The sequence below is a fragment of the Bradyrhizobium sp. Kon58 genome (assembly GCF_055807455.1).
Map to the genome: position 1 here is coordinate 1 of NZ_JBVVOT010000030.1, position 56354 is coordinate 56354.

Consider the following 56354-nt stretch of genomic DNA (forward strand, 5'->3'; position numbering starts at 1 on the left):
GGTCGGGCCGCCCACATCACCACAAGACTTGACGCACAGACCCCGGGCGTCAGGACGACACGGTTTTGCCGTACGCTGATCACACCGGTCGTGTGCGCGACGCTTTCGCTCACGGTTGCCCGCCCTGCGAAGCCATTCGCGCCGGTGTGGCCCAGCGTCCGCCGCTGTCCGGCCCGCGTTCGTGACGATCGCGATACGCCCCTCTGACCGGGATGAGGTGGCGACAAGATGCGATAAATCAGAATTTCTGTAAAGGCGAATATTTTCGCGCCAGCGGATCGACCTGTCGTTTAGGTGTTTTGCCCGTCGGGCGACGCAAGGTCTTGTAGACCGGATGGAGCCCAGCGTAATCCGGGGCCCGTACCCGCGGAACGAATCCCGGATTGCGCTTCGCTCCATCCGGGCCACGGGACTCGCGGCGGCGTGATGAGGGCTTGGTGATCCTGCGCGGGATATCGTAGAAGCGATCCGAACAGGAGAGTCCTAAACAGGAGACTTGGGCGTGATGGTGGGCGACACGAACGTTCGGGCTGGCCAGTGCCATTGCGGCACAGTGCGTTTCGAGGCGATGCTCAGCGACGGCTTCAATTCGATCCGCCGCTGCACCTGCTCCTACTGCCGCATGCGCGGCGCCGTCGTCGTCATGGCGGCAATGGGCGGCATCAAGTTCCTCCAGGGCGAGGATGCGCTCACAAGCTACCGCTTCCATACCGGATCAGCGCAGCACTTCTTCTGTTCCCGTTGCGGAATCTACACGCACCATCAGCGACGATCCGACCAATCTCTCTATGCCGTCAACGTCGCCTGCCTGGATGGGGTAAGCCCGTTCGATTTCACTGAGGTGCCGGTCATGGACGGCATCAACCACACCAACGACACCGGCCAGCCGACGCGGCGGGCCGGCACGCTCCGCTTCATTCCGGCTGACTGAGGGCGGGTTGCCTGGCTCAGCCGCGCGGCGACCGCGGCGGCCTGCGCTTCGCCACATGTCGGCGCGGCGAGCGTGTCACGCGGGGGCGCAGGCGGGTTACCGCGGCTTCACGGCGCGGCTTGGTCTGGACTGGGCCGCGGGCGAGATCCATCAGCATGCGCAACGCCTCGACCACAGAGCGCTGACGCACGGCGGTGCGGCCGATGGCGCCAAAGCGATGCTCGCGGTGAACGATACGTCCGTCGCGCGCGGCGGCAGCGAAGTGGACGAGGCCCACCGGCTTGCCCGGCGTGGCGCCGCCGGGGCCGGCAATGCCGGTGATGGCGACCGCAAGATCAACGCCGGCACGCTCCAGCGCGCCGACCGCCATGGCTGTTGCGGTCTCCCTGCTGACGGCGCCGAAATTGGTGAGCGTGCTTGCCTCGACCCCGAGCATCGCGCGCTTGGCGTCGTTGGAATAGGTGACGAAGCCCCGATCGATCACGTCGGAGGAGCCGGGAATGTCGGTCAGCGCACCCGCAACGAGGCCGCCGGTGCAGGACTCCGCGGTCGCGATCGTCAGCTTGCGCATCCGGCACAGATCGAGCAGCGAGCGGGAGAGGGCGCGTGCGTCGCTGCCGGCCATGGCCTAGACACTCCAAATCTTCTCGTTAAACGGCAGACGGATGGTGGCGCTTGCGGTGGCCGCGATGCCTTCCTCGCGGCCGGTGAAGCCGAGCCGCTCGCTGGTGGTCGCCTTGACCGCGACGCGGGAGATGTCGACACCGGAGATCTCGGCGATGCGCGCGCGCATGGTGTCGCGCAAGGGACCGATCTTCGGCCGTTCGCAGATCATCGTGACCTCGAGATTGGCGATGCGGCCGCCGCGCTGGGTGACGCGCTCGATGGCGTATTGCAAAAACTGGTCGGAGGAGGCGCCCTTCCACTTCGCGTCGCTGGGCGGGAAGTGCGAGCCGATATCGCCGTCGGCGAGCGCGCCGAGGATGGCGTCGACCAGCGCGTGCAGGCCGACATCGCCGTCGGAATGGGCCAGGAAGCCTTTGGTGTGCGGCACGCGCACGCCGCAGATCATGAGATGGTCGCCCTCGCCGAAGGCGTGCACGTCATAGCCCGTGCCGGTCCTGATGTCGCCGAGCAGGCTGGCCAGCCGCGCTTCCTCGCGCACGAAATCCTCGGGGGTGGTGAGCTTCATATTGGCAACATCGCCTTCAAAGGTTGCAACCGTCAATCCCGCCCATTCGGCAATCGCGGCATCGTCGGTGAAATCGCTGCGCCCGTCCTTGGCCGCGCGACGATGCGCTTCGAGGATGACGTCGAAACGAAAGGATTGCGGCGTCTGTGCGATCCGCAACCGCGCCCGATCCGGCGTGTCCTCGACATTACCGTTCTCGCCGGTGACCTTGATGGTGTCGGTGACGGGAACAACGGGGATCGCGGCGCCGGTGCGGCTGGCCGCATCGATCGCGCGGGTGATCACGCCTTCCGAAACGAAGGGGCGCGCGGCGTCGTGGATCAGCACGATGTCCGGCTTGTGCCTGGCGAGCGCTTCGAGACCGGCGAGCACCGAGGCCTGCCGGGTTGCGCCGCCATTGACCGGCGCCTCGTGGCTGAGCCCTGCGACGGCTGCCGTGAACATGGCGCCGTCGTCGGGGTTCACGACCGGCTGAACCGCGAACACGTCCGCATGACGGCTGAAGGCCTCCATGGCGCGATAGATCACGGGCACGCCGCCGATCTCGCGATATTGCTTGGGGCCACCGGCGCCTGCGCGCAGGCCGCGTCCGGCCGCGACGAGAACGACTGCGGTGCGCTGTGATTTCGCCATAGGACTCAAATACTCATTTGATGATGAAGAGAGCCGGGGGTGGGGTAATTGCCGCATGCCTCTAGCACGGCAGGCCCGCAAAAAAAGGGGGTTTCCCCGGATTGTGGGAAACAGCATTTTGCTGCACTGCACTTGAAAGATTTGCAGAACTGTCTAAACTGTAGGCATGACGCTTGACTGCACAAGAATTGTGCGCAAGATAGGTCATGGCAGGCGCGATGAGGCGCTGCCAACGCAACGAGAACCCTGTGACCGGCTCGGCAGTATCAGGCTCTAAGCCATTGAAGATAGGCGATATTGACGTCGCCACCCCGGTCTTCCTGGCGCCGATGTCGGGGGTGACTGACTCGCCCGTCCGCCGGCTGGCCGCGGAGTTGGGGGCCGGTCTGGTGGTGTCCGAAATGACGGCCAGCGACGAACTCGCCAATGGCCATCATATGTCCCGGTTGCGCTGCGAAGCCACGGGGATCGGTCCGCACGTGGTCCAGCTCGCCGGTTGCGAGACGTATTGGATGGCGGAGGGTGCCCGGATCGCCGAAGCCGAAGGCGCCGACATTATCGACATCAACATGGGCTGTCCGGCCCGTCACGTCACCGGCGGCCAGTCCGGTTCCGCCTTGATGCGCGACCTCGATCACGCCGTCAGCCTGATCGAAGCGACGATCGCGGCGGTGAAGGTGCCGGTAACGCTGAAGATGCGGCTCGGCTGGGACGACCGCACCCGTAACGCGCCGGAACTGGCGCGGCGGGCGCAGGCGTCGGGCATCAAGCTCGTCACCGTGCACGGCCGCACCCGCTGCCAGTTCTACAAGGGCGAGGCCGATTGGGACGCGATCCGCGCCGTGCGCGAGGCCATCTCCGTTCCGCTCGTCGTCAATGGCGACATCACGACTTACGAGAAGGCGCTCGCGGCGTTAGAGGCCTCCGGCGCCGACGCCGTGATGATCGGCCGCGGCGCGCAGGGCCAGCCCTGGCTGCCCGGCCAGATCGGCCGGCGCCTCAAGGGCGGGGCGGCGGAAGCCACGCCATCTCTCGAGACGCAGCTGCATTATGTCCGCACGCTTTACGAGGGCGTCTGCGCGCTCTACGGCCTGCGCATCGGTCTGCGGCACGCGCGAAAACATCTGGGCTGGGCCCTCGATGTCGCGGCCGATGTGAGCCGTGCGCCGGCCGAGAAGCTGAAATCCTGGCGCCAGAAAATCCTCACCTCGGAGGATCCGCGCCTCGTCCACCGATCACTGCAAGATGCCTTCGACGACTTCGCATGGAGCGCCGCTGCATGAGCTCAGCCGCTGAACATCGTCGGCCCGTTGCGTCCGACAGCGATGCCATCCTGGACGCACTGCCGAATCCCATGCTCATGATCGGGCCGGACGGCAAGATCGTCGCCGCCAACATCGCAACCGAAGCCTTCTTCGATATCTCGACGCAGTTCTTGAAGCGGCAATCGCTGAAAGAGCTGGTGCCGTTCGGCAGCCCCTTGCTGGCGCTGATCGACCAGGTGCGTTCGTCGAACGCGCCGGTCAACGAATACAAGGTCGATCTGGGTACGCCGCGCATGGGCGGGGACCGCCAGGTCGATCTGCACGTCGCCCCGGTCACGGAACGGCCCGGCCATATCGTGGTGATGCTGCAGGAGCGCTCCATCGCCGACAAGATGGACCGCCAGCTCACCCATCGCAGCGCCGCGCGCTCGGTGATCGCGCTCGCCGCGATGCTGGCCCACGAGATCAAGAATCCGCTCTCCGGCATCCGCGGCGCGGCGCAGCTCCTGGAGCAGCAGGCCTCCTCGGAAGACCGCATGCTGACGCGGCTGATCTGCGACGAGGCCGACCGCATCGTGACGCTGGTCGACCGCATGGAGGTGTTCGGCGACGAGCGCCCCGTGGTGCGCGGCCCCGTCAACATTCATTCGGTGCTTGATCACGTCAAACGGCTGGCGCAGTCCGGCTTTGCCCGCAACATCCGCTTCGTCGAGGATTACGATCCCTCGCTGCCGCCGGTGCTGGCGAACCAGGACCAGCTCATCCAGGTGTTCCTCAACCTGGTGAAGAACGCCGCCGAAGCGCTGATCGATGTTCCCGATGGCGAAATCCAGCTCACCACCGCATTTCGTCCCGGCGTGCGCCTGTCAGTCCCCGGTCAAAAATCCCGTGTATCCCTGCCGCTCGAATTCTGCGTGAAGGACAACGGACCAGGCGTGCCGGACGATCTCCTGCCAAATCTGTTCGATCCCTTCGTCACCACCAAGCAGACCGGCTCGGGTCTGGGCCTCGCGCTGGTCGCAAAGATCATCGGGGATCACGGGGGCATCATCGAATGCGAATCTCAGCCGCGGAAGACCACCTTCCGCGTGCTGATGCCGATGTATTCCACATCGGTGAAACATGCCGATCAAAGCAGTCGCGACGGCTCTGCCGGGAAGTCGTCGTCTGCGTCACAGGGGGCAAAATGAGGATTAACGATGCCCGCAGGTAGCATTCTCGTTGCTGATGACGACACCGCCATCCGCACCGTTCTCAATCAGGCACTATCGCGCGCCGGCTACGAAGTGCGGCTGACCGGCAATGCCGCGACGCTGTGGCGATGGGTCAGCCAGGGGGAGGGCGATCTCGTTATCACCGACGTGGTGATGCCCGACGAGAACGCGTTCGACCTGTTGCCGCGGATCAAGAAGATGCGGCCGAATTTGCCGGTCATCGTCATGAGCGCGCAAAATACCTTCATGACGGCGATCCGCGCCTCCGAGCGCGGCGCGTACGAATATCTGCCGAAGCCCTTCGACCTGAAGGAGCTGATTGCCATCGTCGGTCGCGCGCTGGCCGAGCCGAAGGAGCGGGTCTCGACGCCGAACGAGGACGCCGAGATGGAGGCGATCCCGCTGGTCGGCCGCTCGCCGGCGATGCAGGAAATCTATCGCGTGCTGGCGCGCCTGATGCAGACCGACCTCACCGTGATGATCACGGGCGAGTCCGGTACCGGCAAGGAGCTGGTGGCGCGCGCGTTGCACGATTACGGCAAGCGCCGCAACGGCCCGTTCGTCGCGGTCAACATGGCGGCGATCCCGCGCGACCTGATCGAGTCCGAGCTGTTCGGCCATGAGCGCGGCGCCTTCACCGGCGCCAACACCCGCGCCTCCGGCCGCTTCGAGCAGGCCGAGGGCGGCACGCTGTTCCTGGACGAGATCGGGGACATGCCGATGGAGGCGCAGACCCGCCTGCTGCGTGTGCTTCAGCAGGGCGAATATACCACGGTCGGCGGCCGCACCCCGATCAAGACCGACGTGCGCATCGTCGCGGCCTCCAACAAGGATCTGCGCGTCCTGATCCAGCAGGGCCTGTTCCGCGAAGATCTGTTCTTCCGCCTCAACGTCGTGCCGCTGCGGCTGCCGCCCCTGCGCGAGCGCATCGAGGATCTGCCGGATCTCATCCGTCATTTCTTCGCGCTGGCCGAGAAGGACGGACTGCCGCCGAAGAAGCTCGACACGCTGGCGCTGGAGCGGATGAAGCAGCATCGCTGGCCGGGCAACGTGCGCGAGCTCGAGAACCTCGCCCGTCGCCTCGCGGCGCTCTATCCGCAGGACGTGATCACGGGCTCGGTCATCGACGGCGAGTTGGCGCCACCCACCGTCAGCCCGGGTGCCGCAGTCCAGCATGGCGTCGACAATCTCGGCGGCGCCGTGGAAGCGTATCTCTCCTCGCACTTCCAGGGCTTCCCGAACGGCGTGCCGCCGCCGGGCCTCTATCACCGCATCCTGAAGGAGATCGAGGTGCCGCTGCTTACGGCCGCGCTCGCCGCCACCCGCGGCAACCAGATCCGCGCGGCCGATCTGCTCGGCCTCAACCGCAACACGCTGCGGAAGAAGATCCGGGATCTCGATATCCAGGTCTATCGGAGCGGCGGCTAGCCTTTCCGTAACGGCCGGTGGCTCAGCTCCCCCTACCAAGCGGAGCTGAGCCTGTCCGGATCGCGCTGGCCGTTGTGGCTGACGCGGTGAGCAGAAGTCCCAATGGGACCGAAACGTTCCTCCGGAACATTCATATGGTGATTTCAGCCGCGGGACGCGGCCTCACACTTATCTGACAAACCGGCCTGAGACCTGTATTGCGCTGGCGACGTTCGCATTGGGCTCCTGCACCCCGAGACCATTGACCAGCAGATCCGCCGCCACGATCAGCAGCAGCACGGCCGACACCATCATTGCGAGAAAGAATTTGTGCATGCTGGTCAAGCTGCCGGGGCCGGAATCCGTTCCCGCCCTCCGGCATGTCGCTGTGGATGCGCGGGTCGGTCGCGGCCGGGGCGCCGCGGAATTGTCGCAATTCGGCAACAATGTGGTACGAATACATCAGTATCCGCCCGCCGCGGACCCCGTTTTCAGCACCCATTGCCGGAATGACCAGCGCAGACACCTCGGCCGCATCCTTTGACACGGCCCCAGCTGAAGAGCCCCGGCGTTGGTCGGCGCGCCGCTGGCTGGCGCCGTTCGCCGTGGCGCTGGCCCTGCTGTCGGCCTGCCTGACATTCCTTGTCCTGACCGGCCTCACGTCGATCGAGCCGACCCCGGCGGTTGTCCGCTCGTTCTATCTGATCAATGCTGGCACGATCCTGCTGCTGGTCGGCATCATCATCCGCGAGCTCTGGCAGCTGATCCTGGCGCGACGGCGGGGCAGGGCGGCGGCGCGCCTCCATGTCCAGATCGTCAGCCTGTTCTCGATCGTGGCGGTGCTGCCGGCGGTGCTGGTCGCCGTCGTCGCCAACGTCACCATCGAGCGCGGGCTCGATCGCCTGTTCTCCGGCCCGACCAAGGAGGTGATCCAGAATTCGCTGACGATCGCGCGGGCCTACATGCAGGACCACGCGCAGCTGATCCGGGGCGACATTCTCGGGATGGCCAACGACATCGCCCACGCGCGGCCGCTCTACGACCAGGATCGCCGTTCTTTTCGCGAATTGCTGACGTCCAGCGCCGCCTCGCGCAATTTGCCGGGCGCGATGATCATCGACAAGAACACCAACATTCTCGAATCCGCCGACACCGGCATGCGGCTGGCCTATTCGCCTCCGGCGCCGGACTTCCTCAGCAACGTCAACGAATCCGAGCCCGAGATCGCGGTGCTGCCCGATGCGAGCTTCGTCGCCGCGGTGGTCCGCTTGCGCGCCTTCAGCGACACCTTCCTGTATGTCGCACGGCCGCTCGATCCCAACGTGGTCCAGCAGCTCAAGCAGACCGAGGTCAGCGTCGCCGAATACGCCCAGATCGAGTCGCGCCGGCTCGGCATCCAGGTCGCGTTCGCGCTGATGTTCGCGGTGATCGCGCTGACCATCCTGATGGCCTCGGTGCTGATCGGCCTCAACTTCGCCAACTCACTGGTCTCGCCGATCCGGCGGCTGATGAACGCGGCCCAGACGGTCTCGACCGGCGACCTCCATGTGAAAGTGCCGGTGCACCAGTCGGAAGGCGACCTCGCCCAGCTCGGTGAGACCTTCAACAAGATGACGGAGGAGTTGCGCAGCCAGCGCGACGAGCTGGTCAACGCCAGCGACCTCATCGACAGCCGCCGCCGCTTCATCGAGGCGGTGCTGTCGTCGGCGAGCGCCGGCATCATCGGCGTGGATAATTCAGGCAGCGTCGGCATTCTCAACCGTTCCGCCGAAAAGCTGATCGGGCACTCCGAAGCCGAGACGCTCGGCCATCCGCTCTCCGACGTGCTGCCCGAGCTCGAAGAGATGATGAAGACGGCGCGGGAAGGGACCCAGCGCCTGGTGCAGGGGCAGATCACGATCACGCGGGACGGGCAGGAACGCAATCTGTCGGTTCGCGTCAGCGCCGAGAAGACCAGCCAACCCCACGACAGCTACATCATCACGCTCGACGACATCACCGAGCTGGTCTCGGCGCAGCGCACCTCGGCCTGGGGCGACGTCGCGCGCCGCATCGCGCATGAGATCAAGAACCCGCTGACCCCGATCCAGCTCTCCGCCGAGCGCATTCGCCGCAAATTCGGCAAGGACATCACCGAGGGCAAGGACAAGCAGATCTTCGAACAATGCACCGACACCATCGTGCGTCAGGTCGACGATATCCGCCGCATGGTCGACGAGTTCTCGCGCTTTGCACGGATGCCGAAGCCGGTGATGGAGGGTGAGGACGTCGCCGACGCAGTGCGGCAGGCGGTGTTCCTGATGAAGGTCGCCCACCCCGAGATCGATATCGAGGCCGAGTTCAGGGAAGACCCGCTGCGCGCGCAGTTCGACCGGCGGCTGATCTCGCAGGCGGTCACCAACATCGTCAAGAACGCCACCGAGGCGATCGAGCAGGTCCCCCTGGAGGAGCTCGGCAAAGGCAGAATCGACGTCGTGGTCTCGCGCGAGGGCGAGGACGTGCTGATCGACGTCGTCGACAACGGCATCGGCCTGCCCAAGGTAGCGCGCTCGCGCCTGCTCGAGCCCTATGTGACGACACGCGCCAAGGGCACCGGCCTTGGGCTCGCGATCGTCGGTCGCGTGCTGGAAGACCATGGCGGGCGCATCGAACTGAAGGATGCCTCGGACTTCCGCGAGGGCCAACGCGGCGCCTGGATGCGGATGCGTTTTGCGATCTCCGGCGCTCCCGCGAAGAGCGAGGGGGCCGAACCGGCGGGCGGGGCAACGACCAAGCCAGAAAGCGGTGAAACGGCCACGCAATCCGTCAAGGATCCGGAAACAAAGCAGGCGGACGTCGAAACCAAAGAGCCGGCTGAAAAGACCAATGATTCAACGAAGATCGAAGCCTCAACAGGCAGCTGAGAAAACAGGCGACCCATGGCAAGTGAAATTCTGATTGTCGATGATGAGGCCGATATTCGGGATCTCGTTGCGGGCATCCTCGAAGACGAGGGCTTCGTGACCCGGACCGCGCGCGACAGCGATACGGCGCTCGCCGAGATCGCCAACCGCAGGCCGCATCTGGTGTTCCTCGACATCTGGTTGCAGGGCTCCAAGCTCGACGGCTTGCAGCTCCTGGAGCAGGTCAAGAAGGACAACCCCGATCTGCCGGTGGTGATGATCTCCGGCCACGGCAACATCGAGACCGCGGTCGCCGCGATCAAGCGTGGCGCCTACGATTTCATCGAGAAGCCGTTCAAGACCGACCGGCTGATCCTGGTCGCGAACCGTGCACTGGAGAACTCGCGGCTCAAGCGCGAGGTCAAGGAGCTGAAGCAGCTCGCGCCGAGCGCAAGCTCGCTGGTCGGCCGCTCGCCCAGCATGAATCAGCTGCGCCAGACCATCGAGCGTGCGGCCAAGGCCAACAGCCGCATCCTGATCGTCGGTCCCGCGGGCGCCGGCAAGGAACTGACCGCCCGCACGTTGCACACGGCCTCGGGCCGCGCCGACGGCCCCTTCGTCGTCATCAACGCCGCTGCGATCACGCCCGAGCGGATGGAGCACGAGCTGTTCGGCATCGAGCAGTCCAACGGCGAGCACGCGCGCAAGCCCGGCGCGCTCGAAGAGGCCCACGGCGGCACGCTGTTCATCGACGAAATCGCGGACATGCCGCGCGAGACCCAGAACAAGATCTTGCGCGTGCTGGTCGAGCAGTCGTTCCAGCGCGTCGGCGGCAACGGCAAGGTGCAGGTCGACGTCCGCATCATCTCGTCCACCGCGCGCAACCTCGAAGAGGAGATCGCGGCCGGCCATTTCCGCGAGGACCTCTATCATCGGCTGTCGGTGGTGCCGATCCGCGTGCCCGCGCTATCGGAGCGGCGTGAGGACATCCCGGAATTGATCGACTACTTCATGGAGCAGATCTCCGCGGGCAGCGGCCTGCCCAAGCGGCAGATCGGCCAGGACGCGATGGCGGTGCTGCAGTCGCATGTTTGGCCGGGCAATGTGCGCCAGCTCCGCAACAACGTTGAGAGAGTCATGATTCTGGCAGCGGGCGGGCCGGAGGTCATCATCACGGCCGACATGCTGCCGCAGGATGTCGGCTCCATGGTGCCGGCGATGCCGACCAGCAACAATGGCGAGCACATCATGGGCCTGCCGCTGCGCGAAGCGCGCGAAGTGTTCGAGCGCGACTATTTGATTGCACAGATCAGCCGTTTTTCAGGAAATATTTCTCGCACGGCCGAGTTTGTTGGCATGGAACGCTCGGCACTGCACCGGAAGTTGAAGGCGCTCGGCGTCGGCTGACGCTGCAACGTCGTTGGAATAGGCGAGGAAAATCATCGATTTCCGTAGTTTTTCGGGGCAATACGGCATGGGCTGCCGCGTGAAGCGGCTTGCCTAATAAGCCTACCTGTCCTCTAATTGAACCGCTGTCCCTCCGAGGGGGATCTCATGAGGGACGGCAACCGGACGAGGACCCCGAATTTTCAAAAGAGGGCCGCAACCGGCGCAATAAAAAGAAACTCAAAGCGAGAAAAAAACAATGGCGGCAGACCGCGCACAAAACCTGCAGGACACCTTCCTTAATCACGTTCGCAAAACCAAAACGCCACTGACGATCTTTCTGGTCAACGGAGTGAAGCTCCAGGGCATTGTGACCTGGTTCGACAATTTCTGTTTGCTGCTTCGGCGCGACGGTCACTCGCAGCTCGTCTACAAGCATGCGATCTCGACCATCATGCCGGGCGCTCCGATCCAGTTGTTCGAAGGCGGCGAGGACCAGCCGGCTTGAGAGTGATCTGATTGGAACCCCGGAATTTCGACGGGGATGCCGACCGTCCGCGGTCGGCAGGGGATAAGCAGACGGGGCGGGTGCTTGTCATCGGTCCCTATTTGCGAGTGCGCGCAGGCAATGCCGACGCGCAATCGGAAGCTCATGTCCTGCGTGACGCGGAAGCCCGGCTAGACGAAGCTGCTGGCCTCGCGCGCGCGATCGATCTCGTCGTTGCCGATGCCATCATCGCGCCGATCAACCAGATCCGCCCTGCGACCTATATCGGCAAGGGCAAGGTCGAGGAGATCGCTGCGCTCGCCAAAAGCCTCGACGTCGAGCTCGTGGTGATGGATTGCGCGCTTGCGCCGATCCAGCAGCGCAATCTCGAGAAGGAGCTGCAGGCAAAGGTGCTCGATCGCACCGGGCTCATTTTGGAAATCTTCGGCCGCCGCGCCAAGACCAAGGAAGGCTCGCTCCAGGTCGAGCTCGCGCATCTCAACTATCAGCGCTCGCGCCTGGTGCGCTCATGGACCCATCTCGAACGCCAGCGCGGCGGCTTTGGATTCATGGGCGGTCCCGGCGAGACACAGATCGAGGCCGATCGCCGCCTGATCCAGGAGCGCATCTCCAAGCTCGAGGGCGAGCTGAAGAAGGTGCAGGCCACACGCCGCCTGCATCGCGCAGGCCGCCAGCGCGTGCCATACCGCGTCGTGGCGCTGGTCGGCTACACCAATGCCGGCAAATCGACGCTGTTCAACCGCCTGACCCGTGCCGACGTGCAGGCCGCCGACATGCTGTTCGCCACGCTGGATCCGACCCTGCGCGCGCTCACCCTGCCGCATGGCGGCAAGGCGATGCTGTCGGACACCGTCGGTTTCATCTCCAATTTGCCGACGCAGCTCGTCGCCGCCTTCCGCGCCACGCTGGAGGAGGTGCTGGAAGCCGACGTCATCCTGCATGTGCGCGACATCTCGCACGACGACGCCGAGGCACAGCAGAGCGACGTCGACGCCGTGCTGCGCCAGCTCGGCATCAATCCCGATGATTCAGGCCGCATCATCGAGGTCTGGAACAAGATCGACCGTTATGGTCCCGAACAGCGCGAAGAGCTTTTGAACATCGCCGCGCGCAGGCCGGAGGATCATCCGGCGATGCTGGTGTCCGCTGTGTCGGGCGAGGGGGTCGACGCGCTGCTCGCCGCGATCGAGGAGCGCTTGGCCGCCAAACGCATCACGCTCGACCTCTCGATCGACGCTGCCGACGGCGCCGGCATCAGCTGGCTGCATCGGAATTCCGAGGTGCTGGCCAAGGAGCTGCACGACGGCCGCTTCGACATGACGGTGCGGGTGGACGAGACCAAGCGGGACATCGTGGTCAACCGCTTCGACGCGGTGCCGCATCCGATCTAGCCCGTCTGGCGGGTCAGTCGTAGTCCTCCACCCACAAGCACCCTCCGTTGGCAAGACCAATTACGAGGACACCGAGATCAATGGTGGCGTCAGTCGCGGGACTAAATTGGCAAAAGTCTGATGATCGGCAGTTTGTCAGAAATTGTACGGGTTCATCGAACAACGCCGCGAATTGTTGCCAGAGTTCGGCTGCACGCGAGGGTTTCATCTCTTCTCCGCCAAAGGTAAGCGATGTAGTCAACACGTAGGTTACGAGAGCCGCAGCTTCATCGCTCGTGACAGTAGTATAGATTTCAACATCGTCTGAAAGTCCGAAAGCCCGTGCGACTTCCAGTGGCGTGACCGGCCCTGGAATCACGCCGCATCTTGTCTTGCCAAAGGGCCGCTCGGTCGCGATCTGGCGACAAACTTCAGGCTCAGGCACAACCATAAGAAGTTTTCCTCAACCCGGAGCGACCGGCTTCTCGTCCGCCTTCGCCGCATCCCACAGCGCGTCCATCTCCTGTAGCGACGCCTGCTCCAGCGTCCGCCCCTGCGCCTCCAGCGCCCGTTCGATATAGGCAAAGCGCCGCTCGAACTTCGCATTCGTCGCGCGAAGCGCGGCTTCCGGATCGGCATCGACATGGCGGGCGAGGTTGACCAGCGCGAACATCAGATCGCCGGTCTCTTCCGCCAGGCCCTCACTGTCGTTGCGGTCGAGTGCTGCCTCGATCTCGTCGGCTTCCTCGCGGATTTTTGCCAACACCGCGCGCGGATCCTTCCAGTCGAAGCCGACAGTGGAGGCCTTGCGCTGCAGCTCCATGGCGCGCGTCAGCGCGGGCTGGCCGGCCTTCACGCCTGACAGCAGCGACTTGTGGGACGGCACTTCCTGCGGCGGCCGGCGCGCGGCGCGCTCGGCTTTCTCCTCGGCCTTGATGCGGTCCCAGACTTCCTTGACGTGGGACGAGGCGAGATTGCCCTCCTTGTCGGCGAAGACGTGGGGATGGCGCCGGATCATTTTTCGGGTGATGGCCTCGACGACATCGCCAAAAGCGAACGCGTTCTGCTCCGACGCCATCTGGGCGTGGAAGACGACCTGGAGCAGGAGGTCGCCGAGCTCCTCGCAGAGATCGTCGAGGTCGCCGCGGCTGATGGCCTCGACCACCTCATAGGCTTCCTCGATCGTATAGGGCGCGATGGTCGCAAAATTCTGCTCGAGGTCCCAGGGGCAGCCGGTCACCGGCGTGCGCAGCGCCGCCATGATCTCAATCAGGCGGGAAATGTCGCGGGAAGGGGTCATTGCGGGGCAGTCTCCTGGCTCCCAAGCCTTATGCCAAAAGCGAGCTCCCGTTCCCAGCGTAGCGCGGCGGAACAGGATGATTTCCACCGTTGGCGGGCCGGATTGGCGAGCCGCGTGCGCGATGCTAAAGCGCGGGCCATGAGCGACGCATTTTCCTCCGAAACCGCGCTGGTGCTGTTCTCCGGCGGCCAGGATTCCACCACCTGCCTCGCCTGGGCGCTGAGCCGCTTCGCGCGCGTGGAGACGCTGGGGTTCGATTACGGCCAGCGCCACGCCATCGAGCTTGCCTGCCGTGACCAACTGTTCGACGGCCTCAAGGGCCTGCGCACGGATTGGGCTTCCAGGCTCGGCGAGAGCCACACGCTGTCGATCCCGACGCTGGCAGCTGTGTCCGAGACGGCGCTGACGCGCGACGTCGCGATCGCGATGGGCGCCGACGGCCTGCCGAACACGTTCGTGCCCGGCCGCAATCTGGTGTTCTTGACATTCGCCGCGGCGCTGGCCTACCGGCGCGGCGTCAGTCACATCGTCGGCGGCATGTGCGAGACCGACTATTCCGGCTACCCCGATTGCCGCGACGACACCATCCGCGCCATGCAGGCGGCGCTGTCGCTCGGCATGGCCCGCAAGTTCGAGCTGCATACGCCGCTGATGTGGATCGACAAGGCCGCGACGTGGAAGCTCGCCCATGACCTTGGCGGCGACGGGCTGGTCGACCTCATCCGCGAGCACTCGCACACCTGCTATCTCGGCGAACGCGGCGCGCAGCATGAGTGGGGATACGGTTGCGGCGAGTGCCCGGCTTGCAGCCTGCGGGCGAAGGGATGGCGGGAGTATGTGGCGGGGCGGTGAGGTGCCTCACTCCGCCGTCATTGCGAGGAGCTCTTGCGACGAAGCAATCCAGACTGCCTCTGCGGAGGGATTCTGGATTGCTTCGCTTCGCTCGCAATGACGGAATATGTGGAAGCAGCTTACCGAAAATCCTCCGCCTTCAGTTCGATCGGCTTGCCGTGCGGGGTGCGATCTGCCGCGTGGTCCCAGGCATCACGATATCGATGCAGCGTCTCTGCAGACGCAACGCCCTTGCGTGCGACGAGGCCCTCCAGCGTGGCGAGCCAATGGAGATAGTAGGTCTCGCCAGTATCGGGATCGCCGGCCGCCTGCGCACGTTTGATCTCGGAGGCCAGGGCTGCCGCCCATTCGGGCCAGGTGAACACGCCGCGCTCGTGCAGCGTCAGCGCCATCGCAAACGCGTGCGCCTCCCAGGGCGCGCGAAACACCGGGCCGTCATCGTCGCGTGGAATGCTTGGGATCGCTGCCGTCGCGGCGGCAGCAGCCGTGCTGCTCATCACGCGGGGTCCAGATAGGGCTCGAATGCGTCGATCGAGACTTTCGAGGTCGGATCGCCGTCCGCGCCCCAGAGATCGCGGCCCTCGAACACGACCGTGTAGAGCCATTGCGGATTCTCGCCGAGCTCCATCGCCGCCGAGTCCGGAAACACGTGGCAGCCATGGTTCAGCTCGACGATTCCGACATGGCCGCGCACGTAGCGCGGCAGGCGGGTGTGGGTCGCCGGATGAATGTTCTTCGCGCGGACCTTGTCACCGATCTTGAATTTCGCCGGCGCCGGGGCAGGCCGGGCGAACTTGCCGCGCACCATGATGCGCTCGACCTGGCCGAGATCGAACTTGCCGTGCTTGAGCGCCTTGGACGGCTGCATCGCGTGGCCGGCGGCGACTTCCTCCCGGGTGAGATAGCCTTTCTCGATCAGCATCTCCTCGAGCCCGAGAAACCATTTCTTGTAATAGGAGCTCGACAGGTACACGTGCGGCGGGATCGTCTCGCGATAGAAGCGCGAGGTGTCGATGTTGAAGGCGCCGGCCGCGCCCATCGCACGCACCATGGCGAGAACACGCGACTCCCATTCCTCGTGGAACACCGGCTCGTTGGGCTCGGGTTCGACCTTGCCGAAGCCGTCCATGCCGCCCATGTCGTGCACGCCGTTCATGACGGCGCTCCAGGCACCTTGGGAAAGCCGGTGCCGATCATGGAATCGCGCGTGACCAGCTCGGCAAGCTGCTCCTCGCTCCAGCCATCGGTCCCCGCGGGGCGCATCGGCAGCACAAGAAAGCGCGTTTCGGCGGTCGAATCCCATACCCGGATTTCAACGTCCTTGGCGACTTGCACGCCGAAATCGGCGAGCACGCCGCGCGGGTCCTTCACCGCGCGGGAGCGATAGGGCGCGGCCTTGTACCAGACCGGCGGCAGCCCCAGCATTTCCCAGGGGTAGCAGGAGCACAGCGTGCACACGACCATGTTGTGACGCTGCGGCGTGTTCTCGACCACGACGAGGTGGTCGCCGACGCGGCTGACATGGCCGAGCGTGCCGATCGCCTTCGAGCCGTCCTCCAGCAGTGCCGTCTTGAACGCCGGATCGGTCCAGGCCTTGGCGACGACGCGCGCGCCGTTATGGGGACCGATCCGGGTCTCATAGGCCTGGATGATGGCGTCGAGCGCAGCCGGCTCGACATAGCCTTTTTCGGTCAGGATCGTCTCGAGCGCGCGCACGCGCAGCTCGGTCTCCGACAGCTCGGAATGGTCGTGATCGTGGTGATGATGATGCTCGCTCATGGGGCGAAGATAGTCCCAGAATCCGGGCGTTGTCGAGGCGAAGACTCTGCTAACATCGCACCATGGGCTGGGCTGCAAGAACCGGAATAACCGCCGCAATCGCGGCTCTTGGCGCATTCGCGGCGCAGGATGCGCGCGCCGCGAATGGCGCCTATGCGGTCGATGCCGCCGACATTTCCGAGGTCGGCTCCTGCAAGGTGGAGAGCTGGCTGTCGACGGCTTCCAACACGGATTTTTCGGCGGTCGCCAATCCCTCCTGTGTCGTCGATCCCTTCAGGCCGATCGAGCTGAGCCTGCAGACCATCCGGGCCCGCAGCGATGGCGACTGGAGCACGACGGTCGCGCCAAAAGCCAAGACGAATTTCATCCCGACCGGGATCGGCCGGTGGGGATTGTCGGCCTATGGCGGCGGATCGTTCGACGCGGCGACTGGCGAGGCGCTATCCGCCTTTGCCGTCATCCCCGCGACCTTCCGCCTGTCGGAGACCATGCGCATCAACGTCAATGGCGGCTGGCTCTGGGATCGCACGGTGGATCGCCATTATCTGACCTACGGCATCGGCTACGATTGGAAATTCACCGACACCCTGCAATGGACGATCGAGGCGTACGGGCAGGCCGGCGCCTCCGAGGTCGCAAGCGTCGTGCAGCCGCGTTTCCAGACCGGTGTCCGTTACCGTCCGAACGAAATCTTCTCCGTCGATGTGATCTACGGCCGCAACATCACCGGCGAAAATGCCAACTGGATCACCATCGGGACCACGGCCCGGTTTCCGGTCCATGGAAGCGAACCCGAACATCGGCGCACCGGGCATCTGTGAGCACCAGAAAGACCCAGACCAGGGGAGATTGCGTTGCCTGACTATGTCAAGATCGAGAAGGGCCTCGGACCGGAGGGGCGGATTGCGGTGGTGCGGTTCGACCGCGGCGACGGCATCAACGCGCTGTCGCCGGAGGCGCTGCGCCAGCTCACCGCGGCCGCGCGCAGTTTTGAGGATGATTCCGCGACCTCTGTCGTGGTGCTGACAGGCAGCGCGGCTGCGTTCAGCGCCGGCTTCGACCTCAAGGATGCCGAAGGGCGCTCGCGCAAGGACATGGACCTCGGCACGCTGCGGCGGCATCTCAAGCTCGGACCCCGCCTGACTCACGCCTGGCAGGAGATGGAGCAGATCACGATCGTCGCCATCGAGGGCTTTTGCGTCGGCGGCGGCGTGGCGCTGGCCGTGGCGCTCGACTTTCGCGTCATGGGACGCGACGCCCATCTGCGCGTGCCCGAGATCGGGCTGGGCATGAACATGAGCTGGCAGAGCATTCCGCGCATGCTGCATCTGATCGGCCCGGCTCGGACCAAGCAGGCGGTGATCCTGGCCGATCAGCGCATCGGCGCGGATGAAGCCTATGAGTGGGGCCTGGTCGAGCAGGTGGTCGATCCCGGCCATGCGTTCGATGCCGCGATGGAGCTTGCGCGCAAGGTGGCAGCGCAGCCGCCGCTCTCCGTTGCCATGACGAAACTCACGGTCAACCGGCTGGCGCATGCGCTGGATAATCTCGCCAGCCACATGGACGTCGACCAGTTCGCCCTGGCAAGCCTTAGCGAGGACCACAAGGAGGGCGTCGAGGCGTTCCTGACGCGACGCAAACCGAAGTTCAGAGGGCGGTAGAAGCAGGCTCGGGCCATTGATTGCGCCGCGGACTATCCGTATACGCGGCGCTGGGACAAATAGGGCCGATCAACGGGCCGGCAGACGACAATGACGATCGAGGGGGAAGGCCCATGGCCGGTAGCTCGCAGGCGCCTGAGGCGAAAGGGTCTCGCTGGAAGCTGATCGCGCCGCTCGCGGTGTGGCTGGTGATCTATCTGTGGCCGGTGCCGGCAGGGCTCAACGTCAATCAGTGGCACTATTTTGCCGTCTTCGCGGCCGTTATCACCGGGCTCATCCTGGAATCGATGCCGGTCGGCGCGGTCGGCCTGATCGGGCTGACGGTTGCCGGCGTCGGCGGTTATATCGATCCCGATCCGACCAAGTCGCTGCGCTGGATGCTGGCGGGCTTTGCCGAGAGCACGGTCTGGCTGATCGTCGGCGCCTTCGTGTTCTCGATCGGGTACCGCAAGAGCCAGCTGGGCCGGCGTATTGCGCTCGTGCTGGTGCAAAAGCTCGGCACCAACACGCTCGGTCTCGGCTATGCGGTGGCGATGTCGGATTTCCTGCTGGCGCCGGCGACACCGTCCAACACCGCGCGCAGCGGCGGCATCGTCTATCCCATCATCAGCAACATCCCGCGCATCTACGGCTCCGAGCCTGGACCGACCGCCGGCAAGATCGGCACCTACGTGATGTGGACCGCGTTCGCGTCGACCGCCGTCACCAGCTCATTGTTTTTCACCGCGCTCGCGCCCAATGCAGCGGCGCTCGCCATCGCCAAGAAGACCGTCGGAATCGACGTCAGCTGGGCGCAGTGGTTTATGGGCTTTGCGCCGCTCGGCCTCCTCCTGATGGTGCTGGTCCCGCTGCTCAGCTACGCGGTCTGCCGTCCCGAGGTGAAGAGCAGCCCGGAAATTTCCGAATGGGCATCGAAGGAGCTCGCGGAGATGGGCCCGATGTCGCGCAATGAGTGGATCATGCTGGCGCTGATCCTGCTCGCGATGTTCCTGTGGATCGCGGGCTCGAGCCCGGACATCCGCGTGCCGCTTCTGGGCTCGAATTTCGTCAACGCCACTACCGTCGTGTTCATCGTGATCTCGCTGATGCTGGTGACGGGCGTGATCGAGTTTGCCGACATCGTCGCCGAGAAGGGCGCCTGGGAGGTGTTCTTCTACTTCACCTCGCTGCTGACGCTGGCCTCGGGCCTCAACGAGATCGGCTTCATCAAATGGTTCGCCACCGAATACGCAAAGCCGCTCGCCGGGCTGTCGCCGTCGACCGCGATGCTGCTGCTGGTCGCGCTGTTCTTCTGGATCCATTATTTCTTCTCGAGCATCACCTCGCATGCCGCCGCCGTGCTGCCCGTGGTGCTCGCGGTCGGATCCGGCATCCCCGACCTGCCGGTCACGACGCTCGCCATGCTCTGCATGTATTCGCTTGGCTTGATGGGCGTGATCTCACCTTACGCGACCGGGCCGGCGCCGATGTATTTCGGCAGCGGCTATATCGGCAAGGGTCAGTTCTGGGGTTTTGGGCTGATTTTCGGGGTGCTCTATTTCGCGGGGCTTCTGCTGATCGTATGGCCCTGGTTGCGGGTCACCTGAGCCGGGGCGAGGGCCAAGACGGCGGCAGATGAATTTTCTTCAGTGGGGAGAAATTTGGAAACTTCGTCCAACTCCCCGCAGATATCTGACATTGCCAGAGCGACCCGAAAGGGCGAAGGTGCGTGCTGCGATGCAGCGCTCCAGCCGAGTCCTCATCGCGTTTCACTCTCCGTCGCTTGATGCGACCGGTTCCCGGATGCCTCAGAGGCAAGCGGAACTATTGTGCATGAAGGCCGCCTCCATGAACGTCCACCCGTCGCTCGCGATCGGACAGCCGATCGAAACGCTTGACGCGATCCCAGGTCACGCGATCTCACCTGCCGCGACTGCGCCCGACGCGATGGTCCGCTTCGAAGGCATCTCGAAAACCTATCCGGCCTATCGCGGCAAGCCCGGCGTCAAGGCCCTGCAAAACATCGACTTCGCAATCCCGCGCGGTTCGATCACCGGCGTCATCGGCCGCTCCGGTGCCGGCAAATCTAGCCTGGTCCGGCTCATCAACGGACTGGAGAGGCCGACCACTGGCCGCGTCATCGTCGATAATAGAAATATCTCGGCGCTCGCAGGGCGCGACCTGCGGTTGGCGCAGCGCTCGATCGGCATGATCTTCCAGCACTTCAACCTGCTGTCCTCACGCACCGCAGCCGCCAATATCGCGCTGCCGCTCGAGATTGCCGGCTGGGCCAAAGCGGACATCAAAACCCGGGTCGCCGAGCTGCTAGCGCTGGTGGGCATCGCGGACAAGCACGACCGCTACCCGTCCGAACTCTCCGGCGGCCAGAAGCAGCGCGTCGGCATCGCGCGGGCCTTGGCGACGCGGCCGAGCGTGCTGCTGTCGGACGAGGCGACCTCGGCGCTCGATCCGCAGACCACGCGGGCGATCCTCGATCTGCTCGCGAACATCAACCGCGAACTGGGCGTGACCATCGTGCTGATCACCCACGAAATGTCCGTGGTGCGCCAGCTCGCCCGAGACGTCGTGGTGCTCGATGCCGGCCGCGTCGTCGAGAGCGGCCATGTCGCCGACATCTTCACTCACCCAAAGCATCCGATCACGCAATCCTTCCTGGCCGAAGTGATCGGAGACAGCCTGCCGGTGTCGCTGGCGAGCCGGATCGTTTCGCAGCCGCCTGCGGGCGGACAGGCCGTGATCCGCGTCCAGGTGCGCGGGGCAGGGGCCGGCGACACGCTGGTGGCGCGGCTGGCGCGCGAGCTCGGTCTCGACCTGTCGCTGCTGTCGGCCCGCATCGACGAGATCGGCGGCCAGCATGTAGGCTCGCTGACACTTGGTATCCCTCTCGGCATCTCCGGCGGCGAGGACGCGACGACGCGCACGCTGGCCTGGCTTTCACAACATCAATTCTCCGCGGAGCGTCTCGGCTATGTCGCCTGAACTCATCAACCTGATCGTCCAGGCGACCGGCGAGAGCCTGTACATGGTCGGGCTCGCCGCTCTGATCGGCACCGCCTTCGGCCTGCCGCTCGGCGTCTTTCTCGCGACCAGCCGGAAAGGCGAGCTGTTCGCGGCGCCCGTCGTCAATCGCGTGCTCGGCATCGTCGTCAACGCGACACGGTCTACGCCCTTCATCATTCTGGTCGTCGCCATCATCCCGTTCACGCGGCTGGTGGCCGGCACCTCGATCGGATCGACGGCCGCGATCGTGCCGTTGACGATCGCATCGGCACCCTTCATCGCGCGCCTGGTCGAGGCCGCGATCCGCGAGGTCGATGGTGGCCTGATCGAGACCGCATCCTCGTTCGGGGCCTCGCCGATGCAGATCGTGCTCAAGGTGCTGATCCCCGAAGCGCTGCCGGGTCTCCTGTTGGCGCTGACGCTCGCGGTGGTCAGCCTGCTCGGCTACTCCGCCATGGTCGGCGCCGTCGGAGGCGGGGGCCTCGGCGATCTCGGCATCCGCTACGGCTATCAGCGCTTCATGCCGGAGATGATGCTGGCCGTCGTCGTCGTGCTGATCGCGCTGGTGCAGCTGGTCCAGAGCGCTGGCGATTATCTCGCGCGCCGGGTCAATCGCCGGCTGCGACATCGCTGACGCCGTTCCAGACATTTCGAACAAGCAGGTTCTTGTCGATCTGGAAGCATTCCAAAGTTCGAGACACGACTGAGCGCATTCGTCGCACGCGTTGCGCACGCGTCTGGAGAAATTCTAACGCAGTTCCTATCGCACTCCGAAATCGCCTGCGTTAGGGCGAGGCATCAAAAACGATACCGGCGAAGCCGGCAGTGCGTGGGGCCTCGACAGACGTGACCGACTACCAACTTGCTTCGCGTGCCGACACGCGTTGTCGACAGATACAGATTCTCTTCCTCGGAGCGGCCAGCGCATTTGCTCTCGTCGTTCCCATCGGTGCCGTGGAGGCGCAGACGCAGATTCCCGCCGTCACCGTCGAAGCCCCGGCTCAGCGGGCCCGGCCTGCGGCGGTGGCCTCAACGCGACGGTCAGGCGCGACACGCACCGCGCGCGCCAATCGTCGCTCTCCGGCGCAGCAAGCCGCGCCAACCCAATCGGCATCATCAAACGGCGCCACCGGTGAACGCGCCAATGGTCCGGTGCGCGGTTTCGTTGCGACGCGCAGCGGCACCGCGACCAAGACGGATACGCCGCTGATCGAAACCCCGCAGTCCGTCTCCGTCGTCACGACCGACCAGGTCAGGAATCAGGGTGCGGTTTCGATTGGCGAGGCGTTGCGCTACACCGCCGGCGTCAGCGGCGACGTCAATGGCGGCTCCGACACCCGCTTCGGCGCCCTCCAGATCCGCGGCTTCGACACCACCATGTCGGGTCTCTACCTCGACGGCTTGCGGATTCCCTCCAGCAATTACGTGCACTTCAACGGCCTCGATCCCTACGGCGCCGAGCGTCTCGAGGTTCTCAAGGGCCCGTCCTCGGCGATGTATGGCGGTAGCGGCACCGGCGGCATCCTCAACTATGTGACCAAGCTGCCGACGGCGCAGCAATTCGGCGAGGTCTCGATCTCCGGCGGCAGCTTCAACCGTTATCAGGGCCAGTTCGACATGGGCGGTCCCGCCAACAAGGACGGCACCGTGCTGTGGCGCCTGACCGGCGTGGTGCGCGACGGCGAGACCCAGGTCGACTTCACCAAGGACAACCGCGTCTTCATCGCGCCCGCTGTCACCTTCAAGCCGAACGAGGACACCACCATCACGATCCTCGCCAACTACCAGCGCGACCGGGCCGGGTGGGGCCTTCAGTTCCTGCCGGCCTCGGGCACGGTTTGGCCGAACAACGGCCGCACCATCCCGGTCTCGTTCTTCGCGGGCGTGCCGAGCTTCAACGCGTTCAACACCGAAATCGCGACCGCCGGCTACCAGCTCTCGCACAATTTCACCGACAACATCACGTTCCGGCAGAATTTGCGCTACGCCTATCAGCACAACGAGGAGAAGGTGTTCTTCGGCGGAGGCTATACCGACGAGGCCGCGGGACAGCTCGCGCGTTTTGGCAGCTACAGCAACTCCTACATCAACTCCTTCGCGGTGGACAATCAGCTCCAGGGCAAGTTCACCACCGGCTTCCTCAGCCACACCACGCTGGTCGGGATTGACTATCGCAACACCACATTCCGCGACACCGCCTTTGGCGTCACCACGTCCGCGCCCGAGATCAACGTCTTCAACCCGGTCTACAGCTACGACTGGACCATGGGCGCCATGAGCGACGACACTGGCGTCAAGCAGTCGCAAGTCGGCCTCTACGCGCAGGACCAGATCAAGCTCGGCCGGCTCTCGTTCCAGCTCGGTGGCCGCCAGGATTTCGTGACGACGCAGGTCGACAGCGGAATCTTCAATACGTCCGTCGCGAAGGATGCATCGGCCTTCACCGGCCGCGCCGCATTGATGTACAATTTCGACAACGGCATCGCGCCCTATTTCAGCTATTCGGAATCGTTCCTGCCGGTGCTCGCCACCGGCCCGAGCGGACAGCTGCTCAATCCCGAGACCGGCGTGCAGTACGAGGTGGGCGTCAAGTACCAGCCGATCGGCTGGAACGCGCTGTTCACCTTCGCCGCCTTCGACCTGACGCGCGACAACGTCGTTACCTTTGCGCCTCCGCTCAACATTGCCGAACAGACCGGGCAAGTAAAATCGCGCGGCCTTGAGCTCGAAGGCACGATGTCGCTCGCCGACGGCTGGAACCTGCGCGCGGCCTATGCCTATGTCGATGCAATGGTCACGCAGGATCCGGTCAATGTCGGCAAGGCGCCGGTCACCGTGCCGCTCAACCGCGCCTCGCTGTGGAACGACTACACGCTTCAGACCGGGCCGCTCGCGGGCCTGCAGTTCGGCGGCGGCGTCCGCTATGTCGGCGCGACCTGGGGCGATGACGCCAACACGTTCAAGGTCGGATCGTCGACCGTGCTGGACGCGCTGCTCGCCTACACAAGGGACAATTGGCGGCTATCGCTGAACGTCACCAACCTCGCCGACACCCGTTATGTCGCCGCCTGCTACAGCCTGTCGGGCTGCTTCTACGCGGAGGGACGCAAGGCCATCGGCAAGCTGACGTATCGGTGGTGAGTTGAAATGAGGACGATGAGGCTCCACGAGAGGTCGTCATGGCCGGGCTTGTCCCGGCCATCCACGATCTTTCACGCGGCACTAAGAACGTGGATGCCCGGGACAAGCCCGGGCATGACGTTGCGGAAGATTCGGCACTCACACACTTTGCTCGTGTACTTGGCGAGATCTGAATGATGAGAGCGATATTCGGCAAGCTGCATCGCTGGGCGGGACTGCTGACGGCCGGATTCCTGTTCTTCTCCGGCATCACCGGGGCGATCATCTCCTGGGACCATGAGATCGATGAGGTCCTGAACAGCCATCTGTTCGACGTCAGCAGCAAAGGCCCGGCGATTCCCTCGATCGATCTCGCCAAGACGATCGAGCAGCGCGATCCCCGCGCGCGCGTGGTCTACCTGTTCATGACGCCGGAGGAGGGCCACTCGCTGTGGTTCTTCGTCATGCCCAGGATCGATCCCGCGACCGGCAAGCGCTACGCGCTCGACTACAATCAGATCTTCCTCGATCCCAACACCGGAGCGGAGCTCGGCCGGCGCTATTGGGGTGCGGTCTGGCCGGTGACGCGCGAAAACTTCGTCTCGTTTCTCTACAAGCTGCACTACACCATGCACATCCCGGAATTCTGGGGCAGCGATCGCTGGGGCATGCGCGTGCTCGGCGTGATCGCCATCATCTGGACCATCGACTGCTTCGTCGGCTTCTACCTGACGCTGCCCTCGCGCCGGAGCGCCAGGGCGGCGCGGGCGCCGCAAGTCGCGCGCCAGCTCGAACGCGGCTTCTGGGCGCGCTGGGCGCCGGCGTGGACCATCAAGACTTCGGGCAGCGCCTACCGGATCAATTTCGACATCCATCGCGCTTTCAGCCTGTGGACCTGGGGCGTGCTGTTCATCATCGCCTTCACGGCGTTCTCGCTGAACCTCTATTTCGAGGTGTTCTCGCCGCTGATGAAGATGGTGTCGAACTACACGCCGACGCCTTATGAGCAGCGGCCATATCGCGATCTTGACGACCCCATCGAGCCCAAGGTCAGCTTCGCCGACATCGTCGCGCGCGCGGCGGCCGACGGCAAAGGGCGAGGGTGGACCGTCCCAGTCGGCTCGGTCAATTACGGCCCGGCCCATGGTGTCTATGCCGCGGCCTTCTTCCATCCGGGCGACGATCACGGCGCGGGCGGCGTCGGCCCGGCGCAGCTCTATTACGACAGCGAGGACGGCCGTCCGATCGGCGAACGGCTGCCCTGGGTCGGCACCGCCGCCGACATCTTCGTGCAGGCGCAATTTCCGTTGCATTCGGGCCGCATCGTCGGGCTGTTCGGCCGCATCCTGATCTCGATCATGGGGCTGGTCGTGGCGGCGCTCTCGGTTACCGGAGTCGTGATCTGGTGGCGCAAGCGCCGCGCCCGTATCCGCGTCCGCGAGACGGCGGCGACGCGCCCGAGCCGGCAGCAACTGACGCCGGCGGAGTAGGGCTCCTGGCCGCTCGCGGATGAACCTTCCCGCACGGCACCGGCACAAAGACTGGAGATCAGACCCAGCCCTGTCGGAAATCACATGAGATCGCTCGCCTTGCTCTGCCTGCTCGTTTTCGCCGCGCCCGCACATGCGGCTGGCCCGGAGCAGCATTATCTCGACCTGCGCGACCGCTACATCGCAAAGTTCTCGAAAGCCGCGGAGAACGACGAGACCTATAAGCAGCACGATGAGGCGCTCAAGGAGTTGACGGACGTCCTGCGCGGCCTGGTGGGCGCCGTCGCGATCAAGGGACTGCCGGCCGACGGCAAGACCAACGCGGACACGCTCTTCAAGGGCGACTCCGGTTTCGGCCATCTCGACGGCCTCGGCTTCGCGTCCGAAGGCGACAAGATGCAGGCCGTCGTGACCACCACCCCGCTGCTCAAGCACTGGCTGCGCGAACACCGCGAGGACGGCATGCCGCAGGAGATTGGCGCCGCATTCAAGTCGGATCGCTTCTACTATCAGGCCATCCAGGACTCCGCCTTCGCCAAATACGCCGAGCTGCCGATCACGAAGCCCGCGGGCACAAGCGCGGCGGTTGCGGTACTGGGCGTCCGCGGCAACGGCGATCTGAAGGGACCGCCGCATGAAATCGACGTCGTCGCAATCCAGGGCGACAAGGTCTTCTTTCTCGCCGCAAGCGAGGCGGTGAAGACGGCTGAGATCCCGGCCTGCGAAAGGGTCTGGAAGCAGATGATGGCCAAACCCATCGACAAGACAGACCCCCGCGGCGACATCACCCGCGAAGACAACGCAATGACCGCGTACACGGCGTGCTTCGCCAAGGAGGCACCAAGCCAGAGCTGGTATGCGACGGCGGTCAAGAAAGCGCAGAGCCAGCTGGAGTCGCTGCCGCTGCGCTAGAACGATCATCCAATTACCTTCGAGAGCTACAGCGTTGCGCGCGGCGCCATCGCTCGAAAATGCGCAATCGGAAATTGCAGCTCGTCCCGCAGATTCAACCGAGGCCCGAGCAGCGCGAAACGCTCCAAGCCGCATCGACGAGGTCATCGGCAACACCGTTCGCGGATTCGGCGACGACCGTGGAACTCGGTCCCGCCGAGGGGGTTGCATTGCGGTTGGAACCGAACGGGTAGAACACTTGAATCGCCGACAATTCCTGGAAGCCTCGGCATTGACGCCATTGGCAACGCTACTACCTGGCGCAGTGTCTGCGCCATCGGCGGCGGAGTTGCCGTTTGGCCCCTCTTATGTCCGCGAGCTTGCCCGCAATTTGGCGAGTAAGCCCTTTGCGCCACCAGAGGAAAAGGTCCCGGACGCGCTCAAGGATCTCACCTACGATCAGTACCGATCAATTCGCTTTCTGCCGGAGCGCGCGGCTTGGCGCAGCGAGAAGCTGCCCTTCGAAGTCCAGTTTTTTCACCGCGGGTTCTTTTATAAGAACAAGGTCGACATTTACGAGGTCTCCGGCGGACGAGCCGTACCGATCAGGTACCGGCGCGAGGATTTCGCATTCGGCGACAATATCGGCCAGGTACCGGACGTCGATCTCGGATTTGCCGGCTTTCGCATCCACGCCCCGATCAATCGGGCCGACTATTACGACGAGGTTTGCGCCTTTCTCGGCGCCAGCTACTTCCGTGCGGTTGCCAAAGGCGAGACCTACGGCCTGTCCGCGCGCGGTCTGTCGATCGATACCGGCGAGAGCAAGGGAGAGGAATTTCCCGTCTTCAAGGCCTTCTGGCTCGAGAAGCCCGCGCCGGGTGCCACATCCGTCGTGGTACATGCGCTGCTCGACAGCAAGAGCGCTACGGCAAGCTATCGCTTCACGATCAGGCCAGGCGCTCCGACGGTTTCTTCGACGTGGAAATGTCGCTCTATCCGCGGATCGAGCTGCAACATGCCGGCCTGGCGCCCATGACGAGCATGTTCTTTTTCGGTCCGAACGACCGGCACGATGTCGACGATTTCCGCCCTGCCGTGCACGATTCCGATGGGCTTGCCGTGTTCAACGGAAAGGGCGAGCAACTCTGGCGTCCGCTCAACAACCCACGCGATCTGCAGGCCAGCACATTCAATGACCTAAATCCGCGCGGCTTCGGTCTGATGCAGCGGGAGAGAAATTTCTTTGCCTACGAGGACATCGAATCGCGCTTTGAGCGTCGCCCGAGCCTCTGGGTCGAACCGATTGGAGATTGGGGAGAGGGCAGTGTGGTCCTGTTTGAGATCCCGACCAAGGAGGAAGTTCACGACAACATCGCCGCCTTCTGGCGCCCGAAAACGCCTCTCCAGGCCAAGAGCGAAAACAACTACACCTACCGCCTGCACTGGGGTCCGGACGCGCCAAAGCCCAATTCCCTGGCCCGATTCACCCGCACAGGCGTTGGCGCGCGGGGCGACGACAGCAAATTGTTCGTGCTCGAGCTCGTCGGCGACGGAATGAAGGCGGTCGATCCCAACAAGGTGAGGGGAGCCGTCAGCGCTGACAAATCCGAGATCAAGAACGTCGTCACGCAGCCAAACCCGGAAACCGGGGGCTGGCGCCTGAGTTTTCAATGCGCCGTGAAGGACGCGCCTATCGAGTTGAGGGCGGTCTTGATGCAAGGCGATCAAGCCATCTCTGAAGTCTGGGTTTACCGATGGGCGCCCTGACGCCGTCACCCGCGCTTTCGCCTGAGCTCGGCATTCGGTATCTTCCCGATGAAACGCCTCTCCCGATGCTGCCCTGCCGATTGGAAGCGACCAATCGTGCCTATCCGGCGCGACTAGGGACCACCCCTGCCGTTGCAGCGCGGCGCCTGTTCATTCTCGGCGGAACGGTCGCGATCACCGCTGCGGGCGCCTTTGAGATGTACGATGTTCTCAAGGTTGGGGGTGTCACGGTCCTCGAAGGCATGGTGTTTGGGCTGTTTCTCGTGCTGCTCGCCTGGATCGCGTTTTCGTTCGTCTCTTCAGTAGCCGGTTTTTTTGTGCTCCTGCGGGGCCGCCCGGATGTGCTGTCAATTAACACCCACGGTTCGCTGCCCGCGATCAACGGCCGAACGGCAATGCTGTTGCCGACCTACAACGAGGATCAGCACCACCTCATGGCGCGACTCCGCGCCATGTACGAGTCGGTCGGCGAAACCGGACAGGCCCCGTTGTTCGATTGGTTTCTGCTCAGTGACACCACAGATCCGGACATCTGGATTGCCGAGGAGCTTGCGTTTCTAGACCTGCAGCGCAACTGCGGTTCAGGCCATCTCTATTATCGTCACCGCTCCGACAACACCGCCCGAAAGTCCGGCAACATCGCCGAATGGGTGAGGCGGTTCGGTGGCGCCTACGACTACATGATCATTCTCGACGCGGACAGTCTGATGAGCGGAGAGACCATCGTTCGGCTGGCGGGCGCGATGGAAGCGAACCCGCAAGCCGCGCTGATTCAGACGCTTCCGATCGTGGTCAATGCGCGAACCCTGATCAGTAGGCTCCAGCAGTTCTCGGGTCGGTTGTACGGTCCGCTGATCGCGGCCGGGAACGCCTGGTGGCACGCCTCAGAGGGCAACTACTGGGGACACAATGCCATCATCAGGGTGCAAGCTTTTGCGCAAGAGGCCGGCTTGCCCGAATTGCGCGGGAGGAAGCCTTTCGGCGGGCACATCCTCAGCCATGATTTTGTGGAAGCCGCACTGATGCGGCGGGCGGGGTGGGGGATTTTCATGGCGCCCGATCTCGGTGGGAGTTTCGAGGAGGTGCCACCGTCGCTATTGGATTTCGCCGCGCGTGACCGCCGCTGGTGTCAGGGCAATCTCCAGCACCTTGCCGTTCTGCCGGCGCGAGGCCTGCACTGGGTCTCCAGGCTTCACCTGCTGACCGGGATCGGCTCCTATCTCACCGCGCCCCTGTGGCTGCTGTTTCTATTGCTCGGAATCCTGATCTCCTTGCAGGCCTATTTCGTCAAGCCGGAGTACTTTCCCAAGGGCTTCTCGTTGTTTCCAACGTGGCCCGCACAGGACCCCGTGCTCGCCGCCTGGGTCTTTGCCGCGACGATGGGGCTCCTCATCGTCCCCAAATTGCTGGCCTACCTCGTTTTGCTCACCAGGCGTGCGGAACGGCAGGCATTCGGCGGCGGATTTCGCGTGCTGCTGGCGGTGGTCGGCGAGAGCCTGCTTGCCGCCTTGATCGCCCCATCCATGATGATCTTTCAATCCACCGCCGTTGCGGAGATCCTGCTGGGGCGTGATGCGGGCTGGCAAGTGCAACGGCGAAGCGATGGCAGGATCACGCGCGATGAAGTCTATCGTAAATTCACGGTGCCGACCCTATGCGGTCTGGCTATGGCGGCAAGCGCCTATGCCGTGTCGCTTCCGCTGCTGCTCTGGATGTCTCCGGTGATCATCGGCCTGGTTTGCGCCATTCCGATCGGTCTCGTCACGTCGACGGCACCGCGAATGGCGCACCTGTTTGCGACCCCCGAGGACAATCGCGCGCCGGCACTGCTGCAGAGGGCGAGAGAGCTTGCCGGCCTGGATCGGATCCAGGCACGCGGGGCTCTGATCGAACTCCGACAGAACCCCGCGTTGCTGGGACCGCACATGCAGTCCCTCGAAACGCCGCCTCGCAAATCGGGCCAGATCGACATAGATCTCGCGATTGGCCGGGCCAAGATCGAGCAGAGCGACGATTTCGAGGAAGTCGTCAGCAGCCTCAGCGCGCGCGAGACCCTTGCCGTGCTGAAGCACCGACAGGCCCTCGAGCAAGTCATGCGAATGCCGCGAGCTACCGCTTCTGCGGATGTCTAGGTCATCGCGTTGTAGGTGAGGACGTTGACCCACCCGGTGGTGCTCAGGCAGAGGGCGAGATTTCTGCTGTGAGCGCGGTGGGTGGTGCCAGCCTACAGCGCATTGCCCCCCAAATTCCACCCACGACCGCCCTCGCCAAAGATCTCGTAACCCGTCGCCGTCACCGCAACCGTGTCCTCGAGCTTGATGAACCCGCGCTTCGGATGCTTCATCGTGGTCTCGATCGACACCACCATGCCTGTTTCGAGCGGCAGCCGGGCGTCGGTGTCGTCATAGGGGATCGGGCCCTTGGCGGTCAGGCGAGGGGCCTCGTGGCTGACGAGACCCATGCCGTGAGCTAAAAACTCCGTGCAGTCGTGCTGGCTGACCTTCGCGAGCTGCCGCTCGGCCGCGACGTAGATGTCACCGCCCATGGCGCCCGGCCGCACCGCAGCGAAGGCGGCGCGCTGGACCGCTTCGATCTCGGCCAGACAGTCCTTCAGCTCGGTATCGGGATCGCCGAGCACCGCCATGCGCGCGAGATCGCCGATATAGCCGTGATAATTGCCGCCGGAATCCAGCGACAGCACGTCACCTTGCTCCCAGCGCTGCGCCGACGGCGCCCGGTTGTGGCTGTTGCCGCAGGCGAGCAGACAGTATTCGAAGGTCAGCCCGCGATTGGCTTCGGCGATGCGCAAGGCGTCCGACAATTGCTGCTTGGTCGTGCCCGGGCCGTGTCCGGCGATCACCGCCAGCATCGAGGCGATCACCAGTTCGGACGCCGTCTTGAGTTTTGCCAGCTCCTCCGCCGACTTGACCGCCCGCAGCCGCTCCAGCACCAGCAGCGCGTCCTTGAGCTCGGCGCCGGGCAGGGCGTCACTGAGCGCCCGGCCCGCATCCATCGGCAGGAACGCCATCTCGACCCCGACCCGCTTCAGGGGCACGCCGGCGTCGCGGATCAGGCTGACGGCCCGCGTGATCGCATCGACCGAGCCGTTGGACTCGGTCCGGACCTGCGCAATCCATGGCGGCGCGACGGCGCGCTGATGGGTCTCCAGCCGGTGCCCGACATAGACCGCGTGCTCCGGTGCGCCCTTGGGATAGATCAGGACCGGCAGATAGCGGCTGACGCCCAGCGCATCCATGTAGTCGAAGAAGATCGCGCGCTCGGCACCCAGGAGGTACTGCACATTGTGCTTGGAGGTCGCGACCAGGACGTCGAGACCGGCCGCCTCCATCAGGCGGTCGAGCTTGGCCGCATCGAATGGAATGGCGCGCGAGCGCTCTGCGCGGGCGACGTTCTCCTGCATGACGAACCTCCAATGCTGCCGTCGGCATCAACCGCTGCGTCGGTTTGCCCGGGGCTTGTTTGGCACCAAGTGTGATCCGAAAGAGGGGTTCTGGGTAGCCACGGAGTTATCTGGCCTGATCTGCACGGCCATATCCGCGATTCGCATAAGGTATATTATGGAATATATTTATATACAATCAGATCAGCTATTTAGCCAGAATTCCTCTCATCGGACCTTCGTTCCTCGTCCTTTTCCAAACCGGCCGTCGCACGTCGTTCCGACTTTCGGCGGCTACTGTGCATGGGGTTGTTTTTCGGTTTTTGAATCCGGCCGATGCCTCCGAAAGCCGATATTGCCGTGATGATGTCCGGCTGCAATAAGCGAAGCTTCGCGAGATCGCAGATGACCTTCTGACCGTCCGTCCGTATAGGTTTGCATCTCAGAACAACAACAAACTTTCCGAGGAAGCAGACCCATGAGCTTTTCCCGCCGCACGCTTCTCAAGGCCTCAGCCGCCACCGCGGTCCTGGGCGGTCTCAGTGCGCCCCATGTGGCCCGCGCCCAGAGCGCCGAGTTCACCTACAAATACGCCAACAACCTGCCGGACACCCATCCGCTGAACGTGCGCGCCAAGGAGATGGCGGCGGCGATCAAGGCCGAGACAGGCGGCAAGTTCGACCTCCAGATCTTCCCGAACAACCAGCTCGGGTCCGACACCGACATGCTGAGCCAGATCCGGTCCGGCGGCGTCGAGTTTTTCACGCTGTCGGGGCTGATCCTGTCGACCCTGGTGCCGGCGGCCTCCATCAACGGCATCGGCTTCGCGTTCCCGGACTACGGCACGGTCTGGAAGGCCATGGACGGCGATCTCGGCGCCTTTGTCCGCGGCGAGATCAAGAAGGCCGGTCTCGAGGTCATGGACAAGATCTGGGACAACGGCTTCCGCCAGACCACGTCGTCGAGCAAGCCGATCACCGGTCCGGACGACCTCAAGGGCTTCAAGATCCGCGTGCCGGTGTCGCCGTTGTGGACCTCGATGTTCAAGGCGTTCGATGCGGCGCCCGCCTCGATCAATTTTGCCGAGGTCTATTCCGCGCTGCAGACCAGGATCGTCGAGGGCCAGGAGAACCCGCTGGCGATCATCTCGACCGCCAAGCTCTACGAAGTCCAGAAATACTGCTCGCTCACCAACCACATGTGGGACGGCTTCTGGTTCCTGGCCAACCGCAAGGCATGGAGCAGCCTGCCCGAGGATGTGCGCACCATCGTCGCCAAGAACATCAATGCCGCAGCGCTTAAGGAACGTGAGGACACCGCCAAGCTCAATGCCAATCTGCAGCAGGAGCTCGCGGGCAAGGGCCTGACCTTCAACCAGCCCGCGGTCGCGCCGTTCCGCGACAAGCTGCGGTCCGCCGGCTTCTATGCCGAGTGGAAGGGCAAATATGGCGACCAGGCCTGGGACCTGCTGGAAAAGGCCGTCGGCAAGCTGTCGTAACGCGTTGGAGCCGTCATGGCTCATGTCGAGGTCGAAGTGAGCGGAGTAGCGGGCGAGGCGACTGTTCGGTCCCCTCGCCGACCTTCGTTGCTGGCCTCGACGGAGCGCGCGCTCGGCCTCCTCGTCGAAATCCCGGCGGCGATTTTGGTCGTCGCCGAGATCGCGATCCTGTTTGCCGGCGTGGTCGCGCGCTACGGCCTGCACCGGCCGCTGATCTGGTCGGACGAGCTCGCCTCGATCCTGTTCCTGTGGCTCGCCATGCTGGGCGCGGCGGTGGCGTTCCGCCGCTCCGAGCACATGCGCATGACCGCGGTCGTCGCCAGTGCCAAGCCGGCCACGCGGGCCTGGCTCGATCTCGTGGCGACCTGCGCGGCGCTGGCCTTCCTGGCGCTGATCGTCTGGCCGTCCTGGGACTACGCCTACGAGGAAAGCTTCATCACCACGCCGGCGCTCCAGATCTCCAATATGTGGCGCGCCGCGGCGCTGCCGGCTGGCGTCTGCCTGATGGCAGTGTTCGCGCTGTTGCGGCTGCTGCGCGCAGCCGATTACCGCATGGTGCTGACGGCCGCGGTCGCCGTTGCCGTCGTCGTCGGCTTGTTCTGGCTGGCGCAGCCTTATTTGCGGCCGCTCGGCAATCTCAACCTCTTCATCTTCTTCGTCGGGGTCGCCGGCTTCTGCGTCTTTGCCGGCGTTCCCATCGCGTTCGGCTTCGGGCTCGCGATTTTCGGCTATCTGGCACTGACCACGCGCACGCCGGTCATGGTGCTGGTCGGCCGGATGGACGAGGGCATGAGCCACCTCATCTTGCTCTCGGTGCCGCTGTTCGTATTTTTGGGGCTCCTGATTGAAATGACCGGCATGGCACGGGCCATGGTGGCGTTCCTAGCGAGCCTGCTCGGCCATGTCCGCGGCGGACTGCATTACGTCCTTGTCGGCGCGATGTACCTGGTCTCCGGCATCTCCGGCGCCAAGGCGGCCGACATGGCGGCGGTCGCGCCCGTGCTGTTCCCGGAGATGAAGCAGCGCGGCGCCAAGCCCGGCGATCTCGTCGCGCTTCTTGCGGCCACCGGCGCGCAGACCGAGACCATTCCGCCGAGCCTCGTGCTGATCACGATCGGATCGGTCACCGGCGTCTCGATCGCCGCTTTGTTCACCGGCGGCCTGCTGCCCGGGGTCGTGCTGGCGATCACGCTGTGCATGCTGGTGTGGTGGCGCTACCGCCACGAGGACATGAGCCATGTCCGCCGCGCCACAGGCGGCGAGATCGGCAAGACCTTCGTCATCGCCCTGCCCGCGCTCGCGCTGCCCTTCGTGATCCGCTACGCCGTGGTCGAAGGCATCGCGACCGCCACCGAAGTCTCCACCATCGGCATCGTCTATGGCGCCCTGGTCGGCCTCCTCGTCTACCGCCGCTTCGACTGGCGGCGGCTGTTTCCGATGCTGGTCGAGACCGCTGCGCTGTCCGGCGCGATCCTGCTGATCATCGGCACGGCCACCGGCATGGCCTGGGGACTGACGCAATCAGGCTTCTCGCGCTCGCTGGCATCCGCCATGACCGGACTGCCGGGCGGCGCGGCGACCTTCATCGCCGTCTCGATCCTGGCCTTCACCATCCTCGGCAGTGTGCTGGAGGGCATCCCCGCGATCGTGCTGTTCGGGCCGCTGTTGTTTCCGATCGCGCGCGCCGTCGGCGTCCACGAAGTGCACTATGCCATGGTAATCATTCTCGCCATGGGTATCGGGCTATTCGCCCCGCCCTTCGGGGTCGGCTATTATGCCGCCTGCGCCATCGGACGCGTCGATCCGGCCGAAGGCATCAGGCCGATCTGGGGTTATCTGCTGGCGCTGCTGGTAGGATTGATCGTCGTCGCCGTGTTTCCGTGGATCTCCATCGGATTCCTGTAAGCCGGCGCGTGAGGGAGGTGTCGATGAGCGAGCGGCAGAACCAGTACAATATCGGCCTCGACAAGACGCCCGCCAACTACGTGCCGCTGAGCCCGTTGAGCTTCCTCGCACGCAGCGCCGCGGTCTATCCCGATCATGTCAGCACGGTCTACGAGGGGCGCAGCTTCACCTGGCGCGAGACCCATGAGCGCTGCAAGCGCTTTGCTTCGTATCTTGCCGGCAAGGGGATCGGCGTCGGCGACACTGTCGCTGCGATGCTGCCGAACATTCCGGCGATGAACGAGGTGCATTTCGCCGTCCCCATGACGGGCGCCGTGCTCAACGCGCTGAACATCCGGCTCGATGCGCCTTCGATCGCATTTCAGCTCGACCATGGCGGCGCAAGGATCATTCTGGTCGACCCCGAGTTTTCCGGCGTGATCACCGATGCGCTTGCGCAGATGAGCGGTCCAAAACCGTTCGTGATCGACGTCGACGACGCCGCCTTCAAGGGCGGCAGGCGCATCGGCGAGATCGAGTACGAGACAGCCGTCGCGCAAGGCGATCCCGATTTCACCACCATCCCGCCGAAGGACGAATGGGACGCGATCGCGCTGAGCTACACCTCGGGCACGACGGGAAATCCCAAGGGCGTCGTCACCCATCATCGCGGCGCCTATCTGAATGCCGTCAGCAACATCCTCGCGGGCCAGCTCGGCCAGCATCCGGTCTATCTCTGGACGCTGCCGATGTTCCACTGCAACGGCTGGTGCTTCCCTTGGACCATTGCGGCGGCTGCCGGCATCAATGTCTGTCTGCGCAAGGTCGAGCCGACAAAGATCTTCGAGCTGATCAAGCAGCATGGCGTCACCCACATGTGCGGCGCGCCGATCGTCTATAACACGCTGATCAACGCACCCGATGCGCCGAAGGGTGGTGCCGCGCGCCGGGTCGTCGGGCTGATCGCCGGTGCCGCGCCGCCGGTCGCGGTGCTCGAAGGCGCCGAGAGCATCGGGATCAAGCTGACGCACGTCTACGGCCTGACCGAGGTCTACGGCCCCGCCTCCGTCTGCGCCGAGCAGCCAGGCTGGGATGATCTGCCCGCAGCCGAGCGCGCCAGCTTGAAGCGGCGGCAGGGCGTGCCCTACCCGCTCGAGGAAGGCGTCACCGTCATCGACCCGCAGACCATGAGGCAGGTGCCGCGCGACGGCGAGACCATCGGCGAAGTCATGTTCCGCGGCAACATCGTGATGAAGGGCTACCTCAAGAACGAGAAGGCGACGAAGGAAGCCTTCGAAGGCGGCTGGTTTCACACCGGAGACCTCGGCGTGCTCGACGCGCACGGCTACGTCATCATCAAGGATCGCTCCAAGGACATCATCATCTCCGGCGGCGAGAACATTTCCTCTGTCGAGGTCGAGGACATCCTTTACAAGCACCCCGCCGTGCTGTTCGCCGCCGTGGTCGCAAAGCCCGATCCGAAATGGGGCGAAGTGCCCTGCGCCTTCGTCGAGCTGAAGGACGGCGCGAGCGCGAGCGAAGCCGACATCATCGCCTTCTGCCGCTCGCATATGAGCGGCTTCAAGACGCCGAAAGCCGTCGTGTTCGGGCCGATCCCGAAAACGTCGACGGGAAAGATCCAGAAATTCCTGCTGCGCAACGAAGCGGGATCGGCGAAGGCGATCTCGGCCTGAGCCGTTTCCATGAGTCTGCCAGCGCATTGAGAGGCCCCTGCCGTCCTAATTGCTTGATAAAGCTGAACAGGCAAGGCAACTTCCAGCCGGAATCGCCGACATCAATCCGGCGACCCATCCCGCCCAGCCTTCGCCGGTGAAGGCAAAGCTCCCCATTTGAGGCTCTATGGCAGCCACGCCCGCCGACAAGTTGAAGAACTTTCGCATCCGCCGCGCGCCAAAAGGCGGCCGCAAGGCAGCGCCGGGCCCGGACATCGAAGGAAAAATCCTCGATGCGGCAGAGTTCGTCTTTGGGCATTTCGGCTTTCGCGGAGCGACGACGGCACTGATCGCTAAAAAAGCATCGATCGCGAAACCCCACATTTACTATTATTTCGAAGACAAGGAGGATCTGTATCGCGCGGTACTGGAACGTGCGATGAACATGTGGGCCCGAGACATGGACAGTCTCGACATGACGTCCAACGCCGAGACCATCCTCGTGCGCTACATCAGCAGGAAGATCGATTTCTCGCGAGATCACCCGCATCTGTCGCGCATCTATGCCAACGAAATCATCAGCGGCGCTCAATTCATCGGCAGCTTCATCGAAAAAGTCTCGACCCCGTTGCTGCTCGACAAGGTCAAGACGCTCGAGCAATGGACCGCCAGCGGGGCGATTCGGCCGATCAGCGCTGTCGATCTTTTCTTCTGCATCTGGGCGATGACCCAAGCCTATGCGGATTATTCCAGCCAGATGATCATCATGAAGGGCAAGAGACAGCTCGAAGAGGCCGACTACACCGCGGCCAAGGCGACGATCGTCCAGCTCGTTCTCGGCGGACTTGGTCTTTCGGGCTCTGCCGAAGCTGGCGCCTAGCCCCTTGTTCGGCCGCCCGTTTTTCGCGAGCCGACCTGTTTCCCCCCTCTCCGCCATTACGCTCACGCGCGGGACATCCTAACCAGAACCGCACTGGATTTCCGGTTGCAGCGAGGCGTTTTGCGCCGGTAACCGGCGCCAAATCGAAAATTCGTGTTTGTAAAACTATTTTATCGATCGTAAAATCATTTTATCGATCGTTATAAAATGGCATGTCGCTTGCTTCGACCCGATCTACCGCAAAGTGCGAGCACCACCGCAGGGACGGCGGCTTCCAACGCGCCGTTGCCCTGCGCCAGCAAATCCGAGGTAGAGGACATGTCATCCAACAGCGGCGACGTTCCCACGCTGATCATCACCGGCGCCCATCCAAAGCTTTACAATCACGACCTTGCTCCAACCGCGCCTGAGGGCCGAACCTGGGGTGTCTTCAGCCTGTTTGCGATGTGGATGTCGGACGTCCATTCGGTGGGCGGCTACACGTTCGCGGCGAGCCTGTTCTTTCTCGGCCTGACCGGCTGGCAGGTGCTGATCTCCATGCTGGTTGGTATCACGGCGGTCTACTTCCTGATGAACCTGATCGGACGGCCCTCGCTACGCTACGGCATTCCGTTCCCGGTCGTGGCCCGCATCTCGTTCGGGGTGATGGGCGCCAATCTCGCCGCCATGGTGCGGGGCGTCGTCGGTATTGTCTGGTACGGCGTGCAGACCTACTTCGCCTCGAAGGCGGTGCAAGTCTTGATCGTCACTCTGATGCCGTCGGCCGCCGATCTCACGCACAACAGCATCGCCGGCCTGTCGACGCTCGCATGGTTCAGCTTCCTTTTCATGTGGCTGTTCCAGCTTCTCATCTTCCTGAGCGGGATGGAGCGCATCCGCCGCTTCATCGATTTCTGCGGACCCGTGGTCTACGTCGTCATGTTCGCGCTGGCGATCTGGATGTTATGGCAGGCCGGTTTCTCGAGCCTGTCTCTTCAACTCAGCCCGCCGGCCGCCACAACCGCGGCAACGATTGGCGTGATGGCGAATGCCGCGATGCTGATCGTGGCCTACTTCTCGGCGCTCCTGCTCAATTTCGGCGACTTCGCCCGGTTCGGCAAGGATGAGCAAGCCATGAAAACGGGCAATCTGCTCGGGCTTCCCGTCAACTTCCTAGTCTTCTCGATCATCACAGTGATCGTGACGGCCGGTACGCTGAAGGTGTTTGGGGAGGCGATCATGGATCCAGTGCTGATCGTGGAGAAGATCGGTAATCCATTCGTCGTCATTATCGGATCGATCACGTTCATCGTCGCAACGATGGGCATCAACATCGTCGCGAACTTCGTTTCGCCGGCTTACGACATCTCCAACCTGAATCCTCAGCGCATCAATTTCAGGCTGGGAGGCCTTATCACGTCGATCCTGTCGGTCCTCGTCTGCCCCTGGCTGTTCGTGGCCAGCCCATCGGCTATCACGCTGTTCGTCAGCATCTTCGGCTCTGCGCTCGGGCCCATGTTCGGCATCATGATCGCCGACTACTATCTCGTGAAGAAGCAGATCGTCGTGCTGGAGGACCTCTATACGATGTCGCCAGCCGGTGAATTCCATTACGACGGCGGCTGGAACTACAAGGCACTGATTGCACTTGCGGTATCCGGCACTCTGTCGATCGGGCTCTCGCTGGCAGGCGCCTATGGACTGATCTTCAACGTCGGCGACTGGGGATGGCTGATCGGGGCCATCGCCGGCGGATTGATCTACCGAGCCCTCTCGAAGGAGCAGAGGCCGGTTTCCGTCATTGTCGGGGCGGGCGAATGACGTTCGAAGTTGCGGGTCCACCGCCATGTCGGCGGCGCCCCCGCAATACTCTTAGCATGCGCGTTCGGTCGAACGCGCATGCTATCCAGATACGACGTTGCGATGATCGGTGGCGATATCGTTACCTGCGGCGAGCCCCTTCGCTGGTCTGGACTGGATGCAGGTCTGCAACCGCTTCCTCCAGGATGGTAGCAACCTCCAACAGCGAGATCACCAAGCGCGGCGTCCGCCTCAGCCTGTCGTCGATCGCGGCGGCGAACAGGTCGTTCCGCTTCCGGCTACCGAGCAACCGCCATCGTCCAAAGGCGATCTTGTGGACGTTCCCGGAAACATATCCGACCGAGGCCCATAATTGCTCGGATTCCAGCAGGAGCTCGCCGGCCATCCGATCCATCACGGTGACGATCGCGAGCAGATCATCGGTCACGGTCGCCAGACCCACCGCGCGGCTGCCCGGATTATCGGCATGTGAACTCCACTCGCTTGCGGTCTTCGATAATGGCCTGGCCTGCAATCCGGCGAGCTTGTCCACCAGCGCAGCGAACCGCGAACGGGCCGCGCGGACGATATCTTCCAGGAAAGACAGATTGGTCTGCGCCGACCCCGACATGGCGTGCGGTTTGATCGTCTTAAAGTACATCAATGCTCCCGGAGGCAACCAACGTGAATTTGAACCGTCGCCTAGATCTAAGGTCATCCGACCCGAGGTGCTTGAACGTCCTGAGCCACGATTGATCGAAACCGGCCTGGAAGGAAATCAGGCAAGGGCATCAAAACCGAACGCAGAGTGGGTTGGTCGTGTTCGGCCGCGCATTGGAGACACATCATGACCGATGATGGCCTCTACGGCGACCGGCTTGCGAAGCTATTTCCAATGATCAGCGAGCCGAGCTCGAGCCTCGTCAAGTCGCTACAAAAGGGAACGTTCGCCGCGGTGCGGATGGCATATTCCGGACCGGTCGGCGATCCGACGCTGCCGTCGCCTCCGGACGAGGCCTTCGCACTTTGCCTTCGGCTGCAGTATCAGAGAGCCGAGTCGTGGCTGGATGGTCGATCCGCACCTAAGGGCGCCTTGAAGGACGAGACGAGCATCTACGATCTGCGATGTGAAACGGTCGTTCACTTCCGCGATCCCTTTGACTTTCTCTACCTGTATCTGCCGCACGGCACGCTCAATGAATTGGCGAACCAGCTTGATCTTGGTCGCGTCGAATATGACGTTGGCGCGGGCGCGAATTTCCTGGATCCTGTCATGGCTCATCTGGGTGCTTGCCTTCTGCCGGCGCTCGAAAGACCGCATGAGGCCAACGAGCTTTTCGTGGGCCACGTCGCGATGGCGCTCAACACGCATTTTCTCAAGACGTATGCCGTCGGCCAACCTCGCAATCGCTCTTACCGCAGCGGATTGGCGCCATGGCAACTTCGGACGGCGAAGGCACTCCTTCGCGCAAATCTCGATGGCGAGATCGCGTTGGCCCGAATTGCCGCTGAGTGCGGCGTGTCAGCCGCCCACTTCGCCCGAGCTTTCAGAGTCAGCACAGGAACGCCGCCGCATCGATGGTTGATCAATCAGCGGATCGAGCAAAGCAAGAGCCTGCTGGCAAGCTCGCCGCTGTCGCTCACGGAAATTGCCGTCAAATGCGGCTTCGCGGATCAAAGTCATTTTACCAGAGTGTTCTCGGCGGCAACGGGTGCCACGCCAGGACGCTGGCGACTGGTCCGCAAAGCTTAATCCCGGATGACCATGTCCAGGAACGCAGCAGCCGTGTCGCCGGCGCGAGGCTTTCGGCTCGGCTCCCCGTGCGCTCCCACCGGCAAGGCCGTGCTGCGTTAGGCCTGGTGATCTTGCCTGCTGGTCAATGCCGCTGATGCGGGAGAGACCTTCCGCTCGCGTCGCGAGAGCGAACGGAAGATATTCCAGCCCTCACATCTTCTTGTAGGCGTCAACCAGCGCCTGGCCGTCGGCTCCCGCCTTCTTGAGCCAGTCGGCGGTGAGCTGTTCGCCGATCTTCTGGAAGCCGGCCTTCAGGGCCGGGCTCGGCGGCTCGACCGTCATGCCCTTGGCCTTGAGCTGATCGATGTACCAGGTACTCTTGTCCTGCCAGGCCTTCCAGCCGCGGGTTTCCGCGGTCGCGGCGGCCTTGAGGATGGCCTCCTGGGTCGGCTTGTCGAGCGCCTCGAACGCGGCCTTGTTGACGAAGGTGTAGTCCTTCGGGATCCAGGCTTGCACGTCATAGAAGTACTTCAGCGACTCCCATGCCTTCGCATCGTAGCCCGTGCCGCCTGACGACATGAAAGAGTTCACGACGCCGGTCGCAAGTGCCTGCGGCAGCTCGGCGGCCTGGATGGTGACGGACTGCGCGCCGACCAGCTCGCCGATGCGCGCGGTACCAACATTATAGGCCCGCCATTTCAGACCCTTCATGTCTTCGATCGTCGCAAGCGGCTTGTTGACATAGACGCCCTGCGGTGCCCACGGCACGACGAACAACAGCTTGAGCCCCTGCGCATCGAGCTTCTTCGTAATCAGCGGCTTCGACGCCTGGTACAGCTTCATGGCGTCCGGAAAGCTGGTCGCCAGAAACGGCACGACATCGACCCCGTACACCGGATCCTCATTCTCGTGGATCGACAGCAAGACTTCGCCCATCTGCGCCTGCCCGGTCATCACCGCGCGCTTGATGTCGGGCGCCTTGAACAGCGAGGCGCCGGGATGGACCGTGATCTGGAGCTTGCCGGAGGTGGCAGCTTCGACGTCCTTGGCGAACGCGACGAGGTTCTCGGAGTGCGGATTGTCGGCCGGATACGCTGCCGGCAGATTCCATTTGGTTTGAGCCAAAGCGGGTGTCGCAGCCAGCACGGCGCCGGCGATCAGGGATGCGCGGAATAAACGAGACATCATCGGGCTTCTCCTCACAGTCAATTTCAAAACGGTACGCTCAGTCTGGGAAAGCGAGCTTGGGCAAGAACATCACGATCTGCGGATATTCCGTGATGATGAACACGGCCGCGAGCAGCAGGACGAAGAATGGGAACGCCGCCCGCGCGACGGTCAAGGTATCACGCCCGCTCATGTTCTGGAGCACGAACAGATTGAAACCGACCGGCGGCGTGATCTGCGCCATCTCCACGTGGATGATGAGATAGACGCCGAACCAGACCAGGTCGAGACCGGCCTGCTTGACCATCGGCAGCACGATCACGGCGGTCAGGACGATCATCGAGATGCCGTCGATCAGGCATCCCAGGATGATGTACATGATGCTCAGATACAGCGCGAGCATACCCGGGGTGAGCTGCTGGCCCTGGACCCAGGTGGCGAGGGCTGCCGGAATGCCCGTATAGGCCATCGCTGCGGTCGTGTAGGCAGCGCCTGCCAGGATCAGCATGATCATGCAGGTCAGGCGCGTCGCGCTCATGATGCTCTCGAGGAAGTTCTTGCGCGTGAGCGTGCGGCTCCACCACGCCAGCAGCAGCGCGCCCGAAACGCCCCAGGCGGCGCATTCGGTTGCGGTCGCAAACCCGAGCACGAGCGAGAGGAAGACCGCCAGGATCAGAAGCAGGCATGGGGCGAGCTTGGCGGATTCTTCCAGCTTCCGGCGAAACGACATCGGCGGGTCGCGCGGCGGGACCTTTTTTGGATTGAGCAACGACCAGATGATGATGTAGCCGGAATAGAGCACCATAACGAGCACGCCCGGCAGGAAGCCGCCGAGGAAGACCTGAAGCACGGAGACATTCGCCGTGACCGCATAGACCACCATCGGGATCGACGGCGGGATCAGCAGTCCGAGCGTGCCGGAGCCCGCGAGCGAGCCTAGACTCAAGCCCTTGTCGTAGCCACGCTTGTCCAGTTCGGGCAGCGCGATCTTGCCGATGGTCGCACAGGTCGCCGCCGACGAACCCGACACCGCCGCGAAGATGCCGCAGCCGATCACGTTGACATGAGTGAGGCGCCCCGGCAGCCACTGCACCCAGGGCGACAGGCCTCGAAACATTTCCTCGGATAATTTGGTGCGGAAGAGGATCTCGCCCATCCAGATGAACAGCGGCAGCGCGGCCAACGTCCATGACGAGCTTGCGCTCCATGTCGTGGTCGCAAGCACCGAGCCGAGCGGCAGGCTCGTGGTCAGCGCCATCGCTACGAAGCCGACGAGGCCCAGCGAAACGGCAATCCAGATGCCGCTTCCCAGCAGCACGATCATGACGCCGAGCAGAATGAACGACAGTTCGATCATGCCGAGATTGGCCATCGTCAACCTCCGCCGCCCTGTGAGATCCGCTCGATGAATTCGTCCGGGGTCTCATCCGGCGAGCCCTTCTCGTAGCTCGGCCGGTTGCCGCCGACGACACTGATCATTTCATCAATGAGCGCGATCGAGAGGATCACGAGTCCGCCGGAAAACCCGAGCTGCGGAATCCAGAGCGGAAGCGCGACGACGCCCTGCGCCACGTCGTTGAAGCGCCAGGAATCGTAGGTCATCTGCACGGCATGCCGGGTGAAATAGAGGATGAAAGCGGCGGCAATGCCGAGGGCCACGACCTCCGCAACCTGTTTGGAGCGCCCATGCAGACGCTCCAGCAGCAGGCCGACCCGGATCATCTCGCCGCGCTTGAAGGTGTGAGCGAGGCCGAGGAATGCCATCGCGGCCATGCACCAGGAGGCGAAATCATCGCCGGCGGGAATGTTGACCGCAAACTGGCGCCCGATCGACATGATCATCATGATTGCAAAGATCGCAACCATGAAGGCGCCGGCGGCGTATCCCGCACCGAGATAAAGGAGATCCAGCGCGCGTCGCACCGGTCCCCGGCTCGTGACATCGTCTCCTGCCAACGCGATCCCCATCCTCACACGAGGCGATTCAGACAGTCCCGGCGATCGTACGTCGCACGCCGGTCCTGCATGAATATCGCCTCCGCCCAGCGCCCTGTCTTTCAGACGTTAGATCAACATGATGGGGCTAGCGCAAGCAAGGAGTATGCCGGCTCTCGCCGGAATTTCCACCGCAGGTTCAGCGCGTCTCCAGCCGCAGCCCGTCATACGCGGGCACCACGCCCGCCGGCAGCGACTGCCGGATCACCTCATAATCGACGTCGGCCGTCATGTTGGTGATGACGGCGCGCTTCGGCTTGAAGCGCTCGATCCAGGACAACGCGTCGTTGATGCTGAAATGGCTGACGTGGCTCGTGTAGCGAAGGCCATCGACGATCCAGAGATCCAGATTTTCCAGGGCGCCCCAGCTCTCGCGCGGGATGTCGTTGAGGTCGGGTGTGTAGGCGGCGTCGCCGATGCGATAGCCCAGCGCGGGAATGTTGCCGTGCTGAACCAGGAAGGCGGTCATCGTCACCGCGCCGCCCTTCCCCAGGATGGTCTGGCTTTCACCGGCTTCGATCGACTGCGCCGTCAGGATCGGCGGGTAGTCGCTGCCAGCCGGCGAGACGAAGCAATAAGAGAACCGCGACATGATGTCGTTCGCGGTCGTCTGATTGAGATAGGTCGGAATCCGCCGGCGCATGTGCATCACGACCGAACGCAGATCATCCATGCCGTGGGTCTGATCGGCGTGCTCGTGGGTCAGGAACACTGCATCGATGTGGTCGACATTGGTCGAGAGCAATTGCTCGCGCAGGTCCGGCGAGGTGTCGATCACGATACGCGTGGTGCCCTCGCCCGATGTCTGCTCGACCAGCAGCGAACAGCGGCGACGGCGGTTCTTGGGATTGTTGGGATCGCAGGCACCCCAGCCGAGTGCCGGGCGCGGCACGCCGGCGGAGGAGCCGCAGCCCAGGATCGTCAGCGTCAGCGTCATGCGGCTCCCAGTTCTAAGCTTTCACCCTGGAGAACAGGCGAAAGAAGTTTTCGCTTGTCTGGCGCGAGATCTCGTCAAACGACACGCCGCGTGTTTCGGCGAGCACTTTTGCGACCTCGACCACATAGGCCGGTTCATTGCGCTTGCCCCGGAACTTGCCGGGCGCAAGGTAGGGCGAGTCTGTTTCAACCAGAATACGGTCGGACGGCAGTTCGGCCGCAAGCGCGCGCAGGGCCTCGGACTTCTTGAAGGTCAGGATGCCCGTGAAGCCGATATAGAGCCCGAGCGAGACCGCCTTCAGCGCCAGCTCGCGCCCGCCGGTGTAACAATGCAACACGGCGCGAAACGATCCTTTTGCCGTCTCCTCTTCCAGGATGCGGCCGCAATCCTGGTCCGCCTCGCGGGTGTGGATCACCAGCGGCAGGCCGGTGGCGCGGGCGGCGGCGATGTGGGCACGAAAGCCCCTCGCCTGCGCCTCCGGCGAGCCGTTGTCGTAGAAATAGTCGAGCCCGGCTTCGCCGAGCGCGACGACCTTGGGGTGCTGCGTCAGCGCGATCAGCTCATCCGGTGCGATGCCGTCTTCCTCATCCGCGTTGTGCGGATGGGTGCCGACCGAGCAATAGACGTCGTCATAGCGCTCGGCGATAGCCAAAAGCTGGTTCAGCTTTTTCACCCGAGTCGAAATGGTGACCATGCGGCCGATGCGGGCCGCTCGCGCCCGCGACACGATCCCGTCGAGATCCTCCGCAAAATCCGGAAAATCCAAATGGCAGTGGCTGTCGACCAGCATCGCGCGAGCGCCTTACGCCGCCGGCTCGATGTAGCGCGGGAAGGCCGGCGTCGGCGCGGGCAGCGTCGTACCGGGCACGATGCGCGTCGCGCCGCCGAGCGCGGCGAAGTTGCGCTCGCCTTCGGGGATACCGAGGCTGTCCAGCAGCAATCCCGAGGCCGTCGGCATCGCCGGCTGGGCCAGGATCGCGATCTGGCGCACGACTTCGGCGGTGACGTAGAGCACCGTCTTCTGCCTGACAGGATCGGTCTTGGCGAGCGCCCACGGCGCTTCGCCCGCGAAATAGCGGTTGGCTTCCGCGACCACGGCCCATACGGCATTGAGCCAGTGATGGATTTGCTGCGTCGCCATCGCTTCGCGGGACGCCGCGAGCATGCCGTCAGCCTGTGACAGGATCGCCTTGTCGTTGTCGCTGAATTCGCCGGGCTCCGGAAGCACGCCGCCGAGCTGCTTGGCGATCATCGACAGCGAGCGCTGCGCGAGGTTGCCGAGATCGTTGGCGAGATCGGCATTGATGCGCGCGACGATGGCCTCGTGATTGTAGTTGCCGTCCTGGCCGAACGGCACCTCACGCAGAAAGAAATAGCGCATCTGGTCGACGCCGTACTGGTCGGCGAGGTTGAAGGGATCGACCACGTTGCCGACCGACTTCGACATCTTCTCACCCCTGCTGAACAGGAAGCCATGGGCATAGACCCGCTTCGGTAGCGGGATCCCGGCCGACAACAGGAAAGCCGGCCAGTACACCGCATGGAAGCGGATGATGTCCTTGCCGATGATGTGCACGTCGGCAGGCCAATAACGCCAGTTCTTGTCGCTCTCGTCGGGGAAGCCGACGCCGGTGATGTAGTTGGTGAGCGCATCGACCCAGACATACATCACGTGCTCTTCGTCCCCGGGCACCTTGACGCCCCAATCGAACGTCGTGCGCGAGATCGAGAGATCGCGCAGGCCACCCCGTACGAAGCTCACCACCTCGTTCTTGCGCGAGTCGGGACCGATGAAATTGGGCTGCGTCTCATAGAGCTTGAGCAGCTTCTCCTGATAGGCCGACAGGCGGAAGAAGTAGCTCTTCTCCTCGACCCATTCGACCGGCGTGCCCTGCGGCCCGAGCCGCACGCCGTCGTCGTTCAGGCGCGTCTCGTCCTCGGCGTAATAGGCTTCGTCGCGCACGGAGTACCAGCCGGCATAAATGTCGGCATAGATGTCCCCGTTCGCTTCCATGCGCCGCCAGATCTCCTGGCTGGAGCGATGATGCTGCTCCTCGGTGGTGCGGATGAAACGGTCGAACGACACGTTCAGGCGCTCGTCCATTTGCTTGAAACGGCCGGCATTGCGGGCCGCGAGCTCCGAGACGGACATTTTTTCGCTGGCCGCGGTCTGAACCATCTTCTGGCCGTGCTCGTCGGTGCCGGTCAGGAAGAACACGTCATTGCCGTCGAGCCGGGCGAACCGCGCCAACGTATCGGTCGCGATTGCCTCATAGGCGTGGCCGATGTGAGGACTGCCATTGGGATAGGCGATCGCGGTCGTGATGTAGAAGACGTTGTCGCGCGCGGGCACGGCCACGGGCGTGGTGGCCTGCGGCGCGGCGATGGGCTTCGGTGCACGCGGGGCCTTGGGCTTCGATACATTGGGCTTCACCGCCTTCGGCGGCGCGGCGACAGGAGCTGGTGCGGCGGTCACGGCAGGCGCAGCTACCCTCGCCGTCTTGGCTATCTTCTTCGCCGGGGCCTTGTTTTTTGCCGAAGTCTCGTTCTTCGCCGAAGCCTTGGCTGGCTTTTTGGTCGCTGTCTTCACCGTCTTCTTGGCAACGACCTGCTTCTTCGCTGCCTTCTTTGCCGTCTTCGCGGCGCTCTTCTTCCCGGTTTTTTTGGCAGCCGTCTTTTTGGTTTTCGTGGCTTTCTTGACCTTCTTGGCAGCTTTGCGCGCGAGCGCCTTCACGGCCTTCTTCGCGGCTTTCTTGACGGCCTTCGTGGCGGCCTTCTTGCTGCTCTTGCCCTTAGTGGTTTTCTTAGCCCGCGCTGCCACGACGAATTCCTTTACCGGCTTCTCGAAATTTGGAAACGAACCTGCGTTAGTTTATTGTCTTGAGCATGATCCCATCGGAAAACCGCTGCATAGTTTTCCGGATCATGCTCTAGCGCGTTGCGTCCGCCAGCCAGCCGAACACCGAGAAAACCAAGGGCTTTCGCTCCAGATTGTAGGTTTCGGTGTCGCGCGCGGCGCGGACGATCTTTTCCCATACCTCAGCTAGGCGCGCAAGGCGCGGCAGGTTCTGGTTGGCATTGGTCTCGTCGGCGTGCAGGCGTTCCGCGATCCAGCGATCGATGCCGTCGATGAAGGCGGCAAGCGCAACGCGGTCGCTGGTGCCGAGCGATTCGCCGAGCGTGTGCAATTCGCGCGGATCGACCTGCGGCAATCGCGCCAACAGCGCGGCCGTGCGCTGCTGAAGCTTCAGGGCGTCGCCGCCGAGCAGCGTTAGCGCCCGCGCGACGCTGCCCTCTGAGGCCTCCGCCGCCTCACGCAACGCCGGATCATTCGGGTCGAGACCGGCGGCGGTTGCGGCTGCAGCAATCACGTCGTCGGTTGCGAGCGCGCGCAGGCGCAGCTTGCGGCAGCGCGACTGAATTGTGGCGAGCACGCGCGCCGGCGCGTGGCTCACCAGCAGAAACAGCGATTGCTGCGGCGGCTCCTCGAGAATTTTGAGCAGCGCGTTGGCGGCATTCGGATTGAGCTCGTCGACGGTATCGACGATGCAGACGCGCCAGCCTTCGGCCGCCGCGGTCGAGCCGAAGAAACCGATCGTCTCGCGCGTCTCGTCCACGGTGATCACGGTGCGCATCACGCCGCGATCGTTGGCGGTGCGCTCCAGCGTCAGCAGGCCACCATGCGAGCTCGCCGCAACCTGCCGCGCCACGGCGTTATCAGGATTGATAGCTAGATCTTCGGCGCGCTGCACCGAAAGCGCCAGCGGCTGGCCGTGAGCGAGCACGAAGCGCGCCATCCGATACGCCAGCGTCGCCTTGCCGATGCCTTGCGGCCCGCCAATCAGCCAGGCATGCGGGATGCGCCCGCTGCGATAGGCGGCGAGCAGCGCGGTCTCGGCCTCGCGATGGCCGAACAGAACGCTCGTCTCGCGCGGATGAGACATGGCAGTTTCGCGCTCGGTCTGACGCGGGCTCATATGGACACCACCGATGCCGGCGTTGGAAGCAGGCGATCGCGCAGCGCGGTCCAGATGCGTCCGGCAACCGTGTCGGGATCGGAATGGGCATCGATCAGCACGCAGCGCGCGGGATCGTCCGCCGCGATCTTGCGATAGGCTTCGCGCAGGCCCTGATGGAAACCGAGCTTCTCGGCCTCGAACCGGTCTGGCGTGCCGCTGCCGCGGCGAGCGGCCGCGCGCAGCAAGCCGATCTCGACCGGCAGGTCGAGGATGATGGTGAGGTCCGGCTTGAGATCGCCGATCGTGACCCGCTCCATCGCGTTGATCAGCGCCGCCGGTACCCGGCCGAGGCTGCCCTGATAGGCTCGCGTCGAATCGGCGAAGCGGTCGCACAACACCCAGGTGCCCTGGTTGAGCGCGGGTTGGATCACGGTGTGGACATGGTCGTCGCGCGCGGCCGCGAACAGCAGCGTCTCGGCCTCGGGTCCGAGCAGCTTGCCCATGCCTGACAGCACCAGATGCCGCATGATCTCGGCGCCCGGCGAGCCGCCCGGTTCGCGCGTGACGAGGATGCGCATCCTGGCTGCCTTGAGACGGTCGGCGAGCTTCTTGATCTGGGTCGACTTGCCCGTGCCCTCGCCGCCTTCAAAGGTGACGAAACGCCCGCGTCCGGACGGCCACTTTACCGCGCTTTCACTCATGATCAGAGCTTCTCGGCGCCCGCACGGAACATGCCGATCACGAGCTCGCTGGCGCCGTCGATCGCGCGGCGCACGGTCGAGCCAGTGCCGATCGCGTCAGCGGCATAGACCGGCGTCTCCACCGCGATGTTGCCGCTGCGCCAGACCCTGACCAGCCCGACCTTCTGGCCGGCCTCGACCGGCGCGCGCACTGGGCCGCTATAGACGACGCGCGCGATCAGCTTGTCGCTGCCGTTCTTGTGCACCATCACTTTCACGGGCGTCTTGGCGACCAGTTTCACCGAACGGCTCTCGCCGCCGAACACCTTGGCGTAGCCGACGGGCTGATCGGCCGCGATCAGGGTGCGGGTCTCGAAATTGCGAAAACCCCATTCCAGCATCTTCTTGGCTTCGGTGGCGCGATCGTCGGGGTCTTCCAGCCCGTTGACGACGACGATCAGCCGCGTGCCGTTCTGCACCGCCGAGCCGACCATGCCGTAGCCGCCTTCCTTGGTGTAGCCGGTCTTGAGACCGTCGGCGCCTTCCATGGAATTGAGCAGCGGATTGCGGTTGGGCTGGCGGATCTTGTTCCAGGTGTATTCCTTCTCGCCGAACAGTTTATAGAATTCGGGGAAATCGAGAATGATGTGCCGGGCGAGAATGCCGAGCTCGCGCACCGTCATCTTGTTGGCGGGGTCGGGCAAGCCGTTGGAATTGCCGAAGGTCGACTTCGTCAGGCCAAGCTCGCGGGCGCGCTTGGTCATGAAGTCGGCGGCGAAAATCCGCTCGTTGCCCGCCATGGCTTCGGCGAGCGCAATGCAGGCGTCGTTGCCGCTCTGGATGATTGCCCCGTGCAGGAGATCGTCGACGGTGACCTTGCTGTTGATCGCGGCGAACATGGTCGAGCCGCCGGAGGGTGCGCCGCCCCGGCGCCAGGCGTTCTCGCTGATCCGGTATTCGTCGGTCAGCTTGATGTCGCCCTTCTTGATGGCGTTGAAGACGACCTCGGCGGTCATCAGCTTCATCATGCTGGAGGGCGCGCGCAGTTCGTCGGCGTTCTTCTCGAACAGCACGCTGCCGCTGGAGGCCTCGATCAGGATCGCGGTCGGGGCGTCGCCGTCGAAGCCGGCATCATCTGTTTTCTTGGCGCCCTGGACGCTCTGGTTGGCGGCGTAGAGCGCCCCGCCCCAGCCGATGGCCGCCACCACAGCCGTCGCGATCAGCCCGCGCGCCAGCGCTCCGGCGGTGAACCGGGTGCGCCCCAACGAGGAAAGATGAAATTCCATGGCCAAGCCCTGAGAGCGGCGTTCTAACAGTTGGATCCAGTGCGAACAACACGGGGTGGCCGCTTGTCCCGAGATTGCACGATTCTCGTCCCGCCCCTATCGTGGCACCTCAGATTTTCTGACCAAACCCCTGAAACAAGGCGGAAAAGCGATGTCCTCCACCCGCGTGATCAAGGCCAATGGCATCGACCTGTTCATCCGCGAAGCCGGCCAGGGTCCGCTTGTGGTGCTGTGCCACGGCTGGCCGGAACTCTCCTACTCATGGCGCCACCAGATCCCGGCGCTGGCGCAGGCCGGGTTTCGCGTGGTCGCCCCCGACATGCGCGGCTATGGCCAGAGCTCAGCGCCGCCCGAGGCGACGGCCTATTCGATCTTCGACACGGTCGGCGACATCGTCGGCCTCGTGCAGGCGCTCGGCGAGACCAAGGCCATGGTGGTCGGCCACGATTGGGGTGCACCGGTGGCCTGGCACGCGGCGCTATTCCGGCCCGACATCTTCACGGCGGTCGCCGGCCTGAGCGTGCCGCCGCCCTTCCGCGGCCGCGGCAAGCCGCTCGACCTCCTGCGCCAGGGCGGCATCAGCAATTTCTACTGGCAGTATTTCCAGGCGCCCGGCGTTGCCGAGGCCGAGTTCGAGCATGACGTCGCGCGCACCATGCGCATCGTGCTCGGCGGGCGGGGCCTTGCCGATCCCTCCGCGGCGATGTTCGTGCAGGAGGGCAAGGGCTTTCTCGGCCACGGCAATCCGGAGGAGCCTCTACCTGCCTGGCTCAGCGAGACTGATCTTGCCTATTTCACTGAAGCCTTCCGGAAGTCCGGCTTCCGCGGCGGGCTGAACTGGTATCGCAACCTCGACCGCAATTGGGAGCTGACGGCGCCCTGGCAGGATGCGCAGATCCACCAGCCCTCGCTCTTCATTGCCGGCTCGAAAGACGCCGTCATCACCGGCCTGATCGGAGCCAAGCGCGTCAACGAGCTCGAGCGCGTGCTGCCCAATTTGAAGCGAAAGCTGATCATCGAGGGCGCCGGCCATTGGGTCCAGCAGGAGCGGCCCGAGGAGGTGAATGCGGCGCTGGTGAAGTTCTTGAAGGAAAGCGCGGCTCAGTAGAGGCCGCGGCCGCTCAGGATGCCGCGAGCCTCGGCAGCGCCGTCCGAGGCGTAGGCGCCGGACGGTGTGCTCTCGGTGGCATAGCGGCCGTCCCCGTCATAGGACACGGCGCGGGCGTTCTGGAGCGCCCGGCCCCGGTTGCGGCTCGAGGCCGACATTTCCGCGGTCGCACTGAGTGAAGCCATGTCGGCGGAGGTGTTGCCGAGATTGTAGGGCCGTCCCTCCGGTGTCGGAACTTCCCCGCGCATGGCGCCGCGGTTCGACGACGGCAGCTCCGGCACGAACGGTCGCGCCGAGGCGACCCGGACCATCGAGGGCGAAGGCGCCGGGGTCCCGGTGCGCAAGGTGGCCATCAGCTGGCGGTCGTCGGAGCCTTCCAGCGGCGCCCGGCCGACATATTCGACGCGGACCTTGGCGATGCCATTGCCTTTGAATTCAAGCAGTTCGGCGGCCTTGTTCGAGACGTCGATGAGCCGGTTGCCGTGATAGGGCCCGCGGTCATTGACGCGGACGATCAGCGACTTGCCGTTCGAGACGTTGGTCACCCGCGCATAGGACGGCATCGGCAGGGTCGGATGCGCCGCGGTCAGCGAGCCCATGTCGAACACTTCGCCATTGGCGGTCAGGCGGCCGTGGAAATCGTCGCCGTACCAGGACGCCATGCCTTCGGCGCGGTAGTTGACGTCCTCTTCGGGCACATAGGTCCGGCCGCCCACCACATAGGGCTTGCCGACGCGGTAGGCGCCGCCGCCCTTCGGGACGGGGTCACCCAAAGCCACGACCCGGGGGCTCGAGGACACGCCGTATTTCGGATCGACCCGGCTGGCGAATTTGTTGGAGGACGCGCAATTGGCAAGCGCAAGGCAGGTCGCGGCCGCCGCAGCAGCGCGCGCGGCCCGCAAAACCGAATCTGAACGTCGGATCCCCATTCGCCCCAAATACCATTCCGCCGGAGCCGTACCTAACCCGCTTTGGCTACGGGGCAGCGCTGTCCGGTCCTTTGCTCCGAGGCGGCCCACCACCGCGTCGGAAGTGGTAACGATAACGCAACGCGAACACGGCGGAAATGGGGAGCCCACAGCGTTCACGCCGGGATGGTAAACGGGGCGTATGCGTTCGCCCCGTTGAACTACGGGGCGCGGGCGCCCTGCTCCGTGCCATGGCCGGACATTCTGTTGCGCCAAATCCTCACTCCACCCCCATTGTCGCGCCGCTCACTGGAATTCTTTTGACTGTGCAAGGCCGCCCGCGTTTTCTCGCGTGCAGGGCGGAATGGAATGAGACGATGATCGAGACGGTTTCGGCACTGATGGGTTTGGTAAGCGCGGGGATCTTCCTGGCCCATGCGTTTGAAGGTTACCGCACGAGGGCCTGAGGCACTCGCGCGGACGGCAAGCATCACCCTTTCAAGACGGCGCGTTCGGACATTTTTAATCGATCCGATCGAGCATCGCAGACGAGAGCGGCAGGTGTCCCATGCGCAACCATGACCTCGTATCCCATGACCTCGTATCCGGCGGCTTCCTGGCATTGACCGCCGGTGGTTTGGTCCTGCTGTGCTCCAGCCTCATGGCATTGGCCTTCGCCTGAGCACCCCAGCACTTCCCGAAAAATACGCTTACCGCAGTCCAAGCAGCGAACGCCGATAGAGGCTGTCACGGGCTTCGCTCAGGCAGACGAAGCTGCCGTCAAAACCCTGGGCGTACCGCTTCTGGCCTTTGCCGTAGTAGACGCCTTTGCTGAAATCGAGCCAGACGACCCGGTCGTGCGGGCAATGACGCTGCGCCTGCGCCTCGTAGCGAAATGGCGTCAGCGGCGTGGCCGATACCTCAGCGCCGCCGCAGCCGATCAGGATCGCAACAGCGAGCGCGATCGCGCCGGACCATGTGCCGAAGCCGCTCCGAGATACTCCGCCAGATACTCCGCAAGACACCACCCGCCTCCGATCCCAGCCGTCGACGGCCGCCTTACTTTCACTTGTCCGCTTCGAGTTGCTGCAACGCCTGGTGCAAGCATTCCTGAAGCTTGGCTGCGACCTGGTCGCGCGCGACGCCTTTGGCGGCGAGATCGCCTGACACCTTGTCGAGGATCTCGTCCATCGTCTGCTTCTCCAGATGGTCCGTCACCAACGCCGTCGCGTAGCTGGCCGCGGCATCGCCGCTGAGGCCGAGCTGGGTTGCGGCCCAGAGCCCGAGCAGCTTGTTGGACCGGGCCGTGGCCTTGAACATGAGCTCCTCGTCGTGGACGAATTTGGCCTCGAAGCCCTGCTCGCGCTTGTCGAACGTGGTCATGGTCAGCTCCATTGTCGTTTCGCTGATCGGGATCGGACTGGCTGGAAGCGAACGTCTCCGTGGTTCACGTCTGGGTCATGTGAAGCTTCCGGCGGAAGCCAAACGCCGTCAAGCCCGCTGGGCTGCGCGCACTAGGCGCGCGCAGGGCACCGATCAGCTCCACGCCAGCCAACCCGGCTAGGCAGGGATGTTTACTGTTCGTTAAGCAGACTCAGCGCCGCATGGCCGGGGGACATCCAGAGCTGACGCATGAACAAAGAACTGCGGGAGTTTCGACGGCTTGAACGGGTCTGCCTGGAGCAGGCAGCCCTCTCCACCATGGACCTCGCGCGAGGCGGGTTGCTCAAGGTCGCTGACGATTGTCGCGTCGCAGCCGAAGCGATCGAGGCGCAATCGCCTCGCAGACCTTTCGCGAGTGCCGTCCAGGCGCTGAAGCAAGCATTGAGCGTGACGCGCGTCCCTCACCGGCACTGAGGCCAGCGCTCGCGGGCAAGGACGTCTTTGACGGGGCGACTGCGTGCGGTCAGCCCTTCGCCTCCGTCTGTTCACGTGCCAACCGTTCGGCCCTCAGCCGCTCCTTGTTGGCATAGAACGCCTTCTGCGCCGCTTCGTGATCGCGCATGGCTTTTTCGGCTTCGATACGGCGTGTCGCATCGCGCGCCTGCCGCTGTTCGGGGGTCAAGGGCTTGCGCCGGTAGGAAATGTCTTCCGTCATGGCAAAATAACGCGGGGGTGAGGAAAGAGTTCCTCATGGTCACGCTGAGCGGCACTGCGGGCCGACCGCATAATGTGCGAAAACAACCCCATGCACAGTAGCCAAGCCCTTCTAAAGACAGCACTTTTTTATCGCACTGACGGTGCGTTTGACCCGCCGGCGATCTCGATGTCGGCAATAACAGGCAAATGGTCCGAATAGGCCCTCGCCCCTTCGTCGGTCCAGACTTTCCCGATCGGGCTGTCGGACGTTGCATAGATCCGGTCGAGCCGCAGCAGGGGCAGATGCGACGGGAAAGTTCGCAGCCGCGTCCGATTCGGGCAGGCCTGCGCGAGCACGCGCCGCACCGATTTGATCCAGAACCAGTCGTTGAAATCCCCGAGGACGACGGTCCTTCCAGGTTTCACCAGGCTCACCAGCGCCTGAGCCTGCGCATGGCGCTCGTGGATGCTCAAGCCGAGATGCGTGGCCACCACGCGGACATCGCCAACCGGGGTCAGCAGTCCCGCGGCGATCGCTCGGCGCGGCTCGCGCTCACGATACGACACGTCGACGATCTCGGGCGGGCCGGAGAATGGAAAGCGGCTCAGGAGCGTCTGGCCGTAGTCGCCATCCGCCGTGACGATCGACTTGGCGTGAACCCGGTGATCGCCAACGACACTCGCCAGTTTCGCAAACGGATCGTCCGATCGCGATCGCGAATCCACCTCCTGAAG

At 64.0% G+C, this 56354-nt stretch carries 52 protein-coding genes and 1 pseudogene (1 of these 53 running past the window's edge); 29 read left to right on the plus strand and 24 right to left on the minus strand.

The annotated features are described in order from the left end of the window. Positions 1-505 precede the first annotated feature (505 nt). Positions 506-931: a GFA family protein gene (locus tag AC0L20_RS32205; RefSeq protein WP_473294647.1), complete on the plus strand. Its 426-nt coding sequence runs from the start codon at positions 506-508 to the stop codon at positions 929-931. A gap of 16 nt (positions 932-947) precedes the next feature. Here the strand turns inward: AC0L20_RS32205 and AC0L20_RS32210 are convergent, their stop codons facing one another. Together AC0L20_RS32210 and AC0L20_RS32215 are read right to left on the minus strand one after the other, a co-directional pair. Further along, the gene (locus AC0L20_RS32210) at positions 948-1556 is read right to left on the minus strand and encodes a CinA family protein (RefSeq protein ID WP_473294577.1); all 609 of its coding nucleotides are present in this window, start codon (positions 1554-1556) and stop codon (positions 948-950) included. Between the two features lie 3 nt (positions 1557-1559). Beyond that, positions 1560-2756: a bifunctional 2-C-methyl-D-erythritol 4-phosphate cytidylyltransferase/2-C-methyl-D-erythritol 2,4-cyclodiphosphate synthase gene (locus AC0L20_RS32215; RefSeq protein ID WP_473294578.1), complete on the minus strand. Its 1197-nt coding sequence runs from the start codon at positions 2754-2756 to the stop codon at positions 1560-1562. Between the two features lie 281 nt (positions 2757-3037). Here AC0L20_RS32215 and dusB point away from each other — a divergent pair, with 281 nt between their 5' ends. The 3 genes from dusB to ntrC are packed head-to-tail and all read left to right on the plus strand — an operon-like array spanning position 3038 to position 6663. Beyond that, entirely contained in the window at positions 3038-4039 is a 1002-nt protein-coding gene (gene dusB, locus AC0L20_RS32220; protein WP_473294579.1) for a tRNA dihydrouridine synthase DusB, read from the plus strand. Further along, positions 4036-5211, plus strand: a complete 1176-nt coding sequence (locus AC0L20_RS32225) for a two-component system sensor histidine kinase NtrB (protein WP_473249091.1) — start codon at positions 4036-4038, stop codon at positions 5209-5211. Before dusB ends, AC0L20_RS32225 begins: the two co-directional genes overlap by 4 nt. A 9-nt stretch (positions 5212-5220) precedes the next feature. Next, a complete protein-coding gene (ntrC, locus tag AC0L20_RS32230; protein ID WP_007610301.1) occupies positions 5221-6663 on the plus strand; it encodes a nitrogen regulation protein NR(I) in 1443 nt (480 codons plus the stop codon). 168 nt (positions 6664-6831) lie between these two features. Here ntrC and AC0L20_RS32235 read toward each other — a convergent pair whose 3' ends face one another. Beyond that, entirely contained in the window at positions 6832-6978 is a 147-nt protein-coding gene (locus AC0L20_RS32235; RefSeq protein WP_368508035.1) for a hypothetical protein, read from the minus strand. Here AC0L20_RS32235 and AC0L20_RS32240 point away from each other — a divergent pair. The 5 genes from AC0L20_RS32240 to hflX all read left to right on the plus strand — a co-directional run bounded on the left by AC0L20_RS32240 (position 6977) and on the right by hflX (position 12809). Beyond that, the gene (locus tag AC0L20_RS32240) at positions 6977-7186 is read left to right on the plus strand and encodes a hypothetical protein (RefSeq protein ID WP_473294580.1); all 210 of its coding nucleotides are present in this window, start codon (positions 6977-6979) and stop codon (positions 7184-7186) included. The two genes, AC0L20_RS32235 and AC0L20_RS32240, sit on opposite strands and share 2 nt — an antisense overlap. Beyond that, complete coding sequence (locus AC0L20_RS32245; protein WP_473294581.1) at positions 7152-9545, plus strand: sensor histidine kinase; 2394 nt, start codon at positions 7152-7154, stop codon at positions 9543-9545. Before AC0L20_RS32240 ends, AC0L20_RS32245 begins: the two co-directional genes overlap by 35 nt. 15 nt (positions 9546-9560) lie before the next feature. Next, positions 9561-10931 (plus strand): nitrogen assimilation response regulator NtrX, encoded by a 1371-nt coding sequence (gene ntrX / locus AC0L20_RS32250; RefSeq protein WP_007591127.1) that lies wholly within the window; start codon positions 9561-9563, stop codon positions 10929-10931. 238 nt (positions 10932-11169) lie between these two features. Next, positions 11170-11418: an RNA chaperone Hfq gene (gene hfq, locus AC0L20_RS32255; protein WP_007591126.1), complete on the plus strand. Its 249-nt coding sequence runs from the start codon at positions 11170-11172 to the stop codon at positions 11416-11418. A gap of 11 nt (positions 11419-11429) precedes the next feature. Next, a complete protein-coding gene (gene hflX, locus AC0L20_RS32260) occupies positions 11430-12809 on the plus strand; it encodes a GTPase HflX (protein WP_473294582.1) in 1380 nt (459 codons plus the stop codon). A gap of 13 nt (positions 12810-12822) precedes the next feature. Here hflX and AC0L20_RS32265 read toward each other — a convergent pair whose 3' ends face one another. Together AC0L20_RS32265 and mazG are read right to left on the minus strand one after the other, a co-directional pair. After that, complete coding sequence (locus AC0L20_RS32265) at positions 12823-13239, minus strand: hypothetical protein (RefSeq protein ID WP_354059541.1); 417 nt, start codon at positions 13237-13239, stop codon at positions 12823-12825. Between the two features lie 12 nt (positions 13240-13251). Next, the gene (gene mazG / locus AC0L20_RS32270) at positions 13252-14088 is read right to left on the minus strand and encodes a nucleoside triphosphate pyrophosphohydrolase (RefSeq protein ID WP_473294583.1); all 837 of its coding nucleotides are present in this window, start codon (positions 14086-14088) and stop codon (positions 13252-13254) included. A 138-nt stretch (positions 14089-14226) separates the two neighbouring features. On the opposite strand from mazG, the gene queC reads away from it, so the two are divergent. After that, on the plus strand, positions 14227-14940 hold the full coding sequence (queC, locus tag AC0L20_RS32275) for a 7-cyano-7-deazaguanine synthase QueC (RefSeq protein WP_473294584.1): 714 nt from the start codon (positions 14227-14229) through the stop codon (positions 14938-14940). Positions 14941-15059: 119 nt separating this feature from the next. On the opposite strand, the gene AC0L20_RS32280 is transcribed toward queC, so the two are convergent. From AC0L20_RS32280 to nthA, 3 genes are read right to left on the minus strand one after another with little or no spacing between them, the layout of a single operon-like run. Further along, entirely contained in the window at positions 15060-15437 is a 378-nt protein-coding gene (locus AC0L20_RS32280) for a nitrile hydratase accessory protein (protein WP_027566926.1), read from the minus strand. Further along, the gene (gene nthB, locus AC0L20_RS32285; protein WP_473294585.1) at positions 15437-16096 is read right to left on the minus strand and encodes a nitrile hydratase subunit beta; all 660 of its coding nucleotides are present in this window, start codon (positions 16094-16096) and stop codon (positions 15437-15439) included. Before nthB ends, AC0L20_RS32280 begins: the two co-directional genes overlap by 1 nt. After that, a complete protein-coding gene (gene nthA / locus AC0L20_RS32290) occupies positions 16093-16719 on the minus strand; it encodes a nitrile hydratase subunit alpha (RefSeq protein WP_473294586.1) in 627 nt (208 codons plus the stop codon). Before nthA ends, nthB begins: the two co-directional genes overlap by 4 nt. A 62-nt stretch (positions 16720-16781) precedes the next feature. Here nthA and AC0L20_RS32295 point away from each other — a divergent pair, with 62 nt between their 5' ends. The 11 genes and pseudogenes from AC0L20_RS32295 to mdoH all read left to right on the plus strand — a co-directional run bounded on the left by AC0L20_RS32295 (position 16782) and on the right by mdoH (position 30783). Further along, on the plus strand, positions 16782-17540 hold the full coding sequence (locus AC0L20_RS32295; protein WP_473294587.1) for a hypothetical protein: 759 nt from the start codon (positions 16782-16784) through the stop codon (positions 17538-17540). 33 nt (positions 17541-17573) lie between these two features. Then, entirely contained in the window at positions 17574-18380 is an 807-nt protein-coding gene (locus tag AC0L20_RS32300) for an enoyl-CoA hydratase/isomerase family protein (RefSeq protein ID WP_473294588.1), read from the plus strand. A gap of 113 nt (positions 18381-18493) precedes the next feature. Then, complete coding sequence (locus AC0L20_RS32305; protein ID WP_473294589.1) at positions 18494-19966, plus strand: DASS family sodium-coupled anion symporter; 1473 nt, start codon at positions 18494-18496, stop codon at positions 19964-19966. 226 nt (positions 19967-20192) lie between these two features. Continuing rightward, complete coding sequence (locus AC0L20_RS32310; RefSeq protein ID WP_473294590.1) at positions 20193-21359, plus strand: methionine ABC transporter ATP-binding protein; 1167 nt, start codon at positions 20193-20195, stop codon at positions 21357-21359. Further along, entirely contained in the window at positions 21349-22014 is a 666-nt protein-coding gene (locus tag AC0L20_RS32315; RefSeq protein WP_106943594.1) for a methionine ABC transporter permease, read from the plus strand. The genes AC0L20_RS32310 and AC0L20_RS32315 overlap by 11 nt, the downstream gene beginning before the upstream one ends. 212 nt (positions 22015-22226) lie before the next feature. Continuing rightward, complete coding sequence (locus AC0L20_RS32320) at positions 22227-24521, plus strand: TonB-dependent siderophore receptor (RefSeq protein ID WP_473294591.1); 2295 nt, start codon at positions 22227-22229, stop codon at positions 24519-24521. Between the two features lie 38 nt (positions 24522-24559). After that, positions 24560-24694, plus strand: a complete 135-nt coding sequence (locus tag AC0L20_RS32325) for a hypothetical protein (protein WP_473294592.1) — start codon at positions 24560-24562, stop codon at positions 24692-24694. Positions 24695-24697: 3 nt separating this feature from the next. After that, positions 24698-25990, plus strand: a complete 1293-nt coding sequence (fsrB, locus tag AC0L20_RS32330; protein ID WP_473294648.1) for a siderophore utilization protein FsrB — start codon at positions 24698-24700, stop codon at positions 25988-25990. Positions 25991-26074: 84 nt separating this feature from the next. Further along, complete coding sequence (locus tag AC0L20_RS32335) at positions 26075-26902, plus strand: hypothetical protein (protein WP_473294593.1); 828 nt, start codon at positions 26075-26077, stop codon at positions 26900-26902. 238 nt (positions 26903-27140) lie between these two features. Further along, a pseudogene (locus AC0L20_RS32340) lies at positions 27141-28651 on the plus strand (glucan biosynthesis protein G). Next, positions 28639-30783: a glucans biosynthesis glucosyltransferase MdoH gene (gene mdoH, locus AC0L20_RS32345; protein WP_473294594.1), complete on the plus strand. Its 2145-nt coding sequence runs from the start codon at positions 28639-28641 to the stop codon at positions 30781-30783. The pseudogene AC0L20_RS32340 and the gene mdoH overlap by 13 nt, the downstream one beginning before the upstream one ends. A 92-nt stretch (positions 30784-30875) precedes the next feature. Here the strand turns inward: mdoH and AC0L20_RS32350 are convergent, their stop codons facing one another. Then, the gene (locus AC0L20_RS32350) at positions 30876-32072 is read right to left on the minus strand and encodes a M24 family metallopeptidase (protein ID WP_473294595.1); all 1197 of its coding nucleotides are present in this window, start codon (positions 32070-32072) and stop codon (positions 30876-30878) included. 457 nt (positions 32073-32529) lie between these two features. Between AC0L20_RS32350 and AC0L20_RS32355 the strand changes: the two genes are divergently transcribed. The 5 genes from AC0L20_RS32355 to AC0L20_RS32375 all read left to right on the plus strand — a co-directional run bounded on the left by AC0L20_RS32355 (position 32530) and on the right by AC0L20_RS32375 (position 39786). Then, entirely contained in the window at positions 32530-33549 is a 1020-nt protein-coding gene (locus AC0L20_RS32355; RefSeq protein WP_027517958.1) for a TRAP transporter substrate-binding protein, read from the plus strand. 15 nt (positions 33550-33564) lie between these two features. After that, positions 33565-35454, plus strand: a complete 1890-nt coding sequence (locus AC0L20_RS32360) for a TRAP transporter large permease (RefSeq protein ID WP_473294596.1) — start codon at positions 33565-33567, stop codon at positions 35452-35454. Between the two features lie 23 nt (positions 35455-35477). Then, positions 35478-37127 carry an acyl-CoA synthetase gene (locus tag AC0L20_RS32365; RefSeq protein ID WP_473294597.1) on the plus strand — a complete coding sequence of 550 codons (1650 nt, stop codon included), beginning with the start codon at positions 35478-35480 and terminating at the stop codon, positions 37125-37127. 166 nt (positions 37128-37293) lie between these two features. Beyond that, entirely contained in the window at positions 37294-37986 is a 693-nt protein-coding gene (locus tag AC0L20_RS32370) for a TetR family transcriptional regulator C-terminal domain-containing protein (RefSeq protein WP_473294598.1), read from the plus strand. 318 nt (positions 37987-38304) lie between these two features. Beyond that, a complete protein-coding gene (locus AC0L20_RS32375) occupies positions 38305-39786 on the plus strand; it encodes an NCS1 family nucleobase:cation symporter-1 (protein WP_473294599.1) in 1482 nt (493 codons plus the stop codon). A gap of 121 nt (positions 39787-39907) precedes the next feature. Here the strand turns inward: AC0L20_RS32375 and AC0L20_RS32380 are convergent, their stop codons facing one another. After that, positions 39908-40426, minus strand: coding sequence for a hypothetical protein (locus tag AC0L20_RS32380; protein WP_473294600.1), 519 nt, complete (start codon positions 40424-40426; stop codon positions 39908-39910). Between the two features lie 186 nt (positions 40427-40612). Between AC0L20_RS32380 and AC0L20_RS32385 the strand changes: the two genes are divergently transcribed. Then, positions 40613-41518 (plus strand): helix-turn-helix transcriptional regulator, encoded by a 906-nt coding sequence (locus AC0L20_RS32385; protein WP_473294601.1) that lies wholly within the window; start codon positions 40613-40615, stop codon positions 41516-41518. A gap of 192 nt (positions 41519-41710) precedes the next feature. Here AC0L20_RS32385 and AC0L20_RS32390 read toward each other — a convergent pair whose 3' ends face one another. The 9 genes from AC0L20_RS32390 to AC0L20_RS32430 form a co-directional block, all read right to left on the minus strand. Then, on the minus strand, positions 41711-42688 hold the full coding sequence (locus AC0L20_RS32390; RefSeq protein WP_473294602.1) for a TRAP transporter substrate-binding protein: 978 nt from the start codon (positions 42686-42688) through the stop codon (positions 41711-41713). A gap of 37 nt (positions 42689-42725) precedes the next feature. Then, positions 42726-44039, minus strand: coding sequence for a TRAP transporter large permease (locus tag AC0L20_RS32395; RefSeq protein WP_473294603.1), 1314 nt, complete (start codon positions 44037-44039; stop codon positions 42726-42728). A 2-nt stretch (positions 44040-44041) separates the two neighbouring features. Continuing rightward, a complete protein-coding gene (locus AC0L20_RS32400; protein ID WP_063996348.1) occupies positions 44042-44635 on the minus strand; it encodes a TRAP transporter small permease in 594 nt (197 codons plus the stop codon). Positions 44636-44801: 166 nt separating this feature from the next. Next, positions 44802-45599, minus strand: a complete 798-nt coding sequence (locus tag AC0L20_RS32405; protein ID WP_473294604.1) for an MBL fold metallo-hydrolase — start codon at positions 45597-45599, stop codon at positions 44802-44804. Positions 45600-45612: 13 nt separating this feature from the next. After that, positions 45613-46389, minus strand: coding sequence for a TatD family hydrolase (locus AC0L20_RS32410; RefSeq protein WP_473294605.1), 777 nt, complete (start codon positions 46387-46389; stop codon positions 45613-45615). Between the two features lie 12 nt (positions 46390-46401). Continuing rightward, positions 46402-48420 (minus strand): methionine--tRNA ligase, encoded by a 2019-nt coding sequence (gene metG / locus AC0L20_RS32415; RefSeq protein ID WP_473294606.1) that lies wholly within the window; start codon positions 48418-48420, stop codon positions 46402-46404. Positions 48421-48529: 109 nt separating this feature from the next. Then, positions 48530-49576, minus strand: coding sequence for a DNA polymerase III subunit delta' (locus AC0L20_RS32420; protein ID WP_473294607.1), 1047 nt, complete (start codon positions 49574-49576; stop codon positions 48530-48532). Then, complete coding sequence (gene tmk, locus AC0L20_RS32425) at positions 49573-50259, minus strand: dTMP kinase (protein WP_473294608.1); 687 nt, start codon at positions 50257-50259, stop codon at positions 49573-49575. The genes AC0L20_RS32420 and tmk overlap by 4 nt, the downstream gene beginning before the upstream one ends. Positions 50260-50261: 2 nt before the next feature. After that, positions 50262-51524 (minus strand): D-alanyl-D-alanine carboxypeptidase family protein, encoded by a 1263-nt coding sequence (locus AC0L20_RS32430; protein WP_473294609.1) that lies wholly within the window; start codon positions 51522-51524, stop codon positions 50262-50264. A gap of 151 nt (positions 51525-51675) precedes the next feature. On the opposite strand from AC0L20_RS32430, the gene AC0L20_RS32435 reads away from it, so the two are divergent. Next, positions 51676-52632: an alpha/beta fold hydrolase gene (locus AC0L20_RS32435; protein ID WP_473294610.1), complete on the plus strand. Its 957-nt coding sequence runs from the start codon at positions 51676-51678 to the stop codon at positions 52630-52632. Here the strand turns inward: AC0L20_RS32435 and AC0L20_RS32440 are convergent. The 3 genes from AC0L20_RS32440 to AC0L20_RS32450 form a co-directional block, all read right to left on the minus strand. Further along, entirely contained in the window at positions 52626-53561 is a 936-nt protein-coding gene (locus tag AC0L20_RS32440; RefSeq protein WP_473294611.1) for a septal ring lytic transglycosylase RlpA family protein, read from the minus strand. The genes AC0L20_RS32435 and AC0L20_RS32440 overlap by 7 nt on opposite strands. 689 nt (positions 53562-54250) lie before the next feature. Beyond that, entirely contained in the window at positions 54251-54565 is a 315-nt protein-coding gene (locus tag AC0L20_RS32445; protein WP_473294612.1) for a hypothetical protein, read from the minus strand. A gap of 40 nt (positions 54566-54605) precedes the next feature. Further along, the gene (locus AC0L20_RS32450; RefSeq protein ID WP_456764346.1) at positions 54606-54923 is read right to left on the minus strand and encodes a DUF1476 domain-containing protein; all 318 of its coding nucleotides are present in this window, start codon (positions 54921-54923) and stop codon (positions 54606-54608) included. Between the two features lie 249 nt (positions 54924-55172). Between AC0L20_RS32450 and AC0L20_RS32455 the strand changes: the two genes are divergently transcribed. Beyond that, on the plus strand, positions 55173-55397 hold the full coding sequence (locus tag AC0L20_RS32455) for a hypothetical protein (RefSeq protein ID WP_027566955.1): 225 nt from the start codon (positions 55173-55175) through the stop codon (positions 55395-55397). A gap of 49 nt (positions 55398-55446) precedes the next feature. On the opposite strand, the gene AC0L20_RS32460 is transcribed toward AC0L20_RS32455, so the two are convergent. Then, the gene (locus AC0L20_RS32460; protein ID WP_007591059.1) at positions 55447-55638 is read right to left on the minus strand and encodes a hypothetical protein; all 192 of its coding nucleotides are present in this window, start codon (positions 55636-55638) and stop codon (positions 55447-55449) included. 128 nt (positions 55639-55766) lie between these two features. After that, positions 55767-56354, minus strand: the 3' portion of a protein-coding gene (locus AC0L20_RS32465) for an endonuclease/exonuclease/phosphatase family protein (RefSeq protein ID WP_473294613.1). 108 nt of this gene lie beyond the right edge of the window; 588 of the gene's 696 nt are visible here — the last part of the coding sequence; its start codon lies off the right edge, out of view; it ends in the stop codon at positions 55767-55769.

Coding starts and splice junctions, on each gene's coding strand:
- AC0L20_RS32205 (WP_473294647.1), top strand. CDS start 506: ATGGTGGGCGACACGAACGTTCGGGCTGGCCAGTGCCATTGCGGCACA.
- AC0L20_RS32210 (WP_473294577.1), bottom strand. CDS start 1,556: ATGGCCGGCAGCGACGCACGCGCCCTCTCCCGCTCGCTGCTCGATCTG.
- AC0L20_RS32215 (WP_473294578.1), bottom strand. CDS start 2,756: ATGGCGAAATCACAGCGCACCGCAGTCGTTCTCGTCGCGGCCGGACGC.
- AC0L20_RS32225 (WP_473249091.1), top strand. CDS start 4,036: ATGAGCTCAGCCGCTGAACATCGTCGGCCCGTTGCGTCCGACAGCGAT.
- ntrC (WP_007610301.1), top strand. CDS start 5,221: ATGCCCGCAGGTAGCATTCTCGTTGCTGATGACGACACCGCCATCCGC.
- AC0L20_RS32240 (WP_473294580.1), top strand. CDS start 6,977: ATGCTGGTCAAGCTGCCGGGGCCGGAATCCGTTCCCGCCCTCCGGCAT.
- AC0L20_RS32235 (WP_368508035.1), bottom strand. CDS start 6,978: ATGCACAAATTCTTTCTCGCAATGATGGTGTCGGCCGTGCTGCTGCTG.
- AC0L20_RS32245 (WP_473294581.1), top strand. CDS start 7,152: ATGACCAGCGCAGACACCTCGGCCGCATCCTTTGACACGGCCCCAGCT.
- ntrX (WP_007591127.1), top strand. CDS start 9,561: ATGGCAAGTGAAATTCTGATTGTCGATGATGAGGCCGATATTCGGGAT.
- hfq (WP_007591126.1), top strand. CDS start 11,170: ATGGCGGCAGACCGCGCACAAAACCTGCAGGACACCTTCCTTAATCAC.
- AC0L20_RS32265 (WP_354059541.1), bottom strand. CDS start 13,239: ATGGTTGTGCCTGAGCCTGAAGTTTGTCGCCAGATCGCGACCGAGCGG.
- mazG (WP_473294583.1), bottom strand. CDS start 14,088: ATGACCCCTTCCCGCGACATTTCCCGCCTGATTGAGATCATGGCGGCG.
- queC (WP_473294584.1), top strand. CDS start 14,227: ATGAGCGACGCATTTTCCTCCGAAACCGCGCTGGTGCTGTTCTCCGGC.
- AC0L20_RS32280 (WP_027566926.1), bottom strand. CDS start 15,437: ATGAGCAGCACGGCTGCTGCCGCCGCGACGGCAGCGATCCCAAGCATT.
- nthB (WP_473294585.1), bottom strand. CDS start 16,096: ATGAACGGCGTGCACGACATGGGCGGCATGGACGGCTTCGGCAAGGTC.
- nthA (WP_473294586.1), bottom strand. CDS start 16,719: ATGAGCGAGCATCATCATCACCACGATCACGACCATTCCGAGCTGTCG.
- AC0L20_RS32295 (WP_473294587.1), top strand. CDS start 16,782: ATGGGCTGGGCTGCAAGAACCGGAATAACCGCCGCAATCGCGGCTCTT.
- AC0L20_RS32305 (WP_473294589.1), top strand. CDS start 18,494: ATGGCCGGTAGCTCGCAGGCGCCTGAGGCGAAAGGGTCTCGCTGGAAG.
- AC0L20_RS32310 (WP_473294590.1), top strand. CDS start 20,193: ATGAAGGCCGCCTCCATGAACGTCCACCCGTCGCTCGCGATCGGACAG.
- AC0L20_RS32315 (WP_106943594.1), top strand. CDS start 21,349: ATGTCGCCTGAACTCATCAACCTGATCGTCCAGGCGACCGGCGAGAGC.
- AC0L20_RS32325 (WP_473294592.1), top strand. CDS start 24,560: ATGGCCGGGCTTGTCCCGGCCATCCACGATCTTTCACGCGGCACTAAG.
- fsrB (WP_473294648.1), top strand. CDS start 24,698: ATGAGAGCGATATTCGGCAAGCTGCATCGCTGGGCGGGACTGCTGACG.
- AC0L20_RS32335 (WP_473294593.1), top strand. CDS start 26,075: ATGAGATCGCTCGCCTTGCTCTGCCTGCTCGTTTTCGCCGCGCCCGCA.
- mdoH (WP_473294594.1), top strand. CDS start 28,639: ATGGGCGCCCTGACGCCGTCACCCGCGCTTTCGCCTGAGCTCGGCATT.
- AC0L20_RS32350 (WP_473294595.1), bottom strand. CDS start 32,072: ATGCAGGAGAACGTCGCCCGCGCAGAGCGCTCGCGCGCCATTCCATTC.
- AC0L20_RS32355 (WP_027517958.1), top strand. CDS start 32,530: ATGAGCTTTTCCCGCCGCACGCTTCTCAAGGCCTCAGCCGCCACCGCG.
- AC0L20_RS32360 (WP_473294596.1), top strand. CDS start 33,565: ATGGCTCATGTCGAGGTCGAAGTGAGCGGAGTAGCGGGCGAGGCGACT.
- AC0L20_RS32365 (WP_473294597.1), top strand. CDS start 35,478: ATGAGCGAGCGGCAGAACCAGTACAATATCGGCCTCGACAAGACGCCC.
- AC0L20_RS32370 (WP_473294598.1), top strand. CDS start 37,294: ATGGCAGCCACGCCCGCCGACAAGTTGAAGAACTTTCGCATCCGCCGC.
- AC0L20_RS32375 (WP_473294599.1), top strand. CDS start 38,305: ATGTCATCCAACAGCGGCGACGTTCCCACGCTGATCATCACCGGCGCC.
- AC0L20_RS32380 (WP_473294600.1), bottom strand. CDS start 40,426: ATGTACTTTAAGACGATCAAACCGCACGCCATGTCGGGGTCGGCGCAG.
- AC0L20_RS32385 (WP_473294601.1), top strand. CDS start 40,613: ATGACCGATGATGGCCTCTACGGCGACCGGCTTGCGAAGCTATTTCCA.
- AC0L20_RS32390 (WP_473294602.1), bottom strand. CDS start 42,688: ATGATGTCTCGTTTATTCCGCGCATCCCTGATCGCCGGCGCCGTGCTG.
- AC0L20_RS32395 (WP_473294603.1), bottom strand. CDS start 44,039: ATGGCCAATCTCGGCATGATCGAACTGTCGTTCATTCTGCTCGGCGTC.
- AC0L20_RS32400 (WP_063996348.1), bottom strand. CDS start 44,635: ATGGGGATCGCGTTGGCAGGAGACGATGTCACGAGCCGGGGACCGGTG.
- AC0L20_RS32405 (WP_473294604.1), bottom strand. CDS start 45,599: ATGACGCTGACGCTGACGATCCTGGGCTGCGGCTCCTCCGCCGGCGTG.
- AC0L20_RS32410 (WP_473294605.1), bottom strand. CDS start 46,389: ATGCTGGTCGACAGCCACTGCCATTTGGATTTTCCGGATTTTGCGGAG.
- AC0L20_RS32420 (WP_473294607.1), bottom strand. CDS start 49,576: ATGAGCCCGCGTCAGACCGAGCGCGAAACTGCCATGTCTCATCCGCGC.
- tmk (WP_473294608.1), bottom strand. CDS start 50,259: ATGAGTGAAAGCGCGGTAAAGTGGCCGTCCGGACGCGGGCGTTTCGTC.
- AC0L20_RS32430 (WP_473294609.1), bottom strand. CDS start 51,524: ATGGAATTTCATCTTTCCTCGTTGGGGCGCACCCGGTTCACCGCCGGA.
- AC0L20_RS32435 (WP_473294610.1), top strand. CDS start 51,676: ATGTCCTCCACCCGCGTGATCAAGGCCAATGGCATCGACCTGTTCATC.
- AC0L20_RS32440 (WP_473294611.1), bottom strand. CDS start 53,561: ATGGGGATCCGACGTTCAGATTCGGTTTTGCGGGCCGCGCGCGCTGCT.
- AC0L20_RS32450 (WP_456764346.1), bottom strand. CDS start 54,923: ATGACCACGTTCGACAAGCGCGAGCAGGGCTTCGAGGCCAAATTCGTC.
- AC0L20_RS32455 (WP_027566955.1), top strand. CDS start 55,173: ATGAACAAAGAACTGCGGGAGTTTCGACGGCTTGAACGGGTCTGCCTG.
- AC0L20_RS32460 (WP_007591059.1), bottom strand. CDS start 55,638: ATGACGGAAGACATTTCCTACCGGCGCAAGCCCTTGACCCCCGAACAG.